This is a genomic window from Neobacillus bataviensis, from assembly GCF_019969725.1.
This window is the reverse complement of sequence record NZ_JAHXYW010000007.1, coordinates 230,687-272,199: the sequence shown is the minus strand read 5'-3', so window position 1 is coordinate 272,199 and position 41,513 is coordinate 230,687. Positions and strand designations below refer to the sequence as shown.

At 39.2% G+C, this 41,513-nt stretch carries 33 protein-coding genes, 16 tRNA genes, 2 rRNA genes and 1 riboswitch (1 of these 52 cut by a window edge); of the genes, 45 read left to right on the top strand and 6 right to left on the bottom strand.

Annotated elements, in window-relative coordinates:
- The 31 genes from LC455_RS19225 to LC455_RS19075 all read left to right on the top strand — a co-directional run.
- Nucleotides 1-117, top strand: a 23S ribosomal RNA gene (locus tag LC455_RS19225); the annotation flags it as partial.
- A gap of 133 nt (nt 118-250) precedes the next feature.
- A 5S ribosomal RNA gene (gene rrf, locus LC455_RS19220) occupies nt 251-367 on the top strand.
- A 14-nt stretch (nt 368-381) separates the two neighbouring features.
- Nucleotides 382-456: transfer RNA gene (locus LC455_RS19215), tRNA-Asn, on the top strand.
- Between the two features lie 7 nt (nt 457-463).
- A tRNA-Ser gene (locus tag LC455_RS19210) sits at nt 464-555 on the top strand.
- Nucleotides 556-570: 15 nt separating this feature from the next.
- Nucleotides 571-645 (top strand) — tRNA-Glu (locus LC455_RS19205).
- Between the two features lie 38 nt (nt 646-683).
- A tRNA-Val gene (locus tag LC455_RS19200) sits at nt 684-759 on the top strand.
- Nucleotides 760-779: 20 nt separating this feature from the next.
- Nucleotides 780-853, top strand: a tRNA-Met gene (locus LC455_RS19195).
- 3 nt (nt 854-856) lie between these two features.
- Nucleotides 857-933 (top strand) — tRNA-Asp (locus tag LC455_RS19190).
- 31 nt (nt 934-964) lie between these two features.
- A tRNA-Phe gene (locus LC455_RS19185) sits at nt 965-1,040 on the top strand.
- 23 nt (nt 1,041-1,063) lie between these two features.
- Nucleotides 1,064-1,148, top strand: a tRNA-Tyr gene (locus LC455_RS19180).
- Between the two features lie 39 nt (nt 1,149-1,187).
- Nucleotides 1,188-1,261 (top strand) — tRNA-Trp (locus LC455_RS19175).
- A gap of 15 nt (nt 1,262-1,276) precedes the next feature.
- A tRNA-His gene (locus LC455_RS19170) sits at nt 1,277-1,352 on the top strand.
- Between the two features lie 39 nt (nt 1,353-1,391).
- Nucleotides 1,392-1,466, top strand: a tRNA-Gln gene (locus LC455_RS19165).
- 4 nt (nt 1,467-1,470) lie between these two features.
- Nucleotides 1,471-1,545 (top strand) — tRNA-Gly (locus tag LC455_RS19160).
- A 7-nt stretch (nt 1,546-1,552) separates the two neighbouring features.
- Nucleotides 1,553-1,626: transfer RNA gene (locus tag LC455_RS19155), tRNA-Cys, on the top strand.
- Between the two features lie 44 nt (nt 1,627-1,670).
- Nucleotides 1,671-1,756 (top strand) — tRNA-Leu (locus tag LC455_RS19150).
- Nucleotides 1,757-1,780: 24 nt separating this feature from the next.
- Nucleotides 1,781-1,861 (top strand) — tRNA-Leu (locus LC455_RS19145).
- 377 nt (nt 1,862-2,238) lie between these two features.
- A complete protein-coding gene (locus LC455_RS19140; RefSeq protein WP_223593125.1) occupies nt 2,239-3,171 on the top strand; it encodes an alpha/beta hydrolase in 933 nt (310 codons plus the stop codon).
- Nucleotides 3,172-3,484: 313 nt separating this feature from the next.
- Nucleotides 3,485-3,655: riboswitch (Lysine riboswitch) on the top strand.
- 162 nt (nt 3,656-3,817) lie between these two features.
- Nucleotides 3,818-4,147 carry a DUF3870 domain-containing protein gene (locus LC455_RS19135; RefSeq protein ID WP_223593123.1) on the top strand — a complete coding sequence of 110 codons (330 nt, stop codon included), beginning with the start codon at nt 3,818-3,820 and terminating at the stop codon, nt 4,145-4,147.
- 191 nt (nt 4,148-4,338) lie between these two features.
- On the top strand, nt 4,339-4,995 hold the full coding sequence (locus LC455_RS19130; protein WP_223593122.1) for a CoA transferase subunit A: 657 nt from the start codon (nt 4,339-4,341) through the stop codon (nt 4,993-4,995).
- A 1-nt stretch (nt 4,996) separates the two neighbouring features.
- The gene (locus LC455_RS19125) at nt 4,997-5,659 is read left to right on the top strand and encodes a 3-oxoacid CoA-transferase subunit B (protein WP_223593121.1); all 663 of its coding nucleotides are present in this window, start codon (nt 4,997-4,999) and stop codon (nt 5,657-5,659) included.
- Complete coding sequence (locus LC455_RS19120) at nt 5,659-6,849, top strand: thiolase family protein (protein WP_223593120.1); 1,191 nt, start codon at nt 5,659-5,661, stop codon at nt 6,847-6,849. The genes LC455_RS19125 and LC455_RS19120 overlap by 1 nt, the downstream gene beginning before the upstream one ends.
- Nucleotides 6,837-8,222, top strand: a complete 1,386-nt coding sequence (locus LC455_RS19115; RefSeq protein ID WP_223593119.1) for an aminotransferase family protein — start codon at nt 6,837-6,839, stop codon at nt 8,220-8,222. Before LC455_RS19120 ends, LC455_RS19115 begins: the two co-directional genes overlap by 13 nt.
- On the top strand, nt 8,206-9,501 hold the full coding sequence (locus LC455_RS19110; protein ID WP_223593118.1) for an aspartate aminotransferase family protein: 1,296 nt from the start codon (nt 8,206-8,208) through the stop codon (nt 9,499-9,501). Before LC455_RS19115 ends, LC455_RS19110 begins: the two co-directional genes overlap by 17 nt.
- Before the next feature lie 44 nt (nt 9,502-9,545).
- The gene (locus tag LC455_RS19105; protein ID WP_223593117.1) at nt 9,546-11,006 is read left to right on the top strand and encodes an aldehyde dehydrogenase family protein; all 1,461 of its coding nucleotides are present in this window, start codon (nt 9,546-9,548) and stop codon (nt 11,004-11,006) included.
- A 31-nt stretch (nt 11,007-11,037) separates the two neighbouring features.
- Nucleotides 11,038-12,558 carry a M81 family metallopeptidase gene (locus LC455_RS19100; RefSeq protein ID WP_223593116.1) on the top strand — a complete coding sequence of 507 codons (1,521 nt, stop codon included), beginning with the start codon at nt 11,038-11,040 and terminating at the stop codon, nt 12,556-12,558.
- Entirely contained in the window at nt 12,546-13,025 is a 480-nt protein-coding gene (locus LC455_RS19095) for a GNAT family N-acetyltransferase (protein WP_223593114.1), read from the top strand. Before LC455_RS19100 ends, LC455_RS19095 begins: the two co-directional genes overlap by 13 nt.
- 72 nt (nt 13,026-13,097) lie before the next feature.
- Nucleotides 13,098-14,507, top strand: coding sequence for a lysine 2,3-aminomutase (gene ablA, locus LC455_RS19090; RefSeq protein ID WP_223593113.1), 1,410 nt, complete (start codon nt 13,098-13,100; stop codon nt 14,505-14,507).
- A 2-nt stretch (nt 14,508-14,509) separates the two neighbouring features.
- Nucleotides 14,510-14,788, top strand: a complete 279-nt coding sequence (locus LC455_RS19085; RefSeq protein ID WP_223593153.1) for a YokU family protein — start codon at nt 14,510-14,512, stop codon at nt 14,786-14,788.
- Between the two features lie 127 nt (nt 14,789-14,915).
- A complete protein-coding gene (locus LC455_RS19080; RefSeq protein WP_223593111.1) occupies nt 14,916-16,400 on the top strand; it encodes an amino acid permease in 1,485 nt (494 codons plus the stop codon).
- A gap of 166 nt (nt 16,401-16,566) precedes the next feature.
- Nucleotides 16,567-16,640, top strand: a tRNA-Gly gene (locus tag LC455_RS19075).
- Nucleotides 16,641-16,717: 77 nt separating this feature from the next.
- On the opposite strand, the gene LC455_RS19070 is transcribed toward LC455_RS19075, so the two are convergent.
- A complete protein-coding gene (locus tag LC455_RS19070; RefSeq protein ID WP_223593109.1) occupies nt 16,718-17,389 on the bottom strand; it encodes a B3/B4 domain-containing protein in 672 nt (223 codons plus the stop codon).
- Between the two features lie 109 nt (nt 17,390-17,498).
- Here LC455_RS19070 and queG point away from each other — a divergent pair, with 109 nt between their 5' ends.
- The 6 genes from queG (at nt 17,499) to yhbH (ending at nt 24,574) form a co-directional block, all read left to right on the top strand.
- On the top strand, nt 17,499-18,629 hold the full coding sequence (gene queG, locus LC455_RS19065; RefSeq protein WP_223593107.1) for a tRNA epoxyqueuosine(34) reductase QueG: 1,131 nt from the start codon (nt 17,499-17,501) through the stop codon (nt 18,627-18,629).
- A gap of 77 nt (nt 18,630-18,706) precedes the next feature.
- Nucleotides 18,707-19,579 (top strand): amidase domain-containing protein, encoded by an 873-nt coding sequence (locus LC455_RS19060; RefSeq protein WP_223593105.1) that lies wholly within the window; start codon nt 18,707-18,709, stop codon nt 19,577-19,579.
- A gap of 71 nt (nt 19,580-19,650) precedes the next feature.
- Entirely contained in the window at nt 19,651-20,124 is a 474-nt protein-coding gene (gene trmL / locus LC455_RS19055) for a tRNA (uridine(34)/cytosine(34)/5-carboxymethylaminomethyluridine(34)-2'-O)-methyltransferase TrmL (RefSeq protein WP_223593103.1), read from the top strand.
- Between the two features lie 58 nt (nt 20,125-20,182).
- The gene (gene nfsA, locus LC455_RS19050) at nt 20,183-20,932 is read left to right on the top strand and encodes an oxygen-insensitive NADPH nitroreductase (RefSeq protein ID WP_223593102.1); all 750 of its coding nucleotides are present in this window, start codon (nt 20,183-20,185) and stop codon (nt 20,930-20,932) included.
- Nucleotides 20,933-21,273: 341 nt separating this feature from the next.
- Entirely contained in the window at nt 21,274-23,169 is a 1,896-nt protein-coding gene (locus LC455_RS19045; protein ID WP_223593100.1) for a PrkA family serine protein kinase, read from the top strand.
- Between the two features lie 238 nt (nt 23,170-23,407).
- A complete protein-coding gene (yhbH, locus tag LC455_RS19040; RefSeq protein WP_223593098.1) occupies nt 23,408-24,574 on the top strand; it encodes a sporulation protein YhbH in 1,167 nt (388 codons plus the stop codon).
- A 38-nt stretch (nt 24,575-24,612) separates the two neighbouring features.
- Here yhbH and nagE read toward each other — a convergent pair whose 3' ends face one another.
- Complete coding sequence (gene nagE / locus LC455_RS19035; RefSeq protein ID WP_223593097.1) at nt 24,613-26,502, bottom strand: N-acetylglucosamine-specific PTS transporter subunit IIBC; 1,890 nt, start codon at nt 26,500-26,502, stop codon at nt 24,613-24,615.
- 262 nt (nt 26,503-26,764) lie between these two features.
- Between nagE and nagA the strand changes: the two genes are divergently transcribed.
- The 4 genes from nagA (at nt 26,765) to LC455_RS19015 (ending at nt 30,636) form a co-directional block, all read left to right on the top strand.
- Nucleotides 26,765-27,973 carry an N-acetylglucosamine-6-phosphate deacetylase gene (gene nagA, locus LC455_RS19030; protein ID WP_223593096.1) on the top strand — a complete coding sequence of 403 codons (1,209 nt, stop codon included), beginning with the start codon at nt 26,765-26,767 and terminating at the stop codon, nt 27,971-27,973.
- A complete protein-coding gene (gene nagB, locus LC455_RS19025; protein WP_223593095.1) occupies nt 27,960-28,697 on the top strand; it encodes a glucosamine-6-phosphate deaminase in 738 nt (245 codons plus the stop codon). The genes nagA and nagB overlap by 14 nt, the downstream gene beginning before the upstream one ends.
- Before the next feature lie 61 nt (nt 28,698-28,758).
- Nucleotides 28,759-29,481, top strand: a complete 723-nt coding sequence (locus LC455_RS19020) for a GntR family transcriptional regulator (RefSeq protein ID WP_223593094.1) — start codon at nt 28,759-28,761, stop codon at nt 29,479-29,481.
- A gap of 408 nt (nt 29,482-29,889) precedes the next feature.
- Nucleotides 29,890-30,636 carry a CAP domain-containing protein gene (locus tag LC455_RS19015; protein ID WP_223593151.1) on the top strand — a complete coding sequence of 249 codons (747 nt, stop codon included), beginning with the start codon at nt 29,890-29,892 and terminating at the stop codon, nt 30,634-30,636.
- 40 nt (nt 30,637-30,676) lie between these two features.
- On the opposite strand, the gene LC455_RS19010 is transcribed toward LC455_RS19015, so the two are convergent.
- The 3 genes from LC455_RS19010 to LC455_RS19000 form a co-directional block, all read right to left on the bottom strand.
- Nucleotides 30,677-31,549, bottom strand: a complete 873-nt coding sequence (locus tag LC455_RS19010) for a sensor histidine kinase (RefSeq protein ID WP_223593093.1) — start codon at nt 31,547-31,549, stop codon at nt 30,677-30,679.
- Between the two features lie 529 nt (nt 31,550-32,078).
- Nucleotides 32,079-33,233 (bottom strand): GGDEF domain-containing protein, encoded by a 1,155-nt coding sequence (locus LC455_RS19005; protein WP_223593092.1) that lies wholly within the window; start codon nt 33,231-33,233, stop codon nt 32,079-32,081.
- Nucleotides 33,234-33,371: 138 nt separating this feature from the next.
- A complete protein-coding gene (locus LC455_RS19000) occupies nt 33,372-34,031 on the bottom strand; it encodes an FMN-dependent NADH-azoreductase (RefSeq protein WP_223593091.1) in 660 nt (219 codons plus the stop codon).
- Between the two features lie 390 nt (nt 34,032-34,421).
- Here LC455_RS19000 and LC455_RS18995 point away from each other — a divergent pair, with 390 nt between their 5' ends.
- Together LC455_RS18995 and LC455_RS18990 are read left to right on the top strand one after the other, a co-directional pair.
- Nucleotides 34,422-35,840 (top strand): MFS transporter, encoded by a 1,419-nt coding sequence (locus LC455_RS18995; protein ID WP_223593089.1) that lies wholly within the window; start codon nt 34,422-34,424, stop codon nt 35,838-35,840.
- Between the two features lie 261 nt (nt 35,841-36,101).
- Nucleotides 36,102-37,478 (top strand): glycoside-pentoside-hexuronide (GPH):cation symporter, encoded by a 1,377-nt coding sequence (locus LC455_RS18990; RefSeq protein ID WP_223593087.1) that lies wholly within the window; start codon nt 36,102-36,104, stop codon nt 37,476-37,478.
- 55 nt (nt 37,479-37,533) lie between these two features.
- Here LC455_RS18990 and LC455_RS18985 read toward each other — a convergent pair whose 3' ends face one another.
- Nucleotides 37,534-38,727: an ROK family transcriptional regulator gene (locus LC455_RS18985; protein WP_223593085.1), complete on the bottom strand. Its 1,194-nt coding sequence runs from the start codon at nt 38,725-38,727 to the stop codon at nt 37,534-37,536.
- Nucleotides 38,728-38,937: 210 nt separating this feature from the next.
- On the opposite strand from LC455_RS18985, the gene uxaC reads away from it, so the two are divergent.
- Nucleotides 38,938-40,341 (top strand): glucuronate isomerase, encoded by a 1,404-nt coding sequence (gene uxaC / locus LC455_RS18980; RefSeq protein ID WP_223593083.1) that lies wholly within the window; start codon nt 38,938-38,940, stop codon nt 40,339-40,341.
- Between the two features lie 52 nt (nt 40,342-40,393).
- Nucleotides 40,394-41,513, top strand: the 5' portion of a protein-coding gene (gene gndA, locus LC455_RS18975; RefSeq protein WP_223593081.1) for an NADP-dependent phosphogluconate dehydrogenase. 293 nt of this gene lie beyond the right edge of the window; the window shows 1,120 of its 1,413 coding nt (coding positions 1-1,120); its start codon is at nt 40,394-40,396; its stop codon lies off the right edge, out of view.

Below are 41,513 nucleotides of genomic sequence, written 5' to 3'. Positions count from 1 at the left end.
TTTCCCATAGCGTCAAGCTAGTAAGAACCCTGAAAGATGATCAGGTTGATAGGTCAGAGGTGGAAGCGCGGTGACGTGTGGAGCTGACTGATACTAATCGTTCGAGGACTTAACCAAGTCATATGAAGGTGAACTCGATTTTACTAAAACTTCTTCTGCATTATCTAGTTTTGAGGGAATGAAAAAAAATGAAATTTCCTCTTGCAAAATATAAAAAAGACATTATAATAAAATAGTGTCGATTAAATAGTCTGGTAATAATGGCGAGAAGGTCACACCCGTTCCCATACCGAACACGGAAGTTAAGCTTCTCAGCGCCGATGGTAGTTGGGGCACGCGCCCCTGTGAGAGTAGGACGTTGCCAGGCTGTATTATTATTATTCCGCAGTAGCTCAGTGGTAGAGCTATCGGCTGTTAACCGATCGGTCGTAGGTTCGAGTCCTACCTGCGGAGCCATTTTAATGGAGAGCTGTCCGAGTGGCCGAAGGAGCACGATTGGAAATCGTGTAGGCGGGTAACCCTGTCTCAAGGGTTCAAATCCCTTGCTCTCCGCCATTAATCTTTTAAAATGGCCCCTTGGTCAAGCGGTTAAGACACCGCCCTTTCACGGCGGTAACACGGGTTCGAATCCCGTAGGGGTCACCAAAGTTTTTTCTTGATTGAGAAATAACATTCATAAATATGGAGGATTAGCTCAGCTGGGAGAGCATCTGCCTTACAAGCAGAGGGTCGGCGGTTCGATCCCGTCATCCTCCACCATATTATCTAAATAATATTATCGCGGGGTGGAGCAGTCCGGTAGCTCGTCGGGCTCATAACCCGAAGGTCGCAGGTTCAAATCCTGTCCCCGCAATACGGTCTGGTAGTTCAGTTGGTTAGAATGCCTGCCTGTCACGCAGGAGGTCGCGGGTTCGAGTCCCGTCCAGACCGCCATTTAAATGGAAATGGCAAAAAGTATAATTGTGGCTCAGTAGCTCAGTCGGTAGAGCAAAGGACTGAAAATCCTTGTGTCGGCGGTTCGATTCCGTCCTGAGCCACCATTTATTATCAAATGTTTAAATGTGGAGGGGTAGCGAAGTGGCTAAACGCGGCGGACTGTAAATCCGCTCCCTCAGGGTTCGGCGGTTCGAATCCGTCCCCCTCCACCAAAGTTTTTTCGCCTTAGCGAAAATAACTATCAATAACATAGGGGTATAGTTTAAAGGTAGAACGAAGGTCTCCAAAACCTTTGGTGTGGGTTCGATTCCTACTACCCCTGCCAATCACTTTTATAGTGGCGGCTGTGGCGAAGTGGTTAACGCATCGGATTGTGGTTCCGACATTCGAGGGTTCGATTCCCTTCAGCCGCCCCATAAATTTTTATTGTATGATTTATCTTTTTGAAGTATCATTGGGCTATAGCCAAGCGGTAAGGCAACGGACTTTGACTCCGTCATGCGTTGGTTCGAATCCAGCTAGCCCAGCCAATTTGCGGAAGTAGTTCAGTGGTAGAACACCACCTTGCCAAGGTGGGGGTCGCGGGTTCGAATCCCGTCTTCCGCTCCAATTTTATGGCGGCATAGCCAAGTGGTAAGGCAGAGGTCTGCAAAACCTTTACCACCGGTTCGAATCCGGTTGCCGCCTCCATGAAACTTATGTTGAGAATGGATAAGAACAGGTTATTTTATTTTGCCGGGGTGGCGGAACTGGCAGACGCACAGGACTTAAAATCCTGCGGTAGGTGACTACCGTACCGGTTCGATTCCGGTCCTCGGCATTATCATCAAAAAAATATTGTCACGCCGGTGTGGCGGAATTGGCAGACGCGCACGACTCAAAATCGTGTTCCTCTGGAGTGTCGGTTCGACCCCGACCACCGGTATCACAAAAACGTTTCTCATTTTGAATGAGAAACGTTTTTATTTTATCCTATTGTTATGTAAATAATTAATATAAACTATCCTAAATTCATTAATTATAAGAGAAGATCATAATGCCCGTCAGACCCGAAAAAAAGCTGTCACGGTAAATAAGAGGGCTTCATAATGCCCGTCACCCCCCAAAAATAGTCCTGATGGTTAATAAGAGCGGAGCTGCATGCTATACTCAAAAGTGGTTGACAATTTTTAAGGACTCATTTATATTCATGTTAAGTTAAAATGTGACGGAGATACGGAGACTCACACAATGTCCTATTATAGGGGTAATTGGGTGAGTCTTTTTTTCTATTACAATAACATGCGTATAGGAGTGGTACAAATGAGTCGGCATTTATCATTCACCTATCAAACAGAAGATGGCGTTGAAATATTTGCTACAAAATGGGCTGCAGAAAATGAAATTAGACCAAAAGCCATTGTTCAAATTGCTCATGGAATGGCAGAACATATTGAGCGGTATGATGCTTTTGCAAAAGAGTTAATTTCCCAGGATTTGGTTGTTTTTGGCAATGATCATCGAGGGCATGGCGAAACTGCGAAGTTAAATAATAGCAGCTGTTATTTTGCAGACACACAGGGTTTTGAAAAAGTGATGCAAGATATGCATATGCTTACAATAATTGCTGAAAAGGAATATCCTGGTGTCCCGGTAATATTATTTGGACATAGTATGGGCTCTTTTTTATCAAGACGCAATATACAGTTGTTTGGAAATAAGCTTGCAGGTGTTATTTTATCTGGTACTGGTGGTGACCCTGGAATCATGAGGAAAATCGGCCAGCTGATAGCTTCAAGAGAAATGAAGAAGAAGGGGGCGCGAACACCAAGCCCACTTTTAAATAACTTGACCTTTGGAAGTTACAATAAAAGTTTTAAACCAAACCGGACAGAATTTGATTGGTTGAGTCGAGAAGAAAGGGAAGTAGATAAGTATATTGATGATCCAATGTGTGGGGGGATTTTCACTGCCGGATTTTTCAATGATCTGCTAGAAGGAATTGCTATCATTAATAAACCTCAAAATCTAGCGATGATTCCAGTAAACCTGCCTATCTTATTAATTTCAGGAAGCAAGGATCCGGTGGGAAGTAACTCAAAAGGTGTTATAAAAACATACGAGGCTTATAAAAAGGTTGGAATTAAAGAGGTTAACTATAAGCTTTATGAGAATGCACGCCATGAATTGTTAAATGAAACTAATAAGGAAGAAGTAAAAGCAGACGTTATTAGGTGGATAAATGAGCATATTTAAATATAGGAAATATACATCAATTTTTTTAAGTAAGGGTAAGACTTTAAGACTATTTCATACCCATTTTGTTTTAATTAGAGGTTTCATTTCCCGAGGGTGCCCATTTTTAAGCAGAAAAGGTTTTGCTCTGTTCTACAATTTCCACGATTAAAAATATATTGACTTTTGAATTTCAAATATTTAATATAATATTTAGAAATTGAAGACTTTTTAAACTTTCAAAAAATAATGCTTTATAAAAAAAGCATTGACTTTTATTCATAACATAAATACTATGATATCTATAGTAATTACTTACAAATTAAAAACTGAATACTCAAATAGAGGAGCGTTAAAAGGGTAGTCCTTTAAAGGATGAAGGTTTTTATCGCCGATAGTTTGATTCCAGGGTGAAGATTTTATCCCGCTGGTTGGATCAAGCTAGGGGAATGGGAGCAGGATCCCATTCACTGTCATATGTTATGTATGGAGAGCTATTTATTTCGTCTAGGTTTTGCCTAGATTAGAAATATAGCCTCCTTTTTTTGTGGAGTTGTTGGTTCCTTAATCAACTTATTAGGTAGTCTTCCTATCTTCAATTTCATCCTAAGATCCCAGATGCAAGAAAGCAATTAGATATATGATTTTGAAGGGAGCGATACAGAACATGCAAACACTAGATACAGTAATCGTGACAGGCTATGCCAAAGCTCCTCAGGGAACTTCCATGTATGAAATGTTTAAGCACGCAGGAATCGTACTAGAAGTGGACCCAAAAGAGCATAAGATTGTGGGAGCAGAATTCACATTCGTAACAGAATTGACAAAAAAACATTTTCAAAAACTGCTGATAGGCTATTGCCTCGAGAGTGGAATTGAGTACTTGATTGAACGAATTCAAAAATTTTATTTTGCTCCATCCCAGCAAGCGATCATTGTGGCCCTCCAGGCTGCAGTTCAACGTTACTGGGATAATGTGAAGCAAAAGAATACATAACGTTTGGTTATAATAAAGTGGGGAGACAACCTCTCTCCATGGTCTTATTAAAACCGGGCAGGTATAGACACTTTGTAAGGATGTTTTCTTTTTAGATGACAGTCTTTATTGGGGATCTATGTCTTGTCCGGTTTTTTTCTATATCCGAACTGTTAATCCATAAAAATTAATAGAGGGGATGGAAAAAGGGGATGAGAAAGTTAATTTCATGTGAAGAAGCCGTAAAAAAGATTAAAAGCAGCTCAAGAATTATGGTAGGAGGATTTGGGCTAGTAGGATGTCCGCTTAGTTTAGTAGATGCTTTGGTAGATTCACAAATAAAAGATTTAGAGATTATAAGTAATAACCTTGGAGAGCCAGGCAAAGGTCTAGGCGTTTTAGTAAGGCAAAAACGAGTAAAAAAAGCAATAGGTTCTTATTTTACCTCCAACCCTGAGGTGGTTAAAGCTTTTCAGGATAAAGAATTGGAAGTCGAGCTTGTTCCACAGGGAACAATGTCAGAAGCCATTCGGGCAGGCGGTGCCGGATTGGGTGGTTTTTATACGCCGGTAAGTGTCGGAACGAAAATCGCAGAAAACAAAGAAGAACGCATCCTTAATGGAAAAAAATATGTGTTTCAGGAACCGATTAAAGCCGATTTTGCCTTAATAAAAGCAAAAAAAGCAGATACATTAGGGAACCTCATCTATAACAAATCGGCCAGAAACTTTAATCCAATGATGGCAACAGCTGCAGATATCGTCATTGCAGAAGTAGATGAAATTGTTGAGACAGGTCAAATTTCTCCTGAAGAAATCGTGACCCCTCATTTATACGTTGATTTTATCGTCTTGTCGGGAGGAAACTAGTATGAATGTGAAACATTATATTGCTGAAAGAGCGGCAAAGGAACTAAAGGATGGGGATATTGTTAATTTAGGTATTGGGATTCCTACGCTCGTAGCTGACCATATTCCAGAAAATATCCAAGTTTTTCTACATTCAGAGAATGGAATTCTTGGAGTAGGTCCGACTCCAGAACAGGAGCATATTGATAAAGATTTAGTTAATGCTGGTAAACTTCCTGTCACGGTGGTAGAAGGGTCGTCCTTTTTTGATAGCGCTTCCTCCTTTGCCATGATTCGTGGAGGCCATGTGACTGTCTCGATTCTTGGTGTGCTCCAAATCGATGAAAAGGGACGAATTGCCAACTGGGCTGTACCAGGAAAAAGTGTTCTTGGTGTAGGTGGTGCGATGGATTTATTGGAAGGATCCAAAAAAGTGATCGTGACAACCATGCACACGACGGATAAGGGAGAGTCAAAAATCGTTAAGGAATTAACCTATCCAATCACATCAGAACGAACAGTGAATTTAATTATTACCGATTTAGCGGTTTTCTCAGTAAAGCAGGATGGGCTGCATCTGATTGAGCTGGCGCCCGGAATTTCTCTCAAGGAAGTACAAGAAAAAACTGACGCCCCTTTTCATATTGCTGACTCAATTATTAATGGCACCGAGGTGACAGTGTAATGGTTGTAATCGTCAACGCATTTAGAACCGCCTTAGGAAAGTTCGGCGGTTCACTGGCCGACACGCTCCCAGAAGAGCTCGTATGTACGATTATGAAAAATAATCTTTCTGCCTCCGGTTACAGAGCAAATATCGTCGATGAAATAATAGTTGGCCAAACAAAGCAAAGCGCCCATGCTCCAAATATTGCCCGCGTTGCAGCCTTAAAGGCACGTTTCCCGGAAACAATTCCCGCTTATACAGTCCATCGCCAGTGCGGTTCGGGTATGCAGGCGGTCATGAACGGAGCAATGTCCATTTTATCGGGGCAGGCGGAGGTTGTTTTGGCAGGAGGCGTAGAGAGCATGTCTCAGGCTCCACATTATACGGTGGGAACAAGATTTGGTCTTAAGATGGGTAATGTGATGCTTTACGACTCGAATACGGAGAGTCAGCCGAAATCACAGCCTGGGGAAATATATGGCCATTTTACGATGGGGCAAACAGCTGAATGGCTGGCACAACAATACAATATAAGCCGGGAGGAACAGGACGAATTTGCCTTTAGAAGCCAGCAGAATGCAAAGCGGGCAATTGAGCTGGGGCTGTTTGAAGAAGAAATAATTCCAATTCCGGTCAAAGAGGGAAAAACAGGAGCAAGGCATTTTGCAATAGATGAGCACCCAAGATTAACGGAGCTTGAAAAGTTAGCAACCCTTAGTCCTGTTTTCCAAAAAGATGGAACCGTAACAGCAGGAAACTCTTCCGGCAGAAATGATGGTGCCTCGATGCTGCTATTGATGTCTGAGGAAAAAGCAAAACAGCTTGGAGTCAATCCGCTGGCCAGGATTCGTTCCTTTGCCGCAACAGGCGTATCACCAAAGGAAATGGGCATCGGTCCGGTTCCTGCCTCTGAAATCGCCTTGAAAAAAGCAGGGCTGCGTTTACAGGATATCGACTTAATAGAATTAAATGAAGCGTTTGCCGCCCAAAGTCTCGCTTGCTTAAAAGAATGGGGGATTAAGGGAGATAACGTGAATGTAAACGGAGGTGCGATTGCTTTAGGTCATCCGCTCGGTTGCTCCGGTGCAAGGATTGTCACGACATTATGTCATGAACTTGAAAAACAAAAACGTCAATATGGTCTGGCGACAATTTGTGTAGCAGGGGGATTAGGAATGGCAATGGTGGTGGAAAGATGGACAGAGTAAAACAAGATTATGTATTTCACCGTGATTTTAAAAAGGAATACCCAATCATTACCCACGGTGAAGGAGTCTATCTCTTTGATGATACTGGAAAAAAATATTTGGATGCTTGTTCTGGAGCAGTTGCTGCCAACCTCGGCCATGGGATTACATCAATAGGTGACGCGATGGCAGAGCAGGCCAAAAAAGCAGCATTTGTACATACGCTGCGTTTTGAAACCAAAGCTTTACATGAACTGGCTGAAAAGATTGGAAAAATGGCTCCAGGTTATTTAAATAAAGTTTATTTTACCACCGGAGGATCTGAGGCAAATGAAAGTGCCATGAAATTGGCGAGACAATATCACCGGGATGCCGGAAGACCCCAAAAACACATTGTCATCGGACGCTGGCAATCTTATCACGGTAACACGATGGGTTCATTATCAGCGGGCGGTGACGTAAAAAGAAGGCACACATACACTCCAAATCTTTTAAACTATGCCCATGTTTACTCTCCGTACTGCCATCGATGTCCGTACGGACGTCAACAAAATGATTGTCTTGCAAAACAAAACTGGACATGTGTAATGGATATTGAAAGGACTATTTTAGAGTTGGGCCCTGAGAACGTGTCGGCTTTTATCGCCGAACCGATAGTAGGGAGCCAGCAAGGAGCTGTGTCGCCACCGCCGGGTTATTTTGAGAAAATCCGTGAGCTTTGTGACCGATACCAAATTGTCTTAATCGTCGATGAAGTGATGACAGGCTTTGGGCGGACCGGAACCCATTTCGCGACAGAACAGCTAGGAATCGAGCCTGATATTATCACATTTGGAAAGGGAGTATCAGCTGGTTATGCTCCACTTGCTGGCATGATTGTTCATGATCGGTTAATTGATGGGCTGATTCAAAATAGCGACGGGAAATTTATTCACGGCTATACCTATAGTGGTCATCCTGTTGCAGTTGCAGCCGGTCTCGCTGCCTTAGAAGTCTATGAACGTGATAATGTATTGGAAAATGTGAACGAGCAAGGGAATTATCTTGTCGGGCGCCTTTTGGAAATGAAGCAAAAACATACTTGTATATCCGACGTCCGGGGCCGAGGACTTTTAATTGGAATCGAGCTTGTGAAGGACTGTGAACAGGATCTTTTATTTAAACCATTTGAGAAAGCAGCTGAAACAATCAATAGTATAGCGATGGAACTTGGTGCGGTTTTTTATCCGGGGACAGGTTCAATTGATAGCATAAATGGGGAGCATCTGATTATTAGTCCCCCACTAAATGTTAAGAAAACAGATATAGATGAAATTGTGAGAATACTAGATGAATCATTATCGATATTCAAAAGCCAATTACGAAAGGATGAGACAGTTGAAATTGCAAAGTAAAACGAATGAAATTCAAGAAAAAGCACGTAAACATTTATCTCCGGTTATGACTAGAGTGACAGAGCTTGTTATCGATAAGGCACATGGCGCTAAATTTTGGACAACAGATGGTGAAGAATATATCGATTTCGTATCAGGTGTTGCTGTTAATGCAGTCGGGCATACGAACAAGAAAATGGTTGATGCGATTAAAAAGCAAGCAGACAACTTGATCCATCTTGGCTTGAACTACGGTTATTATGAAACTGCAGCAAATCTGGCGGAAAAGCTTGCACAAATAACTCCAGGAAATCTGGATACGGTTTTTTTCTCCAATTCAGGTGCTGAAGCAATCGATGGGGCACTTAAATTAGCAAAAGCTTCCACAGGCAGACCAGCAATTATTGCTTTTGAAGGATCTTTTCATGGCCGTACATTAGGTGCAACAGCCATTACAGCATCAAGCGCTAAATACCGCCGTTATTATGAACCAATTTTAGGTGAGGTGTACCATATCCCATATCCTTACCCAGGCCAGCTGAAAAATATTAATAAAGAAGAAACAGAAGAGTATTGCTTGAACCAGCTGCAAAAATTATTTGATTTACGAGTCGATCCAACGCGCGTGGCAGCGATTATTATTGAACCGGTAATGGGCGAAGGCGGCTATTATCCAGCACCGCCAAGCTTTTTGAAGGAGTTAAGAAGGATTACAGAAGAGCATGGAATTTTGCTGATTTTTGACGAAGTACAGACAGGTTTTGGCCGTACTGGCAAAATGTTCGCAGCAGAGCATGCCAATGTTACTCCTGATATTTTAGTCTTGGCAAAAGCCCTTTCAGGGGGAATGCCTCTCGGAGCAATTGTGGCGAATCGTGAACTCCATGAAAAATGGCCAACAGCAGGACATGGTTCAACATTTGGCGGAAATCCGATTTCTTGTGCGGCAGCCTTAGCAAACATAGAGATCATTGAAGAAGAAAAGTTAGTGGAAAGAAGCGCTGACCTTGGGGCAGAGATTGTAGACCGGCTTCAAAAATCGATTGGTCATTTACCAGGTATTGTAGAAGTTCGAGGAATAGGCTTGATGATCGGCATTGAATTCGATCAGCAGTCTGCAGCAACATTAGTACCTCAAATTAAAGCGAAAGCATTAGAAAATGGATTGCTCATCATGAATTGCGGTGTAAGCGGTCAAACCATCAGGTTAATGCTTCCGCTTAACATTCAAAAAGATGTGCTCGACAAAGGATTGATCATTTTAGAGGAGGCTGTGTCAGAAACCATCCTAGGAAGCTAGATGTCATTTCTCTATGCAGTAATTCAGAAAAGGAGGTCACGATTATGTCAAATCAAATCAACACAGAGATCCTAAAGGGAGATCTTTATATAAATGGGAAATGGGTAAATGAACCAGACCAATCCTACTTTGAAAGTTTAAATCCCGCTACTGGGGAGCTTGTCGGTGTTTGTGCCGCAGCTTCAACTGATCAAGTCGACAAGGCAGTAGCAGCGGCAGAAAAAGCCTATTCAAGCTGGAAGAACACTCCAATTCCGGAAAGGGCATCTTATCTGTCAAAAGCAGCCCAATTGTTTGAAGTACGGAAGGAAAAACTGGCTCGTGTTATGACTATGGAAATGGGCAAGGTCCTAACCGAGTCATTAGGAGAAGTTGGAGTGGTCAGTGCGACCGCTCAATATATGGCAGGGGAAGGCCGGCGCCTTTTTGGAGAAACGGTTCCGGCAGGTTTCTCGGGGCGGAACGTGAGAATGGTGCGTGAGCCGCTTGGAGTGGCAGTATGTATTACCCCATGGAATTTCCCAGTTTCACTCGCTTCCTACAAAATATTTTCAGCTTTGATTGCTGGTAATACGGTTGTTTGGAAACCAGCATCAGAGGTGGCTTTGTCAGCAAAAATCTTTGTCGAAATATTAGCTGAAACCGGATTGCCTGAAGGAGTAGTGAACTTGATTACCGGTTCTGGAAATAAGGTTGGACGAAGACTTGCTGAGCATCAGGCTGTCAAAGTTATTTCTTTTACCGGCTCAACTGATGTCGGGCAGCAGCTGGCAGAAATGAGCAGCAAAACGTTAAAACGCATTTCCTTGGAATTGGGCGGGAAAAATGCAGTTATCGTCCTAAAGGATGCGGACCTTGACAAAGCGGCAGATGGAATTGTCAAATCAGCATTTACAACAACTGGTCAGCGCTGTACAGCAGCAAGCCGGGTTATTGTTGAACGTCCCGTAAAAGAGCAGCTTGTAGAAAAAATTGTACAATTAACAAAATCTATGAAAATAGGAAATGGTCTTGAAGAAGGCAGCCAGGTTGGGCCTCTTGTAAATGAAGATCAGCTTCATACAGTTGAGAGGTATGTACAAAAAGCGATTGAAGAAGGCGGAAAAATTGTATCAGGCGGACAGCGCGTGATTGAATTGGGCGGCTTTTACTATGAGCCGACGATTATTGAAAACGTCCGGCCGAATGACTCCATTGCACAGGAAGAAATATTTGGGCCTGTCCTTGCCATCATTGAAGTAGATTCATATGAGGAAGCAATGGAGGTAAATAACGGCACGATTTATGGATTGTCTACTTCCATCTATACCAATAGTCTTCATTATGCGAATCGGGGTGCATCGGAAGCGGTAAGCGGACTTGTCTATATTAATAATGGAACCTCTAATGCAGAAATGGGGGTTGCATTTGGAGGCATGAAAATGTCTGGTAACGGACACCGTGAAGTCTCTCATCATGCATTCGATGTCATGACAGAGTGGAAGTCTATTTATACAAACTATTAATCGATTCATGTCTTTAAAAAGGTGGGAGATTATGAGAAAACATCGTATTGGCATTGCCTTCTTCTACCATGAATCCCATAGTTTCAGTTCAATGAAAACCGAAATGGAACAGTTTCGAAATGAAGGTTATTTTATAGGGGATGAAATTTATGATGCCTATAGTGGAACGAAGACTGAAGTTGGCGGGTTTTTGGATGTTTTGAGGCAGGCAGAGAATGTTGAAATCGTGCCGCTGCTTTGTGCGGCCGCAGTTCCATCTGGTGTTGTAACGACAGAAACGTACTCCTTTATTGAAGAGCAAATGCTGGAGTCGCTCATGAATGCAGGAAGGCTGGATGGATTATTGCTGGCACTCCATGGAGCGATGGTTGTGGAGCACCTGTTTGATCCGGAAGAGCATTTACTGGGAAAAATCCGCGGCATTCTTGGATCAGATGTTCCAATAGCTACAACTCTTGATATGCACGCCAATTTGAGCGAAAAGATGATTGAATATACACCGCTTCATTTTGGATTTAAAACATATCCGCATGTTGATATGTATGAACAAGGCCTTCAGGCAGCAAACGCTTTATTAAAACAATTAAAGAATGGTGTTAAATACTACGCTGCGTTTGAAAAATTGCCGATGATGCCCCCCTCTATCAATATGAGAACAGCAGAAGGTCCAATGTACAAAATGATCGAATGGGCAAAACAAGTGGAAGAAGAAGAAGAAGTATACAATGTTTCCATCTTTGGAGGGTTCCCTTATTCTGATATTCCCATGGCAGGAGCTAGTGTACTGGTTGTTGCGCTCAATCCACAAAAAGGCAAAGAAACAGTTCAAAAACTAGCTTCCTTGTTTTGGAGTGTAAGAGAAGAGTTCATCATGGATCTTCCTAATGTAAAACAAGGGCTGGATATGGCGCTGTCGATTGAAGATGACAAACCGATAGTGTTGGCTGACATCTCGGATAATCCTTTAAGCTGCGGAAGCGGGGATACAACAGAATTGCTTAGGGAAGTCGTGAACTTGAACCTCGCTGAAACGCTGTTTGGAGGACTTTATGATCCGGAATCGATTGAGGCATGTCGGAAGGCGGGAGTCGGAAATAAGGTATCGTTGTTACTTGGCGGCAAGGTATCTTCTGAATTCGGAGAACCTGTCCAAGTTGAGGCAACAATCATTGCCTTATCAGACGGTGTATTTTATAATTCAGGGCCGTTTAATCAGAATCTTAAGGTCGATTTAAAGGGAGCGGCACACATTCGTGTTGGTAAGATGGATATTCTCCTCATTGGAAGGCCGATGTCAGCGAATGATCCGGAAATGTTCCGTCATATTGGACTTGAGCCCTCAACAAAGAGAATTCTCTGTCTTAAGGCTAAAAATCATTTCCGGGCTGCATTTGAGACGATTGTAGGACACATCATTTATGTAGATGCACCAGGTGTTGCTTCCAACCGTTTAACAACATTTACGTATCAACACATCCCAAGGCCGATCTGGCCATTGGATGATATCAAATATGAGGTGGAACTAAGGAGGAAAGAAACATGGAAACATTAAAAAAATCCTATTATGTCGAAGTTCCGACTTCACTAAACCCGGAACAGTTACACATAATGATGGACCTCGAGAAAGATGCATTTCCGGGAATGGGAGCAGTTGATGAACAAACCCTGATTCCTTTAGTCAGATACGGGAAACTAATTCAATATCGACAACAAAATGATGCAAGACCGATCGCCATTTGCGAGATGATGAGAGATTACAATGATATTCATAAAGCCTATATATTCGGCTTTTATGTTCGTTCCGACCAGCAGGGGAAAGGAATTGGAAAGTTATTCTTAGAGGAAATTTATCCTATTTTAAAGCAGGACGGTTTTCATAAAGTGTGCTTAACAGTCAACACCCAAAATAAGGCAGCTGTTAAATTATATGAAAAAATGGGATTTGCCATTAAAGGAACGAGATTCGATGAGTTTGGCGAAGGGGAAAACCGCTATTATATGGAGTACATCATTTCTTAAATAGTTAGAATCAAGGGAGAAATTTTTCTAAAAAATTGGTTATTAAAAAAACGAATTCCAGGAGGGGAAAAGATGAGAAACACTTTATTTAAACCAAAAAGACATTGGAAAGAAATCGAGCTTTGGAAAGATGTAACTGACGAGCAATGGAATGACTGGGTATGGCAATTGACAAACACCATTAAAACTCTTGAAGACTTAAAGAAAGTAATCAATTTAACACCACTAGAAGAAGAAGGAGTTAAAATTGCTACCAAAACCATTCCATTAAACATTACGCCATATTATGCATCGCTGATGGACCAAGATGATCCAAGATGTCCGATTCGTATGCAGTCTGTTCCAATCTCTCAGGAATTGTATAAAACAAGATATGACTTGGAGGATCCGCTCCATGAAGATGAGGATTCACCGGTACCTGGGCTAACGCATCGTTATCCGGACCGTGTATTGTTCCTGGTAACAAACCAGTGCTCGATGTACTGCCGTTACTGCACAAGAAGACGTTTCTCAGGTCAAATTGGAATGGGTGTACCTAAGAAACAGTTAGACAATGCCATTAATTATATTGCTTCCACTCCGCAAATCCGTGATGTGCTAATTTCGGGAGGAGACGGACTCCTTATCAATGACAATATTTTAGAGTATATTTTAAAGAATTTACGTGAAATTCCACATGTGGAAATTATTCGAATCGGTACAAGAGCACCGGTTGTATTCCCACAGCGTATTACTGAAAATCTTTGCAATATCTTGAAAAAGTATCATCCAGTATGGCTGAATACGCATTTCAATACATCGATGGAAATTACGGAAGATTCGAAGCGAGCATGTGAAATGCTTTCAAATGCGGGCGTACCACTAGGCAACCAAGCAGTTATTCTTGCAGGCATTAACGACAGCGTTCCAATCATGAAACAGCTTATGCATGACCTCGTTAAAATTCGCGTGCGTCCATATTACATTTACCAGTGTGATTTATCAGAAGGGATCGGCCATTTCCGTGCACCAATCAGCAAAGGATTGGAAATCATGGAAGGGCTTCGAGGTCACACTTCGGGTTATGCCGTTCCAACCTTCATTGTTGATGCTCCTGGAGGAGGTGGCAAAATTCCATTGCAGCCGAACTATATCATTTCTCAAAGTTCCAATAAAGTAGTTTTGCGTAACTTTGAAGGTGTCATTACATCTTATCCCGAACCTGAAAATTACCATCCAGGAAGTGCAGAGGATTATTATAAAAAGATTTATCCTGAAGTATTTGAAAATTTCGAAAGTAATGGTGTACTGTCCATTATTGATGATACGAAATTTAACCTAATTCCAGAAGGTTTAAAACGATTGGACCGCCGTAAAACGTATAAGGAAAATCCAGAACATAGCTCTTTAAAGGATAAACGAGAGAAACGTGATGAATTGAAAGAGAAAAAATTCCATGCCCAAATGAGCAAATATGAGACTGTGGGAGCAAGGGAGGAATAATGTTGAATTGTCAATGGTGCGGATCTGACACAGCAGTTGAAACGGGCAACACAGTGTATTGGGAACTACCGGACGGTACGAAAACAATTGAAATTCAGGACACACCAGCCTTCCATTGCTCAGAATGTGGTATTACCTACCAAACTGATGAAACGGTACAGAAAATTGAAGATCAGCTATTTTTAATCGATACTTCAAAGCTTGAAAAAAGTTTGGCATTTGACACACTTATGGCTGCTCCACGCTTATTAAAGCGAAACTACTTTGATTTTTCTAAATAGTAATCCATCTTATGGCAGATAGAAAAAAACATCAATAATATCGGATAATTTATCTCCCTCTTTCTAAGGGGGGATAAATTATCCATTGCCATTTCGTTAATATCCTAATTGTGAAGGTGGAAAAAGGATGGAAGCCATTAAAATTGAAGAAAAGAGTCAGAATAATCAGGAAACTAATGATGGAATTAAACGCAATTTAAAGGCACGTCACATGACAATGATTGCGATTGGGGGATCAATTGGTACGGGGCTGTTTTTAGCGACAGGTGCGTCCATTCAAACAGCTGGACCCGGTGGTGCGATGATTGCATATGGCGCGATTGGAATCATGGTCTATTTTTTGATGACAAGCCTCGGTGAAATGGCTACCTTTATACCGGTTTCCGGATCATTTGCCACATATGCCAGCCGTTTTGTTGACCCAGCATTAGGATTTGCGCTCGGTTGGAATTATTGGTTCAACTGGGCTGTTACCCTGGCAGTTGAAATCGTTGCTTCGGCCATCATTATGAAATTCTGGCTTCCGGATGTGCCAAGCATCGTTTGGAGTGCCCTGTTTTTAGGACTAATCTTTTTATTGAATGCTTTGTCGGTTAAAAGTTACGGAGAATCTGAGTATTGGTTCGCTTTAATAAAAGTTATTACTATCATTGTTTTTATAGGCGTTGGTGTGCTCACCATCTTTGGGATTTTCGGAGGTGAGTATATCGGGTTTAAAAACTTTACATTGGGAGATGCTCCGGTAAGCGGAGGCTTTATGTCTGTGTTAAGTATTTTTTTCATAGCTGGTTTTTCCTTCCAAGGGACTGAACTGGTAGGGATTGCAGCAGGGGAAAGTGAAAATCCCAAGAAAAACATACCGAAAGCAATCCGGCAAGTATTTTGGCGAATTCTTCTATTTTATATTGGAGCGATTGCAGTCATTGGGCTAGTAATCCCATATACTAGTCCTGAACTGTTAGGCGGGGATGTTGACAAAATTGCGGTAAGCCCATTTACCCTCGTTTTCGAAAAAGCAGGAATTGCCTTTACAGCCTCTGTCATGAATGCAGTTATCTTAACGTCTGTTTTGTCATGCGGAACGTCGGGGCTATATGCTTCAACTCGAATGCTATGGTCTATGGCAAAGGACGGACAGGCTCCGAAATTTTTGCAAAAAGTAAATAATCGGGGGATTCCAATAAATGCGCTTGTTATGACAACGATTATTGGCGGACTTGCCTTTTTAACGTCCATTTTTGGGGATCAAGTGTATACATGGCTATTAAATGCATCAGGTTTAACCGGATTTATTGCCTGGGTAGGAATTGCTTTGAGCCACTACCGTTTTAGAAAGGCCTACATTGCCCAGGGAAGAGACCTGAATGAACTTAAATACAAGGCGAAATGGTTCCCTCTTGGCCCTATTCTTGCATTAGCAATGTGCATTATTATCATTCTTGGACAAAATTATCAAGCATTTATGACAGGTAACATTGATTGGTACGGAGCAGCCGTATCATATATTGGATTGCCCATTTTTTTAGTGATTTGGATCGGTTATAAAGTCATTCATAAAACAAAGGTTGTCCCGTTAAATAAATGTTCCTTTGAAGACCATCAAAAAAGTTAGTCATTATTCCAGCCTTCAATTAATAAAATGATAATTAATTGAAGGCTTTTTAGCTTCTTGAAGAAATTTCGACAAAAAGTGCAATAATTACTTGACGTCCATAAAAAAACTGTGTATTATGAAAAAGTCGACTTTAGTTCACTAATTTGACATTATTAAATTATTTGCGGGTGTAGTTTAGTGGTAAAACCTCAGCCTTCCAAGCTGATGTTGTGAGTTCGATTCTCATCACCCGCTCCATACATATTAACTAACGCAGTGTATCGTTACAAAGGAGAACGATGCATTGCGTTTTTTTATTTTGCATAAATACAGCTTTATTGGCTCTCCAAAATCTTATAAGAACCATCTCCGCCATGCACCTGAATAAACATATTCATTAATGATTCAGTCAGCTTATTCGCATTTTCCAAGTCTGTTGATGGTCTTAAATAAATAATTTGCAGTGCATTCTTGGTATCTAAGGTTACTGGTGTTCTGACAGAATCCACAAACGGACTCCCGAACGGTCCAATTAAATCAGAGGCAACAATAAGGCTTTCTAAAGAGTTAGAACGGCCATTTAATCCAATGTACTCTTCTCCCTCGGTGCCTAGTCGAACATCCACGTGCCCTTCTAAACGATCTAGGTCATAAATGCCGATGGGGACTTGATATTGCAACGAGAAAAAATTATTAATATCAATCGCAGTTTGAACAGACGTGAGATAATTTTGCTTCTGAACCCTCCTGTAAAGCGCTTCAGCGGAATGACGGTACCGATTAGGGTCCTTGCCAATCTTTTTAAAAATAGCACGCCATTCCTGGATTCCAGGCAGCTCCGGAACATTTTTATCCTCTAAATCAAAATATATAGACTCCTGGAACATCTGAAGTCTTCCTTTAAGCATTTGCGGCGAATCCCCAACGGTAATACCTTTGTATTCAATGACTCCTAATTTAAAATGAGGAATCTCCTTAAAAAGACCTGATGAAACTTGAATTTCCAACAATCACACCTCCAAAAATCATTGAAAATAGTTTATCATAAATAGATGTGCTACAAATAATTAAACGACCTCTAACATAGATCATTCTGGAAGAAAGGAGGAAGCCAAAGTGAATGCCAAAAATTTAAAAGAAGAACTTATTGCCTACAGCAAAGAAATCGGAATCGATAAAATCGGCTTCACAAGTGCCGACCCTTTCACCGAACTAAAAAACAGACTAATAACACAACAACAACTTGGATACCAATCCGGTTTTGAAGAGCCAGATATTGAGAAAAGAGTGAACCCAGCACTACTTTTGCAAGAACCAAAATCAATCATTTCGATTGCTCTTGCCTATCCTTCCAAAATGAACGAACGTGTTGAAAGTAAAAAGGGAGAAAGAAGAGGTATTTTTAGCCGGGCCTCCTGGGGGCTCGACTATCATCATATTCTAAGAGACAGGCTCAAAAAGCTGGAAGAGTTTATTTTAACAAAGGTGCCAGATGCCCGTTTAAAATCAATGGTCGATACAGGAGAGCTTTCAGATCGGGCAGTTGCAGAAAGAGCTGGAATCGGCTGGAGCGGAAAAAACTGCGCCATTATTACTCCCGAATTTGGCTCTTATGTATATATAGGTGAAATGATTACGAGCATTCCTTTTGAACCGGATACACCAATAGAAGACCAATGCGGAACATGCACAAAGTGTTTAGATGCATGTCCAACCGGTGCATTAGTTCAAGGCGGTCAAATTAATGCCCAGCGCTGTATTTCATATTTAACTCAAACAAAAGAAATCATTCCGGATGAATTTCGAGAAAAGATTGGAAATCGAATATATGGGTGTGATTCCTGCCAAACTGCCTGTCCGCATAATAAGGGGAAGAACTTTCATTTTCACAACGAAATGGAACCTGATCCCGAAGTCGCCAAACCATTATTAAGACCGATTTTAAAATTAAGCAACCGGGAATTTAAAAAACAATTTGGTTCTTTGGCAGGATCTTGGCGTGGGAAGAAGCCCATTCAGCGAAATGCCATTATCGCGCTTGCCCACTTTAAAGATGAATCTGCGGTTTCCGATTTAGTAGACATATTACAAAATGAAGTAAGTCCAATAGCAAAGGGCACTGCAGCATGGGCACTAGGTAAAATTGGCGGAGAAACTGCATTTGCGGCGTTAAAAAGGGCTGAAGAACAAGAAACTGATCAAGCAGTACAACGTGAAATTAAAAAAGGCTTAAGCTTTTATAACTAATTCTAGGAGCGAACCAAAACGGTTCCGCTCTTTTTTTTCAATTTCTTTCATAAGTATGAAGGGAAGGAGGGAAGATTATGCGTGAAATTCTTCAAGAACTATTTGAAAAAAGGGTTCAACAATTTGTAGCGAATCACAGAAATTCCAAGGATAATTTTTCAAAAGCAGATAGGAAGCTTGAGTCCTTAGCAAAAAGATCAGCAGAAATCGTCAAAGTGAAAGCAGCTGGGAAGATCCTTGAAAATACAAGCGAAGATGATTTTCAAACCATAAAATACAATGCTCATTATCAATATTTAATTAAACAAAAAGGCAATCTTTATTTGGAAGAAGAAGTCGAAGAAAGAGTAGCCAAATTTTATAAAGAAATATTAATTATGGATGGGGAAATCAAGCCCATGGAGAATGGAGCTCAGCCTGTGGGATATTCCGAGCCTTTCATGGCGGATACCTTCGATCGCTTAAGTTATCAATATAATCGGTTAAAAGCGATTCAGTATGCAGAACGCTGGTGGAACAGCTATAATCCAGCCTATAAAAAGTTTGAAAATGATTGTACGAATTTCATCTCCCAATGTCTTCATGTTGCAGGGGCACCAATGAGAGGCTATCCAAATCGCGGAACAGGATGGTGGATGCAAAATCATAACTGGAGCTATAGCTGGGCAATTGCCAACTCCCTTCGCTTATATTTATCTAAATCTACTACTGGATTAAGGGCAAAAGAGGTAAGCAGCCCCGATCAATTATTATTGGGGGATGTGATTTGCTATGATTTTGAAGGGGACGGCCGATTCAACCATAATACCATTGTCACGGCAAAGGACGCGAACGGAATGCCTTTAGTAAATGCCCACACCTATAATAGTCGAATGAGATACTGGGCATATGAAGATTCTTCCGCCTATACACCCAATATCAAATATAGGTTTTACCATATTCTTGATTAAAGGCACTTATCTTGAAAGCAAATGTCATAGTGGTATAATTCAGATAGAGTTTTTTATCTGAGGTGAAATTCGTGTCCATACATGTAGTACTATACCAACCACAAATCCCTTCCAATACAGGGAATATAGCGAGAACCTGTGCAGGTACCGATACCGCTTTACATTTAATTCGCCCGCTTGGCTTTTCAACCGATGACAAGATGTTAAAAAGAGCAGGATTGGATTATTGGGAACATGTAAATATCACATATTACGATTCATTAGAGGATTTTTATGAAAAAAATGCCGGCGGTGAATTTTTTTACTTAACAAAGTTTGGGCAAAAACCGCATAGCAGCTTTGATTATAGTAATCCAGACAAGGACTATTATTTTATCTTTGGCCGGGAAACAACAGGTCTGCCAAAAGACGTTATAGAAACAAATAAAGAGGTTTCATTACGGATTCCAATGAATGATAATATTCGTTCTTTGAATCTCTCCAATACAGCGGCGATTCTTATATATGAAGCACTTCGCCAGCAAAACTATATTCATTTGAAATAATTGCAAGGAGGTCCTAGGGTTTGGGCCTCCTTTTGCTAAAAAAGAAAGGATAAATGATATGAATGATACAATAGCAACTATACTTAATCATCGCTCTATTCGACATTTTGAGGACAAACCTTTAACCGTAGAACAAATACGAACGATTGTCACTTCTGCTCAATCCGCATCAACCTCAAGCTTTATTCAGGCCTACTCAATTATTGGGGTTAAGGATAGAGAGAAAAAGAGGAGACTCGCAGAGCTTGCAGGAAATCAAGAATATGTTGAAAAAAATGGCCATTTCTTTGTTTTTTGTGCAGATCTCTACCGCCATACGATTATTGGTGAAAAAGAACAGAAAAATGTCAATTCATCGATTGAAAGCACGGAGAAATTTATGGTTGCTCTCATCGATGCAACATTAGCAGCACAAAATGCGGCGATTGCAGCAGAATCTTTGGGACTTGGTATTTGTTATATTGGAGGCATTCGCAACCGACTAGAGGAAGTTCAAAAGGTTTTAAAAACACCAGAAAGAGTAATTCCTTTATTTGGACTAGCGGTCGGGTATCCAGTAAAACAAAATGAGCGTAAACCAAGGCTGCCTTTTGAACATATTTACCATGAAGACGAATATCAACAAAATACGGAAATTTATAACCGGCAGCTGGAAGAATATGATGAGTTGATATCTAACTATTATATTCAAAGAACGGAAGGAAAGAGAAACGACCGCTGGACCGAGCAGATGGGAAAAATGCTTGAAAAGCAAAATAGAATGTATATGAAGGAGTTTGTTCAAAAGAATAAATTAGACTTGCGATGAAAAAGGGCTGCTAAAATTAGCAGCCCTTTTATATGGTAAGAATTATTTTGTTCCTGGTTTGTCATTATACCCAGCAGTAAAGATTGCTGCTAAAAACGCGATAAAAACTAAAATGACGATGAAAGTATTCATGATATGTATTGCCCCCTCGTTAAACAATTTTTCAATTTAGACACATATATATCATTATTATAGCCTAACTTTAAAAAATGAAAAGTGCAATATTCCTTTTATTGAAACAAAAAAGATAGACAGTATCTCTTCTTGGTTACGCATGTTCAATAGACAATGTGCATAGAGTATATTAATCGTCTCTGATTAAGCTTTCGGGGGAGGGCCTTATGGATATTCTAAAAAAAATCGAGATGTATCGTGAAGAAGAGGAAAAACTGCGTTGGGAAGGATCATTCGCTGATTATCTATTGTTGTTAAAGGAAAAGCCATGGGTAGCACAATCTGCACATTCTCGAGTTTATAATATGATTAAGGATGCAGGAATTGAAGAGGAAAAAGGGACGAAGAAGTACAATTTCTTTAGCAATCAATTATTCGGTTTAGAGGAAGCACTGGAGCGTCTTGTTGAAGAATATTTCCACCCAGCAGCGAAAAGGCTGGATGTAAGAAAACGTATTTTGTTATTAATGGGGCCGGTGAGCGGCGGTAAATCTACGCTAGTAACGATGCTTAAAAGAGGTTTAGAAAGTTATTCCCACACTGCCAGAGGGTCTGTGTTCGCCATTAAAGGCTGTCCAATGCATGAAGACCCGCTTCATTTAATCCCACATCATTTACGGGCGGATTTTTATGAAGAGTATGGAATTCGAATTGAAGGAAATCTTTCACCGCTAAATATGATGCGGCTTGAACAGGATTATGGCGGCAGAATTGAAGACGTGTTAGTTGAACGTGTTTTTTTCTCAGAGGATAAACGTACAGGAATTGGAACCTTTAGTCCATCGGATCCAAAATCACAAGATATTGCAGATTTAACAGGCAGTATTGATTTTTCAACGATTGCTGAATTTGGTTCTGAATCAGATCCGCGTGCTTACCGTTTTGATGGTGAGTTAAATAAAGCAAACCGTGGGATGATGGAATTCCAGGAGATGCTAAAATGTGATGAGAAATTCCTTTGGCATTTACTCTCGTTAACTCAAGAAGGAAATTTCAAAGCAGGCAGGTTTGCACTCATTAGCGCGGATGAGCTTATCGTTGCGCATACAAACGAAACGGAATATCGTTCCTTTATTTCTAATAAGAAGAATGAGGCATTACACTCCAGGATTATTGTCATGCCGATTCCTTATAATTTAAAAGTTTCACAAGAAGAAAGAATTTATGAAAAGATGATAAGAGAAAGTGATGTATCGGATGTTCATATTGCACCTCATACTTTAAGAGTAGCAGCGATGTTTACCATTCTTACTCGTTTGAAGGATCCTAAAAAAGGTGATATTGATTTAGTGAAGAAAATGCGCCTTTATGACGGAGAAAATGTAGAAGGATTTAATACTGCAGATGTGGAAGAACTGAAGAAAGAGTATCCAGATGAAGGCATGAGCGGTATTGACCCACGTTATGTCATTAACCGGATTTCATCGACTATCATTCGAAAAGAAGTACCTTCCATTAATGCCTTAGATGTTTTAAGGTCATTAAAAGATGGGCTGGATCAACATCCATCTATTACTGCAGAGCTGCGTGAACGATATATGAATTACATCTCTATTGCTCGAAAAGAGTATGATAATATTGCCAAAAATGAAGTTCAAAAGGCCTTTGTTTACTCCTATGAAGAATCGGCGAAGACATTAATGGATAATTATCTTGATAATGTTGAAGCTTACTGCAATAAAGCGAAACTGCGTGATCCGTTAACAGGAGAAGAGATTAATCCGGATGAAAAATTAATGCGTTCGATTGAAGAGCAAATTGGAATCTCTGAAAATGCGAAAAAGGCGTTTAGGGAAGAAATATTGATAAGAATTTCAGCTTTCGCAAGAAAAGGCAAACGGTTTGATTATAATTCGCATGATAGACTTCGTGAAGCCATTCAAAAGAAACTATTTGCGGATCTAAAGGATGTTGTTAAGATAACTACGTCTTCAAAAACACCAGATGAGCAGCAGCTTAAGAAGATTAATGATGTAGTAGCCCGGTTAATTGACGAGCATGGTTATAATTCGACTTCAGCAAATGAATTGCTGCGCTATGTCGGAAGTTTATTAAATCGATAATGCCAAGGGACTGGTAGAAGCAATCTGCCAGTCTGTTTTTTTCCCAAGTAAAAAAATAAATCTTGTCCAATTAGTAGGCAACAACCCAATTGTCAAAATTATTTGTAAATTATTCGCGGTTTCTGCATAGGATAAAGTAATCCATATTTTATCTGATTTTTTCATTCGGGTTATTGTATGTGTGTGATTAAAAAGTGTGCATTTTGAAAATGAATAATTTCATAAGGAGGGGTTTACATTGTCAGATAATAACCATCAATTTGTCATTTCAAGAGAAGATTGGTCCCTCCACCGTAAAGGCCACGATGACCAGCAGCGGCATCAGGAAAAAGTCCAGGAGGCAATTCGCAACAATCTTCCAGACTTAATTACAGAAGAGAGCATAATTATGTCTAATGGCCGAGATGTGGTAAAAATTCCAATTCGTTCATTAGACGAATATAAAATTCGTTATAATTATGACAAAAACAAACACGTGGGCCAAGGTGACGGTGACAGTCAAGTCGGTGATGTAGTAGCACGTGACGGTTCCAGCGGGCAAAAGGCTCCAGGCAAAGGGCAGGGAGCAGGAGATCAGGCAGGCGAGGATTATTTTGAAGCCGAAGTGTCTTTAATGGAGCTTGAGGAGGCTTTATTTAAACAATTAGAGCTTCCGAATCTGAAAAAGAAAGAAGAACAGGAACATCTTGTTGAAAACATCGAATTCAATGATATCCGCAAAACAGGACTTATGGGAAACATTGATAAGAAACGGACAATGATGTCTGCTTTTAAGCGGAATGCCATGAGTGGGAAGCCGGCATTCCACCCGATTTACAAGGATGATTTGAAATTTAAAACCTGGAATGAAGTAGTTAAACCAGATTCTAAGGCTGTTGTTATCGCGATGATGGATACGAGTGGATCTATGGGGATTTGGGAGAAATACATGGCGCGCAGCTTTTTCTTCTGGATGACAAGATTTTTACGTACAAAATATGAAACGGTAGAGATAGAGTTTATTGCTCATCATACCGAGGCAAAAGTAGTTTCTGAAGAAGACTTCTTCTCGAAAGGAGAAAGCGGTGGAACGATTTGTTCATCCGCATACCGCAAAGCCCTGGAGATCATTGACGCTAAATATAATCCACGAAAATTCAACATTTACCCATTCCACTTTTCAGACGGTGATAATCTCACATCGGATAACGCCCGTTGTGTGAAGTTGGTTGAAGAATTAATGAAGGTATCCAACATGTTTGGATACGGGGAAGTAAATCAATATAATCGCCATTCGACATTAATGTCCGCTTACAAAAATATCAAAGATGAACGTTTCCGCTACTATATTCTAAAACAAAAAGCAGATGTATTTCATGCTATGAAAAGCTTCTTTCAAAAAGAAGAATCAAAACAATATGCGTAACAAAAAATCGACAGGTAGGTACCTGTCGATTTTTGCTGCTATTCAATTGAGAGGATTCCGTCTTGGCCTTGGTCTGAGTGTCCCTGTTTCTTTACATTTAATTTTGTTAAGTTTGTAAAGATAACTGGAGTCACAACTGATGGTACTGATTTCTTAAGGAACTCTAAATCAAATTTCAGGATTTCCTGACCTTTAGTAACTTTTTGTCCTTCTTCAACAAGTATAGTAAAGCCTTCACCTTTTAAATTAACGGTATCCAAGCCAATATGAATAAGGATTTCATAGCCTTGATTAGATTTAATTCCAATTGCATGCTTCGTAGGGAAAACATTCATAATTTCACCGTCAACTGGTGAAACCACCGTACCTTTTGATGGAACAATTCCAAAACCGTCTCCCATCATTTTTTGTGAGAAAACTTGGTCTGGCACTTCAGTAATCGGGATAATTTCTCCTTCGATTGGCATAACAAAATCTTTATCAGAAAGTGGTGAAAGACCATCTGATTCAACCGGCTCGGCTGTTTCATAAGCCAAAACCGGATTCACACCAGTTGTATTAATTCTTTTCATTGCATCCGCAACGAATTCTACTTCCGTACCAACAACGATCTGTAAATTGGTTTTATTTAATTTCATAATACCTTTCGCGCCGTGAGTTTTTAAAGCAGAATCCTTTACTCGATCCATATCTTTAATATTTAAGCGAAGTCGTGTTGTACAATTATCAATCGCCGTAATATTCTCTCTGCCGCCAATGTCATTAATAAAATGATAAGCCATTGTTTCATATTTGTTGGCACCAACAGCCGTTTCAGGAGTTACGCTTTCCAAGCTTTCCACATCATCTTCCCGTCCAGGAGTTTTAATATTAAAGGCTTTAATTAAACTATAGAAAATAACAAAATAGATAACAGCGTAAACGAGACCTACTACTAATAGTAATAATGGTTTTTCAGCAATATTAAAGTTTAACGCATAATCAATGGCACCTGCTGAAAAGGTAAATCCATCTCGGATTCCGAGCATCGAAGTGATGACGAAAGATAATCCTGTTAAAACAGCATGCACTCCATATAATAATGGGGCAATAAACATGAATGAAAATTCAATAGGTTCTGTAATCCCTGTTAGGAATGAGGTCAATGCCACCCCAATAAACATCCCTAAAGTAGCTTTTCTTTTTTCTGGTTTGGCTGCAGCTACCATGGCAAGTCCAGCTGCAGGAAGTCCAAACATCATAACCGGGAAGAAGCCAGTCATATAGCCGCCAGCATTTGGATCACCCGCAAAGAATCGAGCAATGTCTCCGGTTTTACCGGCATATTCACCAAATTGGAACCAAAACAAGCTGTTTAATACATGGTGCAAGCCTAAAGGAATCAGCAGTCGGTTTAAAAATCCGAAAATACCTGAACCGATTGCGCCTAAACCGATAATCCAGTTGCCAAGTCCATTGATGGCATCCTGGATAGGCGGCCAAATAAAACCACAAAGTCCAGCTAAAATAACCATTGCGACAGAGGTAATAATTGGAACAAACCGGCGGCCGCTGAAGAAGCCTAACCACTCCGGAAGTTTAATATCACGGTAACGATTGTATAATAATCCCGCAATAATTCCGGCTAAAATCCCACCAAGAACTCCCATATTAATATTTTTATCGATCGCTTTCGTTCCTTCTGTTAAAACCAAATAGCCGATTGCACCAGATAAGGCAGCGGCACCATTGTTATCTTTTGAAAAACCTATGGCCACCCCAATTGCGAAAATTAAGGCCAAGTTAGCAAAGATTGCATTTCCGGCGTTAGCGATAAATGGAATATTTAATAAATCTGGCTGTCCAAAACGGAGAAGCAGCCCAGCAGCAGGTAAAACAGCAATCGGAAGCATTAATGCTTTACCAATTCGTTGTAAAAAGCCTAACATAGTTATTCACTCCTTTTATTTGTTAATTCTTGTGTAAGCGTTTTTTTCCACGAGTTCACTATACCACTTGATAATTATAGATGTCTATACCAATTTTTACTTTTTTTGAATTCCTAATTTATAGGATTAAGTAAAATCGTTTAATTTTGGGGATTTATCAAAGGATTATTTCTGAAATGAAATCGTAAACCTAAAATTGGTATAGACAACTAGATAATGGCGATGCTAAGATTTAGATATAATCTGAAAGGAAGTCTTGAAGATGATTCATAAAGTTAATCATATTTTACTGAAGGGTGTCCGGGTTTATTCAGAAGACCGCATAATAGTAAATGGCTATATAAAAATAAAAGACAAAAAAATTTTTGAGCTAGGATCAATAGAAGAACTAATTAAAGAAGAAAACTATAATGTAATTGAAATACCTGCCGATTTTAGTGCAGTTCCAGGCTTTATCGATGTTCATATCCATGGAGTGGCAGGTGCCGACACAATGGATGCCACTAAGGAAGCACTTGACATAATGGTTGCAGCCTTGCCAAAAGAAGGAACTACTAGCTTTTTAGCAACAACCATGACACAAGAGGGAAAACAAATTGAAAATGCTTTAATTAATGCAGGCCGATACATCAATGAGCAGAAATCTCAAGGGATGGCTGAAGTGCTAGGAATTCATCTTGAAGGCCCTTTTGTAAATGCTAAAAGAGCAGGGGCACAGCCAATTCAGCATATTGTTGACCCAAATCTAGCGTTATTCAAAGAATGGCAAAACCTTTCCAATAATACGATTAAACTAGTTACGTTAGCGCCTGAGCAGCCAGGCGGACTTGAAATGGTCCGCTATTTAAAAGATAACGAAATTGTTGCATCCATTGGTCATTCCGACGCTACCTATGAACAGGTTGGCGAAGCAATCGAGGCAGGTATGAATCACGTCACACACCTCTTCAATCAAATGAGGGGGCTTCATCACCGTGAACCAGGCGTTGTAGGTGCTGCCTTTTTACGTGATGAACTAAAAGCAGAAATAATCGTTGACGGTGTACATGTCCGCCCGGAAATGGTGAAACTTGCGTATAAAGAAAAACAAAGTGAAGGCTTAATATTAATAACGGATTCTATGAGGGCAAAATGCTTGAAAAACGGGATGTATGATCTTGGCGGACAAGAGGTAACGGTAAAGGATGGAAAAGCCGTTCTTGCAGACGGAACTCTTGCTGGCAGCATTTTAAAATTAGGGCATGCAGTTAAAAATATTTTAACCTATACGGAGTGCTCGCTTGAAGAAGCCATCGAAATGGCTTCCGTAAATCCAGCAAAGCAATTAAATATATTTGATCGGAAAGGAAGTATCGCCGCAGGTAAGGATGCTGACATTGTCATCCTAGATGACAAAATGGAAGTGGTTATGACGTTCTGCCGCGGCACACTTGCCTATAAAAAGGAGAGTTTATCTAATGAAAGTCATTGAAGTGAAAGACTACGCTGAAATGAGTCAAAAAGCCGCTGAATATATTATCCAAAAGGTTTGTCAAAATCCACAGATTAAGCTGGGACTTGCCACTGGCGGGACACCAATTGGGACTTATAAAAACTTAATTGAAGACCACAAAAAGAATGGAACTTCATATCAAAATGTAACGACTTTTAATTTAGATGAATACATTGGCCTCCCGGGTGAAAACAAAAATAGCTACCGGTATTACATGAATGAGCAGTTGTTTAATCATATTGATATAAATTTGAATAAAACAAATATCCCCAAAGGCGACATAAAGGATATGGAAGCCGAATGCCTTCGGTATGAGGATTTAATTAGCAAACATGGTGGCATTGATCTGCAAATTCTTGGAATTGGCAGTAACGGACACATAGGATTTAATGAGCCTGGAACCTCATTTAACTCGATTACCCATATTGTCAAATTAGCTCAATCAACCATAAATGCAAACGCCAGATTTTTTAATCGAGTCGAAGAAGTTCCGACAAGAGCGATTACCATGGGAATATCCTCCATTTTAAAAAGTAAAGAAATTCTTCTTTTGGTTTCTGGAGAAAACAAAAAAGAAGCTTTATTCAAGCTTTTGAATGGTGATATTAATGAAAGTTTCCCAGCATCTGTATTGAAAAATCATCCATGTGTTACAATTATTGCAGATAAAGCGGCGGTAGCGGGTTTAAAGATTCATTGTTAAGTTATAAAATAAAGTGCGATCTGCGGCTGACCTAGTTTAATTAGAAAGGTGTATGTAGGAGATGATTAATAAAAACTCCCCCATTCCACTTTATTATCAATTGGAAGAACATATAAAGGAATTAATTGAAAATGGTGAATTAATGCCAGGAGATGCATTGCCTCCCGAAAGAGAATATGCTGAAAAGTACCAAATAAGCCGGATGACAGTCAGACAGGCCTTTACTCAACTAGTAAATGAGGGGTATTTAAATCGTTTGCAGGGGAAGGGAACATTTGTAGCCGAACGAAAAATTGAACAGCCCTTACAAGGATTGACGAGCTTCACTGAAGACATGATATCAAGAGGACTTTCTCCAGGGAGTCAATTAATCCATTTCGAGATCATTCCTGCAACAAGTCAAATTGCTGGGCAATTAATGATACAAGAATATGGGCCGGTATATGAAATAAAGCGAATTCGTTTAGCTGATGGGGTTCCCATGGCATTAGAAACCAATTATATTTCAGCAAACCTTGTAAAAGGACTTACTGAGGAAATTGTCAATCAATCCTTGTACGCTTACATTGAAGGACAATTAAACTTGAGAATCGATAGTGCCTCCCAGGTTATTGAATCATCCATTGCAAGTCAAACCGAAGCCAATCATTTAAAAATTGCCAAGGGCGCACCGGTGATGCTGATTCAACGAAATACTTACCTGCAAAATGGCACTCCTGTTGAATTTGTGAAATCTGTTTATAGAGCAGACCGATATAAATTTAAAATTCAAATGAAACGCTAAACAGCTGCATTTTTTGCATCTGTTTTTTTTATTTTCCTTGGCGATTAAGACGTTTATTACCATTAATACTTTCTCCAAAAAAATTAAAAATAAGAAGGCAAGAGATTCTTTTTGCAGAAGGAGGTATTTCAATTGATAAAAAAACCAGTGGGGTTACTTTTAACAGGGGTCCTAACTTTGGGACTTGCTGCTTGTAATAACAACAATAAAAATGATTTAAATGATCGAACTGGGATGAATATCACTGATAGGGATAACCGTATTATGGATGTCCGTAATGGCAGGGATGATGGCATCGACCATAACGGGCCGCTTACCGAGGATTACACAAATAGGAATAACAATGACAGGGATCTTGATTTAAATCTGTTTAATGATAATCGTAAAATCAGACGAAATAATGACGATATGATTTCGGCTTATCAAACAAACTTAGACAGCAATCAATATCCGCATACACAAGCGGTATTAATCAGGGATGCCAAATACCAATTTGTTCGTCTAGATCCAAGTCAAGCCAATTTGTCGGGAATGATGCAGCAAATACAGCCATATGTACAGCAGCAGCTTCAGCCGTATTTACAGCAGCAAACTCCAAACGCGGGAGCACCTGCGGGACAACAAGCGCCGAGGGTTACAACACCAACACCAAAGGTAACTTCACCGGTCCCAAAACAAACGCAGCCGGCACAACCAGCTCCTAAGCCAGCTGCACCGGCACCAGCCGCACCAGCACCAAAGCAGCCTGCACAAGCTCAAGCTCCCGCTACTGGGGCAGTCAGCCAATTTGCGCAGCAGGTTATTAATTTAACGAATGCACAAAGAAGTAAAAATGGTCTTCCAGCGTTAAAAGCTGATACCCAGCTAAGTGGAGTTGCTCAAAAGAAAGCTGTAGATATGCAGCAAAACAATTATTTTTCACATACCAGCCCAACTTATGGTTCACCATTCGACATGATGAGAGATTTTGGAGTAACTTACAGAGCAGCGGGTGAAAATATTGCCCAAGGACAGCGCACTCCGCAGGAAGTAGTTACTGCCTGGATGAACAGTCCAGGGCATCGTGCCAACATTTTAAGCTCCAAATTTACTCACATTGGAGTAGGCTTTGAAGGAACAGGTAAACATTGGTCACAAATGTTTATCGGGAAGTAATCACAAAAACGACGGGTTTATTAGCCCGTCGTTTTACAATTTATTCATTTTTCATTAAGGTAGATATAGTTGGAAACTCAAAATGAAAGGTTGTTCCCACACCTAGTTCACTTTCGACCCAAATGTTCCCGTCCATTGCCCGAACAATGCTATAGACAACCATCATTCCTAGGCCTGTGCCGTTTTTCCCTTTTGTCGAATAAAACGGTTCTCCTAACCGTTCAAGCTGTTCACCAGTCATGCCAATTCCGGTGTCTTTCACTCGAATGGTTACATTACTTTGGGTATACTCAGTAGTAATAGATAAATAGCCCCCATTTGGCATTGCTTCTATTCCGTTTTTCAACACATTCACAAAGCATTGGCGAAATTTTTGTTGATCACCTTTGATGAAACCTATAACGGAAAAATCAGTCAAAATTTCTACCGAATTTTGATTAGCTAATGGTTGAAGAATATTAATGATCTGTCTTAGTTCACTTTTCACATTAAGTTCCTCAAACGTTTCTAATGAAGGCTTTGCAAACGTTAAATAATCCTGAATAACCCTTTCTGCTGATATTAATTCTTCCTTTACGATGGAGAGATATTCCTTTCTTTTTTGCCTGGAAAGATAGTCATCCTGCAGCAATTGGACAAAACCGCTTGCTGCTGTAAGCGGATTTCGAATTTCATGGGATATTGCTGCTCCCATTTGCTCAACTGCTTTTAATTTTTCCGCTTTTATGAGCTGCTGCCTCATTTCACTATTTCTTCTTACAAATTCAATTGAATAGGATATTATTCCAATTCCAAGAGGAGGAATCACTAAGTAAGCAAACAAAGCATCGAACAGGTTAGCATGAGGGTTTTCAAATTCCATTCCAATAACCGTAAACGCTCCAAGAATGATACCCATAACGACTGATATCAAAATGCGGCGACCAGAAACTTGCCTTGAAAACCGCGGATAAATCCTCCATAAAACAATACTAAGCGGGATATAAAGTAGTAATGTTTGATAAAAACCTAAATTAATCCCATAGAAAAACCTTAAAATAATTGTGGCCGCTACCAGAATAGGACCTATTCCAACATAAAGTCCTCCGATTACCAAAGGTATGATTCTTAAATCATATCTGGCAAAGGAAACAGGATTATAAGAAAACTGAATAAAAACCCAAAGAACAAAAATTGAAAATAGTATGATAAAAGGTTTAGATATATTTGTCCTTTTGCTTTTTTCAAAAAAAATGACACAAAAAAATAGAAGAATAATTAAAATGGTGAGATTTAAGAAAAAGTGTTTCGTAATTTCCATTTACTTCACCGTCCATTAAAGGCCTTTAGGAAAATTTTACAGGTATTTTAGGCAGGATACAACAAAATTTGCATAATATTTCGAAAAAATACAACAAAAGAATAAAACCTATAAAAAAAAGGGGAATGTTTTCACAATTCCCCTAGCGTAAATATGAAACGGTATTTCTTCCTTTAGTTTTGGATAAATAAAGAGCAGTGTCCGCCTTTTGAATTAATTCATTGGCATTAGATAAAGAATTTGGAATCATTGTGGCAATACCGATACTTATTGTGACAATATTGGCAATCTCTGAACTTGTATGAGCAATCTTGAGTGACTGAACAGTATTCTGAATAAGCTGGGCAATTCTACTGCCTTCCGTCTCGGCGGCAGCAGGGAGGATAAGGGCAAACTCTTCACCTCCATATCGACAGAATGTATAGTTCAAATCAGATGGAAACAAATCTTGAATGGCCTGGGCTATAGATTGTAAACAAAAGTCTCCAGATAGATGACCATATGTATCATTGTATTTTTTAAAATAATCTATATCGAACATAAGTAAAGAAATAGGTGAGTTTGTAGATATTGATTTGACCCACTCAGTTTCCAGTGTTTGATCAAAATATCTGCGATTGGCAATTCCGGTTAAACCATCCATAAAGGATAACCGATTCAAAAGCTCATTGGCCTTATGCAATTTTTGCTCAGATTGCTTGAGTTTAATGACGCTGACCTCAAGTTCTCTTTGTGCCTGATTTGATTTTGCAATAAACTCTAAAAAATGGTATGCAATAAATCCGCCGATTAAAGAAAATGTATAATGAACTACTATAACATTCTTCAGGACCTGTAGGTCATGAATTCTAAGAAAGAAAATAAATGAAATGATCAATAATCCGAACAGGTTCATGACAACTGCTTTTGCCGATGGAGGATATCTAAATTTGGAGATTAGGCCACAAACAATACCTGTTAAAAGTGCTCCAAAAGAGGGAAGCAGGGCGGCTTGATTAAAGTCAAAAAATACGATTCTTCCAATTGCAATTAGCAGGGAAGCAAGTAAGGCGGGGATAAAGCCGCCGAAAACAGCTGCAATAACAATAGCAATGTGTCTTAAATCGGCGATAATATTCGTGCTAATATGAATGCTGAACACCATTAATATGTTGCCAAGAATGCCAAAGGAAAGTCCCCAATAAAGCTTTGTAGATAATGGGGCTACTAAGGTTAAGGGCCTGTTTTTAAAAATTTGTCCCATAAGAGAAAAGGCCGCTACTAAAAATGCGGTATTTGTAACAAAATCTTTTAACATTTGATAACTCCTGGCCTGTAAAGTAAATACTTCAGTTTATTCTTCCAATTATACTATAAATTAACTATTTTCGACAAAATTTGATAAAATCATTAAAAAAAGAAACTTCTGGTAAAAAGGAAGTTTCTTTTTTGTAAACTATAGAGCTATTGTTTTTTTAGCGAAATCCTTAGCGACGATAATTGCTTTTTCTTTTGCAGCTGCCACTATCTCAGGAACCCTATGAGGATATAGATCGAATCCCTCTGCAACAATAGTGTCCATTACCTCAATGCCGAGAAAACGCAAGGCAATTTTTAAATAACGGTCGCCAGATTCTAATTCCTGCATTGGGGTCCCTGTATATTGTCCCCCGCGTGTTTGAATATGAAGGGCTTTTTTATTGGCTAAAAGTCCTTTTGGACCATTCGGTGTATGTGCAAAGGTTTTGCCTGCAATAAACAGATTATCAAGAAAAGCTTTTAAAACTGCTGGTGAATTTAGGTTCCACATGGGAGAAACAAAAACATAATAATCATACGTAATAAATTCATCTGCCAATGCATGCATCTTTAAAATTTTCTTTCTCTCAATCTCCGAAAGCTGGTCTAGTCTATAACCATACCCGGCTAATTTTCCGCGGGCAAACACCAGATCAGCATCCATTTGGGCAAAGTCCAAATTAAATAGATCCAAACTCTTTATTTCAATCTCCGGATGTTCCAAGTGAAAAGCTTCTAGGAAGGCTTCACCAATCTGTAGGCCTTTTGATTTTTCCAGCCCTTTAGGATTGGCTGTAATATAAAGTAACTTTTCCAAATAATCACGCCCTATCAACATAATATTAGTTTATTACCATTATTATAAAAAAAATTTCCTTGCTCAACATTGAACAATAGGTGAAGTTCTTGAACAAAAAGTGTCTGTAAATTTCTATTTTCAATTAAATACAGAATATTTAAAATGGAAAATTTGTTTTAATAGCGCTTTCAAAATATTATTGACGGAAACAAACTGTGGGTGATAAGATACAAATAACATTAATTAGTTCAGTAAACTAATTAATAAAATCTCGAGATTAAATTTTTTTAAAAAGAAATGAAAAGGGTTTCAGATTTTTAAAAAGTCAGTCAATCGTCAAAAAAAAGATTTAGAAGAATTTATTTTAATTTTTCCAAACAAAATCAAACTAGTAATGGAGGGGTAAAGATGAGTCAAAACGCTAAGCTTAAAGTAGAGGCAACAACAAGTAGACCAATGGCTGCAACAACCAAGCCTTTTGGAATGAAAGATAAACTAGGTTATTTATTTGGTGATTTCGGAAATGATTTTTTCTTTATTTTAGTAGCTGCGTTCTTAATGGTGTACTATACAGACGTTTATGGCCTTAACCCGGCATTTGTCGGTACACTGTTTTTAATTGCGCGATTATGGGACGCTGTAGCAGATGTTTCATGGGGCCGCTTTATTGATACTAGAAGAGCGGGTAAAAATGGAAAGTTTAGACCTTGGATTTTTAGAATGTCCTTTCCGCTTGTTATTACTGGTGTATTAATGTTTGTTCACATTCCAGGCATGTCAACAGGATTTTATGAGGCTTATGCCTTTGTAACCTATATTTTGTGGGGAACCTTATATAGTACTGTTAACATTCCTTATGGTTCAATGGCATCCGTTATTACAAGTGATCCTGTTGAGCGTACTAGCCTATCTAGCTTCCGTACTTTAGGTGGCAATTTAGCTGGTTTAATCATTAACGTTGTCGGTCCGATGATATTGTTCGTAAACAATAAAGCAGATGCAAATCATTTCTTATTAGGTGCAATTATTTTTGGAGTTCTTTCAATCGCATGTTATATGGCATGTTATAAATTATCAGTTGAACGTATTGCCATGGATGAAACAGAAAAACCAAAAGTTAAATTAGGCCAAACCATAAAAGGACTTGGAAAAAATAAGCCATTATTATGGATTTTAATCGCTTCTTTAACTTTTATGGTATGTTTCATGTTAATTGGTACGGTAAACGTGTACTTATTTAAAGATTATTTTGGCAACGCAAAAGCATTAAGTATGGTAGGACTTATTCAATCAGTAGCTGTATTTGTGGGAATGCCTTTAATTAAACCGTTAGTTGCAAAATTTGGTAAAAAAGAAGTAGCATCGGCAGGTATTTTACTCGCCGCTGTGGTTTATGGTGCGTTATATTTATTGCCTAACTTATCTGCCACTCAATTTATTGGAATTTTATCTATCGCAATGTTTGGTTATGGAATTTTTAACTTAGTAGTTTGGGCGTTTGTAACAGACGTTATTGATTATCATGAATATTTAACGGGATTACGTGAAGATGGAACCGTTTATTCAATCTATTCATTTGCGCGTAAAGTGGGTCAGGCTATTGCTGGCGGTCTTGGTGGTTATGCGATTGCGGCAGTTGGCTATAATGCAACTCTTAAAGCCCAATCACAAAGTACACTAGATGGTATTCATACTTTAGGTACACTAGTTCCATTCATTGTCTTAATCGTGATTTTCTTAATTCTGGTCTTCTTATATCCATTAAATAAAGTTAAAACACATCAGCTTGCGATTGATTTAGCTGAAAAAAGAAATTCTCAAAAATAAATCAGTCCAATAATAATTATATAGGAAAGCTCCGATTACCGATTAAATGGTGATGGGAGCTTTTTTCGTTCAAAATTATACAAAATTTTTATAACGCTTTCATTGACGAAAAATGTCGAAGGTGATATTATACAGTCATAGATAATTAATAAGTTTATTAAACAAATTAAAAGAAATCTGAGAAGAATTTAGTTTTTTTTATTTAGTAATGAAAAGGGTTTCAAAATTATTGTCTGTAAATGAGAAGGGAAGCGAAGAAAGATGGAAACGACAGGCACAAAGAAACTTACATTAAAAGAAAAAGTGTCGTACGGTTTAGGGGATGTTGGAAATGGATTCATGTTCGATATGGGCCAATTATATTTGCTTAAATTTTATACGGATGTATTAGGGATCTCAGCTTATTGGGGCGGATTAGTATTTTTAATTTCAAAAATATTTGATGCGTTTGCCGATTCATCGGTTGGAGCATTTGTTGATAGACGAAACTTAGGAAAACGCGGGAAATTTAGACCATTTATCTTATTTGGATCAATTCCTTTAGCAATAATGACGGTAATTTCATTCTTAGCACCTGACTTCTCTAGTACAGGAAAAATTGTCTTTGCATTTGTAACCTACATGCTGTTCGGACTTGCTTATTCATTTGTCAATATTCCCTACGGTTCACTTGCAGCTTCCATGACTCAAGATTCTGTCGATCGTGCTTCTCTTGGGTCATTTAGAGCAATTGGCAGCCAGTTTGCCATGTTAGTTTCCGGAATGACCGTAATTCCTATTGTTTCACATTTTCCAAATGAAAAGATCGGTTATGCTGTGGGTATTGCAATAATGGCTGCTATTGGAGTGATTTTCCATTACATTTGTTATCGTAATACGAGTGAGAATATTGTAAGAGCGCCAAAAGCGGATCAAGAAAAGATTCCTATGTCAAGATTATTTAAATTATTGTTAAGTAACAGACCGCTAATCGCCCTTTGTTTTGTATGTTTGTTTATGGTTGCAGCAAGCAATCTCCGCACAGCAGTACAGCTATACTATTTACAATATAATTTAAAAAATACAGGTCTTATAACACTACTGTCTTTTACTAGTGTAGGAATTGCTGTTGTTGGTTCTTTTTTTATTCCAACTCTTGTTAAAAGATTTGGTAAGAAGAAAACATTCATTATAGGGTTAATAATTGGTGTTGCTGCAGATGCTGCAAACTTTATTTTGCCGGCTAATATTCCAACATTTCTAGTATTATTATCAATCGGCAGCCTTGGATTAAGCTTTGCCCTTGGATTGCCATGGGTTATGGTTGCAGATACAATCGACTACCATGAATGGAAAACAGGAGAACGAACTGAAGGTGTTGTATATTCTTCCTATAGCTTCTTCCGTAAATTAGCACAAGCACTGGCTGGTTTTATACCAGGTGTAGCTCTGGGATTAATTGGCTATGTTCCAAATGTACAACAAACGGCTGAAACCTTATTGGGAATTAAAGGCTTAATGTTCCTTGTCCCTGCGGTATTCAACTTAATTGCTTGTGTGATTTTAATTGTTGTCTATAATTTAACTGATAAAAAATACAAAAATATTATAGAGGAATTAAAAGTAAAGAATTCAAATGAAAAATTAAAAAGTGCATAATAAAGAACCCCTTTCAGTTTTATTGCTGAAAGGGGTTCTTACTTTTGAAAAGTGCCTATATGAGTGCGCTTTCATTTTGTGTGGTTTGCTGGTCATAGGATAAATTCAGCATAGGCACATCTAAAAAATGTTTAATTGCAAGGGCACACGCACCGAGAACACATGATTTTTTTCCAATGTGGGATAAGGTTAACTCCCGATAGTGGCTAATGGAGGAATTTAGTTTTTCCTTAATTTTTGTTAAAGAGTCTGGATACATCCGCAGCAATTCACTATCAAGGACAAGCACTTCTGGGTTATACATATTTATCATATTATTTAGTCCGATAGCGAGATAATAAATAAATTGCTCCATCATTTCGTGAACTTCTTGATCACCTTCATCAAGCCATTTCTGAATTTGGTCATAAGTTAAATTCTTAATGTTTCTTTTTTCAGAAAGAAATTCAAAAATCCTTGATTCTGACGAGTATTTTTCCCAGCACCCTTTATTCCCGCAATTACAAGGTCTGCCATCAGGCACAATAATCATATGACCCGCTTCACCTGCAAAACCGTCATGCCCCCGAAAAAACTCATTTTTCATCATCATTCCGAGGCCAATTCCGGAGTAAAGGGAAGCACTTAAAAGATTTTCTGTTTCGTGATGAAAAAATACACGCTCTGCAAAAGAAGAGAGATTTGCATTGTTTTCAATGTAGATTGGGATACTAATCTGTCTTTCCAAATCACCTTTGAGGTCAAGGTCGTTCCAATGCAGGCGTGGAACATAATGAATTATCTCATCTTTTGCCACAAGACCATGGATCGCAATGACAATCCCCACAATACCATAACGACTATCGGAGTGTAGTGCCTCATATTGTTTAATTTGATCAACTAGTAGTGGAAGAATCTCAGAATATTCAGTTGTGTTTATTTTAATAAAATTTGAAGAGATAGGTTGACCTACAAGATTCGAAAGGGTGAAAGAAATTTGCCCATAATCAAGGTCAATGCCTAGGGCATACCCTGCTTGGCCATCTAAAGAAAGCATAATCGGCTTCCTGCCGACTGAATTGTGTTCCAGCTGTGTTTCAATAATAAGCCCTTCTTCTAACAGGTCAGCCACCTGCGCTGAGATGGTTGCTCTTGTTAAGGCTGTAACTTTGGATAAATCTGCCCTCGAAATCATACCTTCCTTGACAATTTCTCGAATAATCAAGGAGCGGTTGATTTTTTTTATATAAGCCGCATCACCGGTAATCATTAATATCCTCCATTTCACGCAGATCATTTAAATATATTACTATTATAACAGGTTATTTCAATTTATTCATAAACTGTTAATTGACTAAACAAAATAATCGTGATAAATTAGGAATATAATTAATTTGTTCACTAAACAAATTAAATTGAAAAGAACACTTTATTTTTTTTTATAAACATTGTAAGGGTTTACAGATATGGAGGGGACCTTATGAAAGCCTTTTTAGACAAACATTTTTTACTTAACTCAGAAACAGCCGTACAACTTTATGAAAATGCTGTTACTGGACTGCCGATTTTTGATTTCCACTGCCATTTAAATCCACAAGAGGTTTGGGAGAACATTCCTTATGAAAATATTACACAGGTTTGGCTAGGCGGTGACCATTATAAATGGCGATTAATGCGAATGCATGGTATTAGTGAACGTTACATTACTGGGGATGCAAGTGATTGGGAGAAATTTGCTGCTTGGGCTGAAACCGTTCCATCTATAATTGGAAATCCGCTTTATCATTGGACACATATGGAATTGAAAATGTTTTTTGGAATTGAAAAAACCCTTAGCCCGGAAACAGCCCGTGAAATTTACGACGAATGTAATGAAAAGTTAAAGGAGCCGGATTTTAGACCAAGAGCTTTTATCGAACGTTCTAACGTGAAATTTATCGGTACCACAGATGATCCAGTTTCAACACTTGAATACCACAAATTATTAAAAAATGATGATTCCTTTAAAGCAATTATTGCACCGACATTCCGACCTGATGGAGCACTTTTTATTGAACGCCCTATATTTGGAGATTGGATTAAAAAATTAAGTGAAGTTTCTGCGATTGAGGTTAATTCCTTAGATACCTTTTTACAGGCATTAAAGCAGCGTGTTGATTTCTTCCACGAAAATGGCGGACGGGCATCTGACCATGATATTCAAAAAATGGAATATGTAGAAACGACAATGGAAGACGTAGAAAAAATCTTTAATAAGCGTATAAGCGGAGAGCAGCTATCTAATAATGAATTAGTGAGCTATCGTGCTTTCTTATTGAAAGAATTAGGAAAAATGTATGCTGAAAAACAATGGGTTATGCAGCTTCATATGGGAGCACTAAGAAATAACAATACTAGAATGAAAGAATTTATAGGGCCAGATACAGGCTTTGACTCTGTTGGTGAGGCGAACTTTGCTGAAGGATTGTCTCGATTCCTGGATGCTCTTGACAAAGAGAATGCTTTGCCAAGGACAATATTGTTTAATCTAAATGCTAAAGATAATGTAGTTCTTGCAGGAATGATGGGGAACTTTTATGAAGAAGGTATTCCGGGGAAAGTTCAATTAGGTTCCGGCTGGTGGTTCCTCGACCATATTGATGGCATGGAAAAGCAAATGAAGGATTTTGCTAACGTTGGACTACTTAGCCATTTCATTGGCATGTTGACCGACTCTCGAAGCTTCCTTTCATATGCCCGCCACGACTATTTCCGCCGGATTCTCTGTAACATTTTAGGTGAATGGGTGGAAAAAGGCTTAGCACCAAATAATATGGCATTCCTGGAGCAGATGGTAAGGAATATCGGCTATTACAATGCTAAAAAGTATTTTTTACAACGATAAAAAGGTTACAATGATTAAGGATAATATATCTAAGAAAGCAGAGGGATTAGAGATGTCGAAACAACAAATTGGTGTTGTTGGTTTAGCTGTAATGGGGAAAAACCTGGCTCTAAATATTGAAAGCAGAGGTTATTCTGTTGCAGTTTTTAACCGTTCATACGAGAAAACAGAAGAGTTTTTAAAGAATGAAGCAGAAGGTAAAAACTTTGTTGGTGCCCGCAGTGTCGAAGAGTTTGTCAAATCACTAGAAAAGCCAAGAAAAATCTTATTGATGGTAAAAGCCGGAACAGCAACAGATGCTACGATTGATTCGCTTAAACCTTACCTTGAAGGGGGCGATATCCTGATCGATGGTGGAAATACCTTTTTCCAGGATACGATTAGAAGAAATAAGGATCTTGAAACAGCAGGGTTCCATTTTATTGGCACAGGTGTTTCCGGAGGGGAAGAAGGGGCATTAAAAGGCCCTGCCATCATGCCAGGCGGTAAAGAAGAAGCTTATGAGCTTGTCAAACCTATCTTTGAAGCCATTTCTGCAAAAGTTAACGGAGACCCTTGCTGTACTTATATTGGACCAAATGGCGCAGGGCATTATGTAAAAATGGTTCATAATGGCATTGAATACGGCGATATGCAATTAATTTGTGAAGCATATTTTATTTTGAAAAATGTCCTTGGCTTGAATGCAGAAGAACTTCATGAAGTGTTTGCTGAATGGAATAAAGGGGAATTAGACAGTTATTTAATCGAAATTACAGCAGATATTTTTACAAAGGTTGACGAGGAAACGGGCAAACCTCTAGTAGAAATGATTTTAGATACTGCCGGACAAAAAGGCACAGGAAAATGGACAAGCCAAAATGCCTTAGACCTTGGAGTACCGCTGCCAATCATTACTGAATCAGTCTTTGCCCGCTTTATTTCAGCCATGAAAGAAGAGCGTATTCAAGCAAGTAAAATCTTGAATGGCCCAACAGTAAAACCATTTGAAGGGAAAAAAGAAGAGCTGATTGAAGCGGTTCGAAAAGCCTTATATATGAGTAAAATTTGCTCCTATGCACAAGGATTCGCTCAAATGCGCTCTGCATCGGAAGAGTACGAATGGAATCTTCAATATGGAAATATCGCAATGATTTTCCGCGGCGGGTGTATTATTCGTGCTCAATTCCTTC

Excerpts from the sequence above, each read along its gene's own strand:
- LC455_RS19140 (WP_223593125.1), top strand. The coding sequence starts at position 2,239 with ATGAGTCGGCATTTATCATTCACCTATCAAACAGAAGATGGCGTTGAA.
- LC455_RS19135 (WP_223593123.1), top strand. The coding sequence starts at position 3,818 with ATGCAAACACTAGATACAGTAATCGTGACAGGCTATGCCAAAGCTCCT.
- LC455_RS19130 (WP_223593122.1), top strand. The coding sequence starts at position 4,339 with ATGAGAAAGTTAATTTCATGTGAAGAAGCCGTAAAAAAGATTAAAAGC.
- LC455_RS19125 (WP_223593121.1), top strand. The coding sequence starts at position 4,997 with ATGAATGTGAAACATTATATTGCTGAAAGAGCGGCAAAGGAACTAAAG.
- LC455_RS19120 (WP_223593120.1), top strand. The coding sequence starts at position 5,659 with ATGGTTGTAATCGTCAACGCATTTAGAACCGCCTTAGGAAAGTTCGGC.
- LC455_RS19115 (WP_223593119.1), top strand. The coding sequence starts at position 6,837 with ATGGACAGAGTAAAACAAGATTATGTATTTCACCGTGATTTTAAAAAG.
- LC455_RS19105 (WP_223593117.1), top strand. The coding sequence starts at position 9,546 with ATGTCAAATCAAATCAACACAGAGATCCTAAAGGGAGATCTTTATATA.
- LC455_RS19100 (WP_223593116.1), top strand. The coding sequence starts at position 11,038 with ATGAGAAAACATCGTATTGGCATTGCCTTCTTCTACCATGAATCCCAT.
- LC455_RS19095 (WP_223593114.1), top strand. The coding sequence starts at position 12,546 with ATGGAAACATTAAAAAAATCCTATTATGTCGAAGTTCCGACTTCACTA.
- ablA (WP_223593113.1), top strand. The coding sequence starts at position 13,098 with ATGAGAAACACTTTATTTAAACCAAAAAGACATTGGAAAGAAATCGAG.
- LC455_RS19080 (WP_223593111.1), top strand. The coding sequence starts at position 14,916 with ATGGAAGCCATTAAAATTGAAGAAAAGAGTCAGAATAATCAGGAAACT.
- LC455_RS19060 (WP_223593105.1), top strand. The coding sequence starts at position 18,707 with ATGCGTGAAATTCTTCAAGAACTATTTGAAAAAAGGGTTCAACAATTT.
- nfsA (WP_223593102.1), top strand. The coding sequence starts at position 20,183 with ATGAATGATACAATAGCAACTATACTTAATCATCGCTCTATTCGACAT.
- LC455_RS19045 (WP_223593100.1), top strand. The coding sequence starts at position 21,274 with ATGGATATTCTAAAAAAAATCGAGATGTATCGTGAAGAAGAGGAAAAA.
- nagE (WP_223593097.1), bottom strand. The coding sequence starts at position 26,502 with ATGTTAGGCTTTTTACAACGAATTGGTAAAGCATTAATGCTTCCGATT.
- nagA (WP_223593096.1), top strand. The coding sequence starts at position 26,765 with ATGATTCATAAAGTTAATCATATTTTACTGAAGGGTGTCCGGGTTTAT.
- nagB (WP_223593095.1), top strand. The coding sequence starts at position 27,960 with ATGAAAGTCATTGAAGTGAAAGACTACGCTGAAATGAGTCAAAAAGCC.
- LC455_RS19020 (WP_223593094.1), top strand. The coding sequence starts at position 28,759 with ATGATTAATAAAAACTCCCCCATTCCACTTTATTATCAATTGGAAGAA.
- LC455_RS19015 (WP_223593151.1), top strand. The coding sequence starts at position 29,890 with ATGATTTCGGCTTATCAAACAAACTTAGACAGCAATCAATATCCGCAT.
- LC455_RS19005 (WP_223593092.1), bottom strand. The coding sequence starts at position 33,233 with ATGTTAAAAGATTTTGTTACAAATACCGCATTTTTAGTAGCGGCCTTT.
- LC455_RS18995 (WP_223593089.1), top strand. The coding sequence starts at position 34,422 with ATGAGTCAAAACGCTAAGCTTAAAGTAGAGGCAACAACAAGTAGACCA.
- LC455_RS18990 (WP_223593087.1), top strand. The coding sequence starts at position 36,102 with ATGGAAACGACAGGCACAAAGAAACTTACATTAAAAGAAAAAGTGTCG.
- LC455_RS18985 (WP_223593085.1), bottom strand. The coding sequence starts at position 38,727 with ATGATTACCGGTGATGCGGCTTATATAAAAAAAATCAACCGCTCCTTG.
- uxaC (WP_223593083.1), top strand. The coding sequence starts at position 38,938 with ATGAAAGCCTTTTTAGACAAACATTTTTTACTTAACTCAGAAACAGCC.